General features: G+C 40.0%; 53 protein-coding genes and 1 tRNA gene (2 of these 54 only partly in view). 25 read left to right on the top strand and 29 right to left on the bottom strand.

The window, feature by feature from the left end:
- The 10 genes from I5M19_RS17580 to I5M19_RS17535 all read right to left on the bottom strand — a co-directional run.
- Nucleotides 1-376: the 5' portion of an MATE family efflux transporter gene (locus tag I5M19_RS17580; RefSeq protein WP_200067654.1), read on the bottom strand. The gene continues 710 nt to the left of window position 1, outside the view; the window shows 376 of its 1086 coding nt (coding positions 1-376); its start codon is at nt 374-376; the stop codon falls past the left edge of the window.
- A gap of 188 nt (nt 377-564) precedes the next feature.
- Nucleotides 565-1482, bottom strand: a complete 918-nt coding sequence (locus tag I5M19_RS17575) for a glycosyltransferase family 2 protein (protein ID WP_200067653.1) — start codon at nt 1480-1482, stop codon at nt 565-567.
- Nucleotides 1483-1489: 7 nt separating this feature from the next.
- Nucleotides 1490-2791, bottom strand: a complete 1302-nt coding sequence (rfbH, locus tag I5M19_RS17570) for a lipopolysaccharide biosynthesis protein RfbH (RefSeq protein WP_200067652.1) — start codon at nt 2789-2791, stop codon at nt 1490-1492.
- Nucleotides 2792-2826: 35 nt separating this feature from the next.
- Nucleotides 2827-4545: a thiamine pyrophosphate-binding protein gene (locus tag I5M19_RS17565; RefSeq protein ID WP_200067651.1), complete on the bottom strand. Its 1719-nt coding sequence runs from the start codon at nt 4543-4545 to the stop codon at nt 2827-2829.
- On the bottom strand, nt 4532-5470 hold the full coding sequence (locus tag I5M19_RS17560) for an NAD-dependent epimerase/dehydratase family protein (RefSeq protein ID WP_200067650.1): 939 nt from the start codon (nt 5468-5470) through the stop codon (nt 4532-4534). The genes I5M19_RS17565 and I5M19_RS17560 overlap by 14 nt, the downstream gene beginning before the upstream one ends.
- The gene (gene rfbG, locus I5M19_RS17555) at nt 5463-6539 is read right to left on the bottom strand and encodes a CDP-glucose 4,6-dehydratase (RefSeq protein ID WP_200067649.1); all 1077 of its coding nucleotides are present in this window, start codon (nt 6537-6539) and stop codon (nt 5463-5465) included. Before rfbG ends, I5M19_RS17560 begins: the two co-directional genes overlap by 8 nt.
- Nucleotides 6540-6541: 2 nt before the next feature.
- Entirely contained in the window at nt 6542-7315 is a 774-nt protein-coding gene (gene rfbF / locus I5M19_RS17550) for a glucose-1-phosphate cytidylyltransferase (protein ID WP_200067648.1), read from the bottom strand.
- A gap of 21 nt (nt 7316-7336) precedes the next feature.
- Nucleotides 7337-8374 carry a ferredoxin--NADP reductase gene (locus I5M19_RS17545; protein ID WP_200067647.1) on the bottom strand — a complete coding sequence of 346 codons (1038 nt, stop codon included), beginning with the start codon at nt 8372-8374 and terminating at the stop codon, nt 7337-7339.
- An 85-nt stretch (nt 8375-8459) separates the two neighbouring features.
- A complete protein-coding gene (locus I5M19_RS17540) occupies nt 8460-9542 on the bottom strand; it encodes a Wzz/FepE/Etk N-terminal domain-containing protein (RefSeq protein ID WP_200067646.1) in 1083 nt (360 codons plus the stop codon).
- Nucleotides 9542-12022: an SLBB domain-containing protein gene (locus I5M19_RS17535; RefSeq protein ID WP_235985868.1), complete on the bottom strand. Its 2481-nt coding sequence runs from the start codon at nt 12020-12022 to the stop codon at nt 9542-9544. Before I5M19_RS17535 ends, I5M19_RS17540 begins: the two co-directional genes overlap by 1 nt.
- Before the next feature lie 277 nt (nt 12023-12299).
- On the opposite strand from I5M19_RS17535, the gene I5M19_RS17530 reads away from it, so the two are divergent.
- Nucleotides 12300-12824: an iron-sulfur cluster co-chaperone HscB C-terminal domain-containing protein gene (locus tag I5M19_RS17530; RefSeq protein ID WP_200067645.1), complete on the top strand. Its 525-nt coding sequence runs from the start codon at nt 12300-12302 to the stop codon at nt 12822-12824.
- A 12-nt stretch (nt 12825-12836) separates the two neighbouring features.
- Nucleotides 12837-12920: transfer RNA gene (locus tag I5M19_RS17525), tRNA-Leu, on the top strand.
- Nucleotides 12921-13139: 219 nt separating this feature from the next.
- On the opposite strand, the gene I5M19_RS17520 is transcribed toward I5M19_RS17525, so the two are convergent.
- Nucleotides 13140-13754: a hypothetical protein gene (locus I5M19_RS17520; RefSeq protein ID WP_200067644.1), complete on the bottom strand. Its 615-nt coding sequence runs from the start codon at nt 13752-13754 to the stop codon at nt 13140-13142.
- Nucleotides 13755-13980: 226 nt separating this feature from the next.
- Here I5M19_RS17520 and I5M19_RS17515 point away from each other — a divergent pair, with 226 nt between their 5' ends.
- From I5M19_RS17515 to I5M19_RS17485, 7 genes are all read left to right on the top strand, one after another.
- The gene (locus I5M19_RS17515; RefSeq protein ID WP_200067643.1) at nt 13981-14535 is read left to right on the top strand and encodes a dihydrofolate reductase family protein; all 555 of its coding nucleotides are present in this window, start codon (nt 13981-13983) and stop codon (nt 14533-14535) included.
- A 382-nt stretch (nt 14536-14917) separates the two neighbouring features.
- Nucleotides 14918-16198, top strand: a complete 1281-nt coding sequence (locus I5M19_RS17510) for a DNA polymerase Y family protein (protein ID WP_200067642.1) — start codon at nt 14918-14920, stop codon at nt 16196-16198.
- Between the two features lie 77 nt (nt 16199-16275).
- Nucleotides 16276-17904: a hypothetical protein gene (locus tag I5M19_RS17505; protein WP_200067641.1), complete on the top strand. Its 1629-nt coding sequence runs from the start codon at nt 16276-16278 to the stop codon at nt 17902-17904.
- 114 nt (nt 17905-18018) lie between these two features.
- Nucleotides 18019-18558: a hypothetical protein gene (locus I5M19_RS17500; protein ID WP_200067640.1), complete on the top strand. Its 540-nt coding sequence runs from the start codon at nt 18019-18021 to the stop codon at nt 18556-18558.
- A 5-nt stretch (nt 18559-18563) separates the two neighbouring features.
- Nucleotides 18564-19337 (top strand): CPBP family intramembrane glutamic endopeptidase, encoded by a 774-nt coding sequence (locus I5M19_RS17495; RefSeq protein WP_200067639.1) that lies wholly within the window; start codon nt 18564-18566, stop codon nt 19335-19337.
- A gap of 64 nt (nt 19338-19401) precedes the next feature.
- Nucleotides 19402-21189 (top strand): translation elongation factor 4, encoded by a 1788-nt coding sequence (lepA, locus tag I5M19_RS17490; RefSeq protein WP_200067638.1) that lies wholly within the window; start codon nt 19402-19404, stop codon nt 21187-21189.
- Nucleotides 21190-21261: 72 nt separating this feature from the next.
- On the top strand, nt 21262-22143 hold the full coding sequence (locus I5M19_RS17485) for a bifunctional 5,10-methylenetetrahydrofolate dehydrogenase/5,10-methenyltetrahydrofolate cyclohydrolase (protein ID WP_200067715.1): 882 nt from the start codon (nt 21262-21264) through the stop codon (nt 22141-22143).
- Nucleotides 22144-22152: 9 nt separating this feature from the next.
- Here I5M19_RS17485 and I5M19_RS17480 read toward each other — a convergent pair whose 3' ends face one another.
- Nucleotides 22153-22917: a hypothetical protein gene (locus I5M19_RS17480; RefSeq protein WP_200067637.1), complete on the bottom strand. Its 765-nt coding sequence runs from the start codon at nt 22915-22917 to the stop codon at nt 22153-22155.
- Between the two features lie 122 nt (nt 22918-23039).
- On the opposite strand from I5M19_RS17480, the gene I5M19_RS17475 reads away from it, so the two are divergent.
- The 3 genes from I5M19_RS17475 to I5M19_RS17465 all read left to right on the top strand — a co-directional run bounded on the left by I5M19_RS17475 (nt 23040) and on the right by I5M19_RS17465 (nt 26950).
- Nucleotides 23040-23663 (top strand): 7-carboxy-7-deazaguanine synthase QueE, encoded by a 624-nt coding sequence (locus tag I5M19_RS17475; RefSeq protein WP_200067714.1) that lies wholly within the window; start codon nt 23040-23042, stop codon nt 23661-23663.
- Between the two features lie 37 nt (nt 23664-23700).
- Nucleotides 23701-25605 (top strand): OmpA family protein, encoded by a 1905-nt coding sequence (locus I5M19_RS17470; protein WP_235985867.1) that lies wholly within the window; start codon nt 23701-23703, stop codon nt 25603-25605.
- 94 nt (nt 25606-25699) lie between these two features.
- The gene (locus I5M19_RS17465; RefSeq protein ID WP_200067636.1) at nt 25700-26950 is read left to right on the top strand and encodes a DUF2254 domain-containing protein; all 1251 of its coding nucleotides are present in this window, start codon (nt 25700-25702) and stop codon (nt 26948-26950) included.
- Here the strand turns inward: I5M19_RS17465 and recQ are convergent.
- The gene (gene recQ / locus I5M19_RS17460; RefSeq protein ID WP_200067712.1) at nt 26947-29139 is read right to left on the bottom strand and encodes a DNA helicase RecQ; all 2193 of its coding nucleotides are present in this window, start codon (nt 29137-29139) and stop codon (nt 26947-26949) included. The two genes, I5M19_RS17465 and recQ, sit on opposite strands and share 4 nt — an antisense overlap.
- Nucleotides 29140-29380: 241 nt before the next feature.
- Here recQ and I5M19_RS17455 point away from each other — a divergent pair, with 241 nt between their 5' ends.
- Nucleotides 29381-30466: a mannose-1-phosphate guanylyltransferase gene (locus I5M19_RS17455; protein ID WP_200067635.1), complete on the top strand. Its 1086-nt coding sequence runs from the start codon at nt 29381-29383 to the stop codon at nt 30464-30466.
- Nucleotides 30467-30521: 55 nt separating this feature from the next.
- Here the strand turns inward: I5M19_RS17455 and rlmB are convergent, their stop codons facing one another.
- A complete protein-coding gene (rlmB, locus tag I5M19_RS17450) occupies nt 30522-31289 on the bottom strand; it encodes a 23S rRNA (guanosine(2251)-2'-O)-methyltransferase RlmB (RefSeq protein WP_200067711.1) in 768 nt (255 codons plus the stop codon).
- Between the two features lie 282 nt (nt 31290-31571).
- Between rlmB and dnaB the strand changes: the two genes are divergently transcribed.
- On the top strand, nt 31572-33131 hold the full coding sequence (dnaB, locus tag I5M19_RS17445; RefSeq protein WP_200067634.1) for a replicative DNA helicase: 1560 nt from the start codon (nt 31572-31574) through the stop codon (nt 33129-33131).
- Between the two features lie 11 nt (nt 33132-33142).
- On the opposite strand, the gene chrA is transcribed toward dnaB, so the two are convergent.
- A complete protein-coding gene (gene chrA, locus I5M19_RS17440) occupies nt 33143-34342 on the bottom strand; it encodes a chromate efflux transporter (RefSeq protein WP_200067633.1) in 1200 nt (399 codons plus the stop codon).
- Nucleotides 34343-34350: 8 nt separating this feature from the next.
- Complete coding sequence (locus I5M19_RS17435) at nt 34351-34689, bottom strand: tetratricopeptide repeat protein (protein WP_200067632.1); 339 nt, start codon at nt 34687-34689, stop codon at nt 34351-34353.
- 82 nt (nt 34690-34771) lie between these two features.
- On the opposite strand from I5M19_RS17435, the gene I5M19_RS17430 reads away from it, so the two are divergent.
- From I5M19_RS17430 to I5M19_RS17410, 5 genes are all read left to right on the top strand, one after another.
- On the top strand, nt 34772-35509 hold the full coding sequence (locus I5M19_RS17430) for an electron transfer flavoprotein subunit beta/FixA family protein (protein ID WP_200067710.1): 738 nt from the start codon (nt 34772-34774) through the stop codon (nt 35507-35509).
- Nucleotides 35510-35539: 30 nt separating this feature from the next.
- Nucleotides 35540-36517, top strand: a complete 978-nt coding sequence (locus tag I5M19_RS17425; RefSeq protein WP_200067631.1) for an electron transfer flavoprotein subunit alpha/FixB family protein — start codon at nt 35540-35542, stop codon at nt 36515-36517.
- Between the two features lie 26 nt (nt 36518-36543).
- Nucleotides 36544-37143, top strand: a complete 600-nt coding sequence (locus I5M19_RS17420; RefSeq protein WP_200067630.1) for a bifunctional nuclease family protein — start codon at nt 36544-36546, stop codon at nt 37141-37143.
- Between the two features lie 168 nt (nt 37144-37311).
- The gene (locus I5M19_RS17415) at nt 37312-38571 is read left to right on the top strand and encodes a nucleoside permease (RefSeq protein WP_200067629.1); all 1260 of its coding nucleotides are present in this window, start codon (nt 37312-37314) and stop codon (nt 38569-38571) included.
- A gap of 94 nt (nt 38572-38665) precedes the next feature.
- Nucleotides 38666-39757 (top strand): DUF3667 domain-containing protein, encoded by a 1092-nt coding sequence (locus I5M19_RS17410; protein ID WP_200067628.1) that lies wholly within the window; start codon nt 38666-38668, stop codon nt 39755-39757.
- A gap of 17 nt (nt 39758-39774) precedes the next feature.
- On the opposite strand, the gene I5M19_RS17405 is transcribed toward I5M19_RS17410, so the two are convergent.
- From I5M19_RS17405 to rpe, 8 genes are all read right to left on the bottom strand, one after another.
- On the bottom strand, nt 39775-41547 hold the full coding sequence (locus tag I5M19_RS17405) for a glycoside hydrolase family 9 protein (protein WP_200067627.1): 1773 nt from the start codon (nt 41545-41547) through the stop codon (nt 39775-39777).
- Between the two features lie 164 nt (nt 41548-41711).
- Nucleotides 41712-42056 carry a 50S ribosomal protein L20 gene (gene rplT / locus I5M19_RS17400; RefSeq protein ID WP_200067626.1) on the bottom strand — a complete coding sequence of 115 codons (345 nt, stop codon included), beginning with the start codon at nt 42054-42056 and terminating at the stop codon, nt 41712-41714.
- A 76-nt stretch (nt 42057-42132) separates the two neighbouring features.
- A complete protein-coding gene (rpmI, locus tag I5M19_RS17395) occupies nt 42133-42333 on the bottom strand; it encodes a 50S ribosomal protein L35 (protein WP_200067625.1) in 201 nt (66 codons plus the stop codon).
- A 121-nt stretch (nt 42334-42454) separates the two neighbouring features.
- Nucleotides 42455-43021, bottom strand: coding sequence for a translation initiation factor IF-3 (infC, locus tag I5M19_RS17390; RefSeq protein ID WP_200067624.1), 567 nt, complete (start codon nt 43019-43021; stop codon nt 42455-42457).
- Between the two features lies 1 nt (nt 43022).
- The gene (thrS, locus tag I5M19_RS17385) at nt 43023-44948 is read right to left on the bottom strand and encodes a threonine--tRNA ligase (RefSeq protein ID WP_200067623.1); all 1926 of its coding nucleotides are present in this window, start codon (nt 44946-44948) and stop codon (nt 43023-43025) included.
- 444 nt (nt 44949-45392) lie between these two features.
- A complete protein-coding gene (locus I5M19_RS17380; protein WP_200067622.1) occupies nt 45393-46343 on the bottom strand; it encodes a D-2-hydroxyacid dehydrogenase in 951 nt (316 codons plus the stop codon).
- 91 nt (nt 46344-46434) lie between these two features.
- A complete protein-coding gene (gene serC / locus I5M19_RS17375) occupies nt 46435-47502 on the bottom strand; it encodes a 3-phosphoserine/phosphohydroxythreonine transaminase (RefSeq protein ID WP_200067621.1) in 1068 nt (355 codons plus the stop codon).
- A gap of 199 nt (nt 47503-47701) precedes the next feature.
- A complete protein-coding gene (rpe, locus tag I5M19_RS17370) occupies nt 47702-48352 on the bottom strand; it encodes a ribulose-phosphate 3-epimerase (RefSeq protein WP_200067620.1) in 651 nt (216 codons plus the stop codon).
- A gap of 202 nt (nt 48353-48554) precedes the next feature.
- Between rpe and I5M19_RS17365 the strand changes: the two genes are divergently transcribed.
- Genes I5M19_RS17365 through I5M19_RS17355 form a run of 3 tightly spaced genes read left to right on the top strand, consistent with a single transcriptional unit; the run spans nt 48555 to nt 50539 of the window.
- Nucleotides 48555-48908, top strand: a complete 354-nt coding sequence (locus tag I5M19_RS17365) for a YciI family protein (RefSeq protein ID WP_200067619.1) — start codon at nt 48555-48557, stop codon at nt 48906-48908.
- Nucleotides 48909-48918: 10 nt separating this feature from the next.
- Nucleotides 48919-49260, top strand: a complete 342-nt coding sequence (locus I5M19_RS17360; RefSeq protein WP_200067618.1) for a YciI family protein — start codon at nt 48919-48921, stop codon at nt 49258-49260.
- Between the two features lie 52 nt (nt 49261-49312).
- A complete protein-coding gene (locus tag I5M19_RS17355; RefSeq protein WP_200067617.1) occupies nt 49313-50539 on the top strand; it encodes an RNA polymerase sigma factor in 1227 nt (408 codons plus the stop codon).
- A gap of 8 nt (nt 50540-50547) precedes the next feature.
- On the opposite strand, the gene I5M19_RS17350 is transcribed toward I5M19_RS17355, so the two are convergent.
- Nucleotides 50548-51204: a 3-oxoacid CoA-transferase subunit B gene (locus tag I5M19_RS17350; protein WP_200067709.1), complete on the bottom strand. Its 657-nt coding sequence runs from the start codon at nt 51202-51204 to the stop codon at nt 50548-50550.
- Nucleotides 51194-51904: a CoA transferase subunit A gene (locus tag I5M19_RS17345; RefSeq protein ID WP_200067616.1), complete on the bottom strand. Its 711-nt coding sequence runs from the start codon at nt 51902-51904 to the stop codon at nt 51194-51196. Before I5M19_RS17345 ends, I5M19_RS17350 begins: the two co-directional genes overlap by 11 nt.
- 169 nt (nt 51905-52073) lie before the next feature.
- Between I5M19_RS17345 and I5M19_RS17340 the strand changes: the two genes are divergently transcribed.
- Nucleotides 52074-52691, top strand: coding sequence for a hypothetical protein (locus I5M19_RS17340; protein WP_200067615.1), 618 nt, complete (start codon nt 52074-52076; stop codon nt 52689-52691).
- Nucleotides 52692-52763: 72 nt separating this feature from the next.
- Here I5M19_RS17340 and I5M19_RS17335 read toward each other — a convergent pair whose 3' ends face one another.
- The 3 genes from I5M19_RS17335 to I5M19_RS17325 are packed head-to-tail and all read right to left on the bottom strand — an operon-like array spanning nt 52764 to nt 56567.
- Nucleotides 52764-53840 (bottom strand): SGNH/GDSL hydrolase family protein, encoded by a 1077-nt coding sequence (locus I5M19_RS17335; RefSeq protein WP_200067614.1) that lies wholly within the window; start codon nt 53838-53840, stop codon nt 52764-52766.
- Between the two features lie 2 nt (nt 53841-53842).
- The gene (locus I5M19_RS17330; RefSeq protein WP_200067613.1) at nt 53843-56206 is read right to left on the bottom strand and encodes an endonuclease MutS2; all 2364 of its coding nucleotides are present in this window, start codon (nt 56204-56206) and stop codon (nt 53843-53845) included.
- Nucleotides 56190-56567: a DUF4296 domain-containing protein gene (locus I5M19_RS17325; RefSeq protein ID WP_200067612.1), complete on the bottom strand. Its 378-nt coding sequence runs from the start codon at nt 56565-56567 to the stop codon at nt 56190-56192. Before I5M19_RS17325 ends, I5M19_RS17330 begins: the two co-directional genes overlap by 17 nt.
- Before the next feature lie 42 nt (nt 56568-56609).
- Between I5M19_RS17325 and I5M19_RS17320 the strand changes: the two genes are divergently transcribed.
- Together I5M19_RS17320 and I5M19_RS17315 are read left to right on the top strand one after the other, a co-directional pair.
- Nucleotides 56610-57299 (top strand): YggS family pyridoxal phosphate-dependent enzyme, encoded by a 690-nt coding sequence (locus I5M19_RS17320; protein WP_200067611.1) that lies wholly within the window; start codon nt 56610-56612, stop codon nt 57297-57299.
- Nucleotides 57300-57341: 42 nt separating this feature from the next.
- Nucleotides 57342-57671, top strand: partial view of a GNAT family N-acetyltransferase gene (locus I5M19_RS17315; protein ID WP_200067610.1) — the 5' portion only. It continues 144 nt past the right edge of the window; 330 of the gene's 474 nt are visible here — the first part of the coding sequence; its start codon is at nt 57342-57344; its stop codon lies beyond the right edge, outside the window.

Below are 57671 nucleotides of genomic sequence, written 5' to 3'. Positions count from 1 at the left end.
CTATCACATATAAACCGCTATAACATATTGCAAGTTTATAAATATTCACATCAAAAATATGATATTTAAAAGCCAGTAATATGAGCAGCCATAAAAAACTTTGAAAAAATAAGATGGAATTAAATAAGTTAAATTTCTTTAAGCCTTGAATTATAAAATGGCCCAAGGTAAAAGGGAAAGAAAAAATTATCGGAAGGTAAATTATCGCTGACAAATACAAATGCGATTTAAAAATGCTGATAAAAAATGTCGATATTATAAATGTTATAAGTAATATCAAGCTCATTAAAATATAAAACTGTAGTGTACCAGTGATTAGCACTTCAAGTTTAGCATCATCATTATTCGCCCTTGATTCGGTAACTTTATTTTTCAAGCTGTAACCGGAACCAAAATCAAACAGATTAAGCCATGATAATAAAGCGGTTATCGTAACCCAAATGGAGTAGGTGTCTGTGCCGAGTGTTTTTAGCAGTAAAGGAACCGAGATAAAAGATATTGCCGCGCCGGACAACTTGAATATAGTAGAACCAAATATGGATCTAGTTACCTTATAATTAACCTTCACTTAAGTAGCAACGCTTTAAGAATTTTTAATTTGGTGATAAAACTGGCATGCCAGGGAAACCTGACGTTTTTTAAAAAAAAAAGTACATCTCGGAAGTTTGACTTTGCTTTTTTATTGATTATTGATCCAACTAAATTCCTTCCGTAAACTTCATCCCGAATTTTTTTAAAATTTCTAACCGGGGATAAAGGTATTTGATTTTTAATATAGTATTCAATATCATTTTGCCACCTATCAATTTCTGCAAGCCATCCAGCTGTGCCTAAAGTTAATACTGTAGAGTTATTCGGCCATGTTCTATAAGCTCCTATGATTTCGGGAATAAAAACCACTTTTCCTGTGAGCGCAATCATTTGTATAAGTTTGCTATCACCCGCAGTTAATTTATATGATTCGTCAATATAACCTAACTGTTGAACTTTAGAAGTTTTGAACAACATTGATGGGAATCGAGCTTCAACTCCGTATTTTAAAATATTAAACCCACTTGGGGGGGCCATTTCTAGCAGTTTTTTAGGTCGCCATTCAGATATTAAATCATCATTTTCGTTTATAACATTATGCCCGAAAATTAACAAATCCGCATTTTGATATTGATTTATATATTTTTCAATAATATCAAATGACTTTTCATAATACAGATCATCATCCGATGGGATCATAAACCAGTCGGTATTAACTGCTTTTATACATTTGTTCCAATTTTGCAAAGCGTCAATCACCAAATCCTGCAAAATGAATTTCACATTTATAAACTTAGCCTTAAATTCATCTGTTAAAAACATACCATTATCGCTTACAATAATATTGATATCTACCGGTAAGGTATTTAAAAGCTTGTTAAGATAAAATTGCCTATTGTAAGTAGGTATAACGATAGTCAAATTGCTTAATCTATTTTTCTTTTCTGCCATTTGCAGTTTAGCTAATATATTCCTTAATCACCTCTAACATATAATCATAATGGCTTTCATTTAACCCTGGCCATACACCAAGCCAGAATGACCTGTTCATGATGGTATCGGTGTTTTTCAAATCACCTACAGATCTATAATTAATATTGGCATATGCAGGCTGTCTTAGCAGATTGCCTCCAAATAATAACCTCGTTCCAATTTTCTTTTCTTCAAGATGTTGAACCAACATGTGCCTGTCAGCAGCATCGCCTTCTCTTAATGTTAGTAAAAAACCAAACCACGATGGATTACTATGTTCAGTAGGTTCGGGTAAAATAAATATTTCTTCAAGTTCCTTCATCCTTTCGTATAAGGCTTTATAATTTTCGCGCCGACGTTGTACAAAATAATCAATCTTGTTAAGCTGGGAAACTCCAAAGGCCGCCTGCATATCAGTTACTTTTAAATTAAATCCAATGTGCGAATAAGTATATTTATGATCATAGCCAAACGGCAAAGACCCCAACTGTTGCGAAAACCTGCAGCCGCAGGTATTATCCTTTCCAGGCTCGCAATAACAATCACGGCCCCAATCTCTAAAACTCTCAGCAATTTTTGCAAGCTCCGGATTATTAATTAGAACCGCACCACCTTCTCCCATTGTTATATGATGGGCCGGGTAAAAAGAAAATGTGGAAATATCTCCGAAGGTACCTGTTTTCTTATCGCGATAGGTGGCTCCTAATGAATCACAGTCATCTTCCACAACCCACAAATTAAATTTTTTTGCCACACGCATCACTTCGTCCAGATTAAATGGATTTCCTAATGAGTGGGCTATCATAATAGCTTTGGTTTTTGGTGATACCGCCTGTTCAATATCCTCGGCTTTAACATTATGCGTTGCAATATCAATGTCAACAAATACAGGTATTGCCCCAAACTGTATAATAGGATTTACAGTTGTAGGAAATCCTGCTGCTACGGTAATAACCTCGTCCCCCCTTTTAACAGCCCTATCGCCTAACTTAGAAGAAGTAAGCGCATAAAATGCCACCAGATTGGCAGATGAGCCTGAATTTACTAACAACGCTTTACGTGCATTAAAATATGCTGCAAAATCTATTTCAAATTTATTAGCGAAGCGTCCGGCGGTTAACCAGCCATCAAGGGCTGCATCAACACCAAGTAATATATCATTTTCGTCCAAAACCTTACCGGTAACAGGTATATAGTTTTTACCTGATATAATAGATTGGGTTGTTTTGGCTTTAGCAATTTCACGAATTGATGCTTCAAGTTCGGGGGTTGTAATGTTTTTTAACATATAATAATCAATTTATTTAAATAAAAATCGCGCCTCTAGGTGCTTTCCATCTCTATCGGTTGGGCAAAAGGTTCCATTTCCGTAATCGGTTTGCCGAATGCAATTTTAGGATAGGTATTAGTATGCGGATCTATCATTACCTGTAATAAGACGGTTTTTTTTTCATTCTCACTGTTCCACATCCATTTTACTGCATCTTCTACTTCTCCTTCGGTATCAATAGTGATGCTATTAATCCCATATGCAATTGCAACTTTTTCAAAGTCTGGCGCTGAATACCCCCAATATGTTGATTGATATCGTGAATTAAAATAACTATCCTGAAACTGCCTTATCATCCCTAAGTTTTTATTATTTAGGATGACAATTTTAACCGGCAATTTATTTCTTACAATGGTTTGTAATTCCTGTATATTGATTTGCATACATCCATCACCCGCGATAACGACCACTGGATTATTATTTAAAGCGAAACAAGCACCGATACCAGCAGGTAATGCATAACCCATTGCACCCATTCCCCCTGACGTGAGAAATAACTGGCCATTAGAAATTTCAATTGACTGTGCAGTCCACATCTGATGGCTGCCAACATCTGCTATAAAGCACTTGGCCTTTTTTGAATTTTTTGACAGTATGTGGGTGAAATAATTAGGGTTAATTCCATTTGGATGAAGCTCTTTAGTATCTGGCCATAAATTTTTCAGGTCGGTTATATATTGATACCATGATGTCGGTTTTAAAAAATTCTGAAAAGCCGCAAATTTGTTAAATTCATTAAAAAAAGATTTGGCATCGGATACAACTGGTACGCATCCTTTTATACGATTATTGATCTCACAAGATTCGCAATCGACGTGGTAGATTTTTCTATCCTCAAAAAAATGTGTATCGGCACCTGTTTGCCTAATATCTAGTCTACTGCCCACAACAATCAACAAATCGCACTCGCCGAAAGCTATATTTGCCCAGCGGTTGCCGTAACTGCCAATAAAACCTACCCGTGCCGGGTGTTCAAATTCAATTGCATCAATAGCTAAAAGTGTAGTTATAACAGGAATGTTCGTTTTTTCAACAAATGTCTTCATCTCATTCACAGAAAAAGCTGCACGTACACCACGTCCCACTAATAAAAGCGGCTTATGCGCTTTACGAATATCGGCAGCTATTTCAGTAAGCTGCAATTTAGACGGTCCTAAAATAGTATGATTAAAAAGCTCCTGATCGGATGCGTTTACCTGCGCACGCTGAATATCCATCGGTATATCAATTAGCACAGGCCCCGGCCGACCTTCACAAGCGATTAAGAAAGCATTCTCAAGTATCAAAGGCAAGTCATTTTCATTAACAACTTTAAAACATGCTTTTGTAATCGGCTTTACCATTGCAACAATGTCGGTTTCCTGAAATCCAAGCTGCCTTATATTCCGATCACCTTTTTGTTCGTGTCTATTTACTTGACCTGTTATAAAAATCGCTGGAGTAGAGTCAAAATAACAACTACCTATACCAGTAACAAGATTTGTTGCGCCCGGACCGCTGGTTGCCAAAGCTACACCGGGCACCCCTCTAATGCGCCCATATGCATCAGCTGCAAAAGCCGCTGATTGTTCATGATGCATAGTAATTATATGTATATCCGTTTTTTGATTCAATGAATCAAGTAAATGTGTTATCATTCCACCGGATAATTCAAAAACATGTGTCACACCTTTCTTTTCTAAAAAGGTAGCTATATAATCAGATGCTTTCATTTTTTTGAGTGTTAAATTTCCCCTTTAAATATTCAACCGTTTCCAACAAAGAATCATTAAAATCCGATAACTCAAAATCACCAAATTCATTTATAAATTTAGAGGAATCTCCTTGGATGTGCATGGATTGATTTGACCGGTAAGGCAAAATTCCAAAATTCAATTTAAATGTCGGCTTTACTATGTCTCTTATACTTTCAATTAAATACTTTATTGTTATAGTGCTTTTTGAAGAAATATTATATATACCAGACTTACCATTTTTAACAACTATATTATTTATGGCCAAACCCAAATCATTTACATATAAATATGCATATTTTTGCTCACCCGGTGTTAAATCCATATGATCATCCAAAGCCATTCTCTTTATCAGGGCTGATATCAGCCACTTATCGGATTCCCCCTTTCCAAAAAAAGAAAACAATCTCAGCCAATACCAATTGATATGGTGATAATTACAAAATTGTTTTACTATTTCAGAACATATTATCTTTATGCTACCATAAGCTTCACTAACGTTAAGCGGCGCATTTTCATCTATACAATCGTTATAAACTCCATATTCGGCCTGTGATCCCAAACCTATAAACTTAGTTGCATTAGCACATTTTGTAATATTCAACAGTGTAGTTAAAAACTCCACGTTATTATATTGACAATCCCAATTATTTCTCTCTCCATGACTAACACCTATCCATGCAGAATGGATTACTATTTCAGGACGCAAATCAACTACATGATTCACCCATAAGTCATTCTCATCCTGCAATATCCACGTAACAGTATCAAAAAAATCTAAACACAAATCTCTGCTTGAACTGGGTCTGTAAGTTGCAATAACTTCATGACCTTTACTTACTAAATATTGAGCAATATTAGATCCTAAAAAACCTGTTATGCCTGTTAAAAATATCCTAGCCATCAAAGAAGTTTAATATTTGCATAGTCGTATAATCAACTACATCACCATTATTATAAAAATGTTTATACCAGTTAATTGTATTCTTCACTGCCTGACTTGCATCCATTTTCGGTATCCAATTCAATTGGGCTTTAGCTTTGCTAATATCAAGCTTCAATAAACCTGCTTCGTGCAACTGATTAACGTCTTTGTTAAAATAATAATCACCCCCACCCCAGCAATCAATAGCCATATTTACCATGTCACTTACCGCCAATGCATCGTTTAAATCAGGGCCGAAATTATATGCCTGTGAATATTTAAGAGGATGCGTAGCTAATTTAGCTCCCAATTCTAAATAGCCTGACAACGGTTCAAGTACGTGTTGCCATGGCCGCACAGATCTGGGATTCCTAATCTCAATACGTTGATTTTTTGATAATGCTCTTACAATGTCTGGAATTAAACGATCTTTGGCCCAATCCCCGCCACCTATCACGTTACCTGCACGACCAACAGCAATAGCTTTTTGATGTTGGTGATAAGTTTTATTATTAAAAAAGCTATTACGGTACGAATCAATGATAATTTCGGCACACCCTTTACTGGCGCTGTAAGGATCATACCCCCCCAGTTGATCAGATTCACGATAAGGATGGTCCCACTCATTATTGTGGTAAACCTTATCCGTAGTAATTAATACAACACTAACCGGTTTGTTTAAAAGTTTTAATGCATCTAATATGTTAGCTGTTCCAATTGCATTAATTTCAAATGTTTCAGAAGGGATCTCATATGACAGCCTTACAAGGGGTTGAGCCGCTAAATGGAAAATAAAGTCTGGTTGAAAATCGACAACAGCCCTTTTCAAATCCTCTCTATTTCTTAAATCACCAATAATAGAATCACAAAGCTCATTCCCATTTATTAAAGAATAAAGGTTTGGCTCGGTTTCAGGAATCAAAGAATATCCTCTTACAATTGCACCAGTAAGGTTTAATATTTTTAATAACCATGAACCTTTAAAACCTGTATGGCCAGTTAAAAAAACCTTCTTACCTTGATATATATTTTTTAAATCAGTAAACATAATTACCAAATTTTCCAAGGTGAAATACCCTTTTCCCACATTTCATTTAAATCGTGTTTGTCCTTCAGCGTATCCATCGGCCTCCAAAATTCTGTGTGTTTATATGAGTTCATCTGGCCATCGTTAGCAATTTGTTCCATCGGTTGTTGTTCCCAAATAGTTTTATCTCCATCCTTTATATAATTAAATATTTCAGGTTGACATACAAAGTATCCTCCATTAATCCATGCTCCATCACCTTTGGGCTTTTCCATAAAGGAATGAACAGAATTATCCGGGAGTATATTTAATGCACCAAATCTCCCTGAAGGTTGTACCGAGGTAACCGTACAGAACTTACCATGGTCTCGATGAAATTTTAATAAAGCTTTTATATTGATATTGCCAACTCCATCTCCATAAGTCAGCATAAAAGGTTCATTATTTAGATAAGATTGTATACGCTTAATTCGGCCGCCAGTCATAGATTCGTGACCAGTATCAACTAACGTGATTTTCCACGGTTCAGCCTGACTGTCATGTACCTTTATAGAATTATCAGTTAAATCAATAGTTACATCTGACTTATGCAAAAAATAATTAGCAAAGTACTCTTTAATCAAGTAACCTTTATATCCTAAACATACGATAAAATCATTAAACCCATTGGCTGAATAAATTTTCATAATATGCCATAAAATTGGCATACCCCCAATTTCGACCATTGGTTTGGGTTTTAAAACTGTTTCTTCGGATAGGCGTGTACCTAATCCCCCAGCAAGAATTACTACTCTCATTATCTTATTTTAAACATTTCACTATTCAACAATTAATTCCACGTCACCGTTTAATGGATATGAACAACATAAAAGACATTCATTTTCTTTAAGTTCTGTGGGGATTTTTTTTAAACCTATCATTTTTATATCCCCTTTAATCAGTTTTGCTTTGCAAACTAAACAGTTACCAGTTTGGCAGGAGTAAGGAAGATCAATTAAACCATCTAATCCGGCTTCAAGTATATTTTTGCCGCGAGCAACTTCAACAACCGAAGACACACTATTGTTTGTTATAGATACATTTGTTGTTGATATATTTTCAAACTCTTTAGGATCGCGCGTAATTATAAAATCTTCAGAAAAAACCTGATTATCATTTAATCCTTTGCTAAATAACACCGACTTAACAGATTGTTTTAAACCCTCTGGTCCGCATATGAAGTGAAATGAATTATTAATATCAGTTTCATTTTTAAATAGGTTTAAGATTTTATGCGGATCAATTCGGCCCTCCATAATGTAAGGGTTCTCCGGTGTTAATGTAATGCGCGTAAAAAAATGACAAACAGATAGTTTATATGGATATTGCTTTTTTAGCTCGCTTATTTGATCGTTAAAAATAATATCTTCTAAGTTGCGGTTCCCATAAATTAGTTTTATGTTCTTACCAATATTATTATTTAACGCATACTTAATTATGGACATTAACGGAGTTATACCACTCCCAGCCCCCCATAAAAAAATATCTGAATTATCTGTAACTTTCTCAAGAGTAAAATCGCCCATAGGACTCATCACTTCAACTAAATCGCCAATTTTTAACCGGTCAATGATGTGATTAGATACTATTCCGCCATTCATTCGTTTTACGGTGATATCAAGTGATTGGTCAACCCCTGGCGCTGATGAAAAAGAATATGGTCTAATATATTTGCGATTGTTGATCCTGAAGATTAAAGTTAGATACTGGCCTGCTAAATAACTGATGCGTTTTAAGGCAGGCTGCTTAAACGAAACGGTTAAAGTATCTACGGTTTCAAATTTTAATTTAATTACTTTAAGTGTAAAATATTGCATCTATTAATCAATAGTATTTTAAATGATTAGTCATTTTTGATGATACGCCTTATTATATGATAATGAACGGTTTTCAAACCGTTCTTCAAGACATGATAGTGTTAAATATCCGCTTAACTACAAACCATATTACAATTAAAATTCCTCCTAAAAAGAAGCCCGCAACCAGGCCCTTTAATTTTCCCAGCTTATTTACTGCCAATGGTAGCACAGGCTCATCAATTACTTGTATTAACGGAGTTTCCTGCCTTAACGATATTTTTGCAATCTCGAGGTTTTTTACAATTTCGCTGTATATGGCGCCACTGGCCTGTACATCAATTTGCTTTTTTTGCGAAGGCACTCTTAACGAAAGCATGGCCGGGTTAGCATTAGGAGCAGCGTCAATAGCAGAAGCGACACCACTTATGGAACTATTTAACACGCTTCGTACGCTATCTGCCTGTTTTTGCAATATCTGTATATTTTGTACGCTTTTTTTGGTCTTGGTTTGAGTGTAAAAATTATTTACAGTTTCAACTAATTTTGTATTAAATGCTTTAGCAAATAATTCATCTTTTGATGATACCGTTACCTTTATAATATTTAGTTTTTTATCTGGTTTAGTAACTGATAATAAACTTTTGTTGACTGTTTTTACCAGATCTGTTATAATACTGTCTTGTTTCCGGTTAAACTTTTCAGGATCGTCATTAAAAGAAATCGATGAGAGCTGTTTATCTTTCCAATTATCGCGCAGGTGGTTATAATCAATATATCTGTTAATAAGTAACTGCCTTTTTCCATCAAGATCAACTTCACTTAACAACGTTTTCTCTATCATTAACCGCGATTTGTATAACTCCAGAATATTATCTCCTTCAAATATCCCGCCGCCGCTGGATCCACCAATATCTATCCCGGCTAATGATGCTAACCCGGCATACTGGCTTAACCCCCCGCCCTTAACGCCATCTTCCAAAACAAAAGTACTTTCCGCAACATACACCGGCTTTTTTATAAAAGAATAAGCCAACCCTAAAACACCGCCAATACAAGCAATAATGAATATGGTTAACCATTTTGATTTAAGATAAGCAATAAGCGATCTTATTTTCAGGATGAAATCCTTTAAAGAAATATTGCTTTCCTGTACCGGCTCTTTATCCGTAATAATTATATCCTGCATTATTTACTCAAATTAATAATACCCAAAATTATTGCGCCTAACGATGCCAACCCAGTAGTTATACCAATTACCTCTGTTGCTGAAATGCCTCTCTTATCCGGTTTACGGGTTACAAAAATCTCACTTCCTGGTTTAACGGACGGATGCACATTAAAGAATAAAAATTTACCTGTACCTTTCACTGTCCCGTTCGGATATACCACATAAGCACCTCGTTTTAAAGCATCAGGCGAATACCCGCCGGCGTTAAGTATATAATCCTTAAATGATTTACTTTTACTGTAAACAACTGCGCTCGGGTAGAGCACTTCACCATTTACTCTTACCAATTGCTGTTGTTTCGGAATTCTGATAACATCATTATCTTCCATTATCAGATCAATAGAAGAACCCGGCTTTTCTAATATCTTTTTCAGATCGATCCCCACGAAATTATTCCTTGGCTGAAAATTGCTAACGTTTGTTGAATCAGAATTAACTTTACTCAAACGGTCTAATTTGCTAACGCGCTCCTGCTCAATAGCGGTGGTATCAATTTTATTTTTGTTAACACCCAATATGGCAAAATTGTCCCGTTTTAACGTTCCTCCGTCTACATCCGCCGAAGCAGTTAAACCGCCTGCACGTTCAATAATGTCGGATATTTTTTCGTTCTTTTTCTTTATCGTATAATAACCGGGATAAAGTACCTCTCCTTCTATCTTAACCGTACTTTGCTTTTCATAACCCGGCAAACTATATACCGATACAATATCAAATGGCTTCAGCACAAAATTTGCCTGTCCCTTTTTCAACTGTGCATCAACATCTATATTAAACACCTCCGCTAAACTGCTCGATCGCGAATTAGGATTGCTGTCATCAATACGGCGGGCAACCTCTATCCTCTTGGGGCTGGCCCCTTCCGTAAACCCGCCGGCTTTTAATATCAGATCCTCCACACTCATGTTCTCGGCATAAGCAAATTCTCCTACGTTTCTTACTTCGCCCTTAATGGTAACTTTATATTCGTCCCTCAGGTCAAAAATCGAGGAAATAGTTACCACATCTTCACGCTGTAAAACAATATCCGGAGCGGTTTTATTAAGTACACCATTTACATCAAATGAAATTAATTCCGTAGTGTTATCTGATTTTAGCCTGGTTATGCTCCCTCTGCCGGTAAATGCATCCTCTTTTAATCCGGCAGCATTCTTTATCAGCTGCGATACGGTTAAGCCCTTTTGCAGTTCATACTCCCCGGGTCTGAAAACCGCGCCATTTATGGTCACCCTGTTCTCATACCTGTCCAGTATACGTTCAACCGTATATTTATCGCCACGCAGTGGTATATAATTTTTATAATCACTCTCCAAAACATCGGTTATTCTCCGTTGTTGATCGCTGATCTGTGATACCTTTATACGAGCAGTATAAGCCTGATCGGTAAATCCGCCTGCAAAACGGATAACATCCTGCAGGGTTTCGCCGGGTAAAACCTCAAATAAGGCCGGATTTTTAACTTCGCCCACCATTTCCACACGGGTACGGTAAGTAGGCACTCTGATGATATCCTGATCCTGCAAGCCTATATTATCCTTCTGATCGCCTTTTACCAAAAAATCATACACATCCAAACGCCTGATGATACGGTTATTACGGATGATCTCTATTTGCCTGAAGGTACCGTTATTGTTTGGCCCGCCCGCGGCATACAGCGCGTTAAACACCGTAGCTAATGACGGCAGCGTATATGTACCGGGTTTAACTACCTCGCCTACCATTATTACTTTAATACTGCGGATGTTGCCTAAAGTAACCTGTACACTTGTCCCCCTGCCAACCGCATAATTATTTGCGGCCAGTTTGCTTTTTATAGATGCCGTTGCCTGCTCAATGGTTTTGCCCGATACATTTAAGATGCCTACACCCGGTATATTGATGTTACCTTCGGGCGATACATCAAGCTTCCAGTTTACCAATGAATTACCATAAACATTGATATTCAGCTGATCATCCGGACCCAGAATATAATTTACCGGGGTAGCCAGTTTTAAATTCGGCTCAAAAGTTACATTGCTGTTCCTGAACAGATCCGCGCCGAAAATATGAGGGATTAGCGCATTGGCTATATCCGTACTACGGCGGGGTGTACCTGTAGAGTCGGGTGTGTAATTTAAACCCCTCGCAACCGAAAGGTTCTGGTCGGTATTGTTATTATTAGCCGTAGCGTTACTTTTACGTAAGCTGCTGATGCGTTGTTGTAACTGCTGCAGTTGCTCGGCCGATAAACCCCGTGCCTGTAATTGCTGCGCTAACTGCTCATCAGACAGGCCCGAAGACTGAGCCTGCTGCATTAATTTCATTAGCTGCGCATCCGATAACTCATTTACGTTTACCGTTGATAAATTTTGTGGTGTTGTTTGCGCTGCTGCGGGGGCAAAAACGCCTGACATGCAAATTGCTGTTAGCAGTATAAAAATGTTTTTCAAATTCTTCATATATAAAAAGTAGATAAAACTGCCTTGTGTTAATGTAATGGCGAGTACATTAACTGAAAAAAGAATTTATTATCCGGGTATTTTGGTAATGCATTAAACATGGATCGGCAGATTTTTTAAAGCGTACAAATATATATTAAATTTTGAACGTTAAAATTCAAAATGATAGTGCGACCTCCTTAACCTTGTTTACCATTAAATTGTTTTTATTGTATCATAATAATGTTGCCTGCATAATGCATTACGTAAAGCTATGGCAAAATGTTAATTTTGAGCGATGGATTATTTTGAATTTTATAATATCCCGGAAACATTTTCGCCGGAGGCCGCGGCGCTGAAAAAACAGTTTTATACTTATAGCAAGCAGTATCACCCCGATTTTTTTGCGGGGGAAAGCGAAGAGCGCCAGCAGGAAATACTGGAACTATCAACCCTAAATAACAAAGCATACCAAACCCTGGCCGACCCTAATAAGTTGCTGGAATATATTTTAAAACGCCACGGAATGGTTAACGAAGGTGCCAAACCACAACTCCCCGGCGATTTTTTAATGGAGATGATGGATATTAACGAACGCCTGATGGAAATTGATAACGCGGACCAGCTTGCGGACATCACTACCGAAGTACTTGCCATTGAGGGCGATATGAACGAAGAGTTGGCCAAACTAACCGCGGATTATGAAGGGCTGGACGATACCGCTAAGGAAAGCCGCCTGAATGATATTGCAAATATTTATTACAGGCAAAAATATCTGTTGCGTATTAAAGAGAGTTTAAATACATTTGCAGCCCGGTTCTGAAAAGAATAGTATGCCCAGATGGCGGAATCGGTAGACGCGTTGGTCTCAAACACCAATGGCTGCAAGGCCGTGCCGGTTCGACCCCGGCTCTGGGTACTGGAAGCCTGATACGAAAAGTGTCAGGCTTTTTTTGCGTTCATTTTCCGATATTTAGGCCCGTTAATATTTGGATATGACCTAACACAACTTTGCATGGATCAACATAATCTTGAAAAAAGGGAAAATTTGGAAGAAATAATTGTATTAATAATAATTTAAAATAATCTAAATAGTTAAGTTGTAAAGTAAATACTATCGCAATACAGTTTAATAAGTTTAAATTTTATCGTCAATCCTTGTATTAAGTACTTCTACTATATTATTATGAAATATAAATTTAACAACTCGATGAACTGATTTAATATGAGATTTATTTACATCAGAATAATTTATCAAAACTTCAGCTTCCAATTTCATTTTTTTAACCTCTCCAAAGGGAATTAATTTTTTGTTTTTACGGAATAATGTGGTACTCAATTGAAAATTAGTTGTTTGTTTAGGATATAAAACACCCTCTATTATTTGTTTATTGGAATTGTCAATTCTATTCCATATTTGCCCATTATTATATATGTTGAAAATTACCACTTCATATTTAAGGGGTATATTTCCAACATTACTTATTTCCGAGATACTATTAAAACCTTGAACAAGTAGTTCATCGTTTGCTATGATATTTGTAACGATATTGTCGTTATCAGGTAAAGTAATGCCGATATTAGACATATTTAAAGATAAATACGATTGATTAACTATCTCAAATTGTTTGCTTGAAATTGTTAAAGATAACCAAGAAAAAAAAACAGACATCAACGATATTAATACAGCAAAAACTGAAATTATTTTTTCCGATTTAAACTTTGAAAAACTTAAATATTTATTAAATTTCATTATATAAAAGTAATAATTATGATTCTATGAATGCGTATAAAATTTATTTACTTGGGATCATATCATTAAATAAAAAGAAAGACGACAGTTCTAAACTCTATACCACAAAAAAGTTAGGGAATTTATCGATAAATCAAATCTCACCCCTGAGCAGTTGCTTTTTATTAAATCAAAAATCAAACTAAATTAATTTTGAAGGTGTAAGATTATCCATAATTTCACCCTCATGAGAAAGCTTGTTTACGGTATCAATATGAGTTTAGATGGTTGCTGCGATCACACTAAATTTGGTGGTGGTGATGATATTCATAACTATTTCCGCGAATTGCTGGAAGATGCCGATCTGATCATTTACGGTCGTAAAACTTATGAGTTGATGGTACCCTTCTGGCCGCAGGTAGCGCAAACGCAATCAATGGATGCAACCGTAAATGCCTTTGCCAAAACCTTTGCCGGTATCAACCGGGTGTTGGTATCCCGCACCATTACCCATACGGATGATGAGCGTACAACCATCATTAATAAAAACGTTAGGGAAGAGATACTGAAGCTGAAACAACAGCCGGGCAAAGCCATCTCTATCGGCGGTGTGGAACTACCCGCTCAACTGATAGAATGGGGTTTGGTAGATGAATTTCATATAGTGGTTCACCCGGTGATGGTTGGCCAGGGTCGGCGCTTGTTTACAGAAATGCACTTGCCCGAAAATTTAGGCCTTAAACTATCGGCATCGCAAACGCTCAGTAGAGGCTGTGTGGCATTAAGGTATGATAAGGTATAGGTCCGTAAAGGCTGTTAACTTCATTATTCCTTCCATTTTTTACTGTTCCGCAAACCAAAAAGCGGAACACTGTTAAAAAAACATAAAAAGCTGATTAATAATTATTTATAAATTTCATATAAAGTTAACCGTGCTGATTTACAAAATATTTATTTAATTAAATAGCTGATAAACAGATCGTTCCGCTTGTTCCGTTTTTTATATACACACCAGCGGAACACCCGAACAGATGACATCATTAAAGTTAATTTATATAATTTTTAAATCCCGTTATCATCCTGAAACAGTATTCTTTATTAGTGTATGCTTCCGCAAAACCATAAGCTATAAATAAACAGGGATGAATATTTGAAATTGCTAAAAATATTAGCAATTTTGAGCTATGAATCAAAATTCCCTGGATGTAAAACCCGAAGCAAGGGTGCTGTTTGTTGATATGAACAGTTATTTTGCCCGTTGCGAGCAACAGGCCAATTACTGGCTGCGCCACCGCCCGGTGGGCGTTTGTGTTTACACCGGTAAGTTTGGCTGTGTAATATCCCTTTCAACCGAAGCCAAGGAACGCGGCTTAAAGGCAGGTATGCGTTTAAACGATGCCATGGCCGTGTGCCCTGATCTGGTACCCGTGGAGAGCAACCCGGAAAGATACCGCCATTATCATAAAAAGATAATCGGGGTGTTGCGTAATTATTGTAATGATGTAGTACCCAAAAGCATTGATGAGGCCATCATCAACCTGAGCAATTACGACCATGTCGACCCGATGAAAATAGCCATTAATATTAAAAAGGATATCCTGCGGGACGTAGGTGAATGGTTAACCTGCTCGGTAGGGATTGCGCCAAACGCGTTTTTAGCCAAGCTGGCATCGGTAAGGGGCAAAAAAAGAGACGGGCTGATGATGATAACCCCCGAAAATATTGATGCGGTTTTAGCTGATCTGCGGTTGGGCGATCTGCCCGGTATAGGTGCCAACATGTCGTACAGATTGGAGCGCGCGGGTATAAAAACGCCCCTGCAAATGCGCTATGCTACTCCGCAGCTTTTAAAAAGTATATTTAAAAGTATTGATGGTATTTACTGGCATTATCGTCTGAATTTTATTGAGACCAATATTGTAGCGCATGATTACCGCGGAATGCAGGCCATGCGCCAGATATCTGCCGAAAAACGCAAACACATCAACTATATCGATCAGTTGTTTATGACTCTTTGCCTTACTTTAGAAAAAAGGATGGTACATCATAAATTCTACTGTAAATCGGTTGGGTTTACGGCACGTTATGAGGATGGCACTCGCTGGGATGATGCCTTTACCATTACTACGCCGGTACAGGATGCCATTAGCCTTATGCGGATGATACGCATACGTGTAACAAAGTTTGAAGAAACAACCGGCGCAGACCCCGTATTTAATACGCAGATAACCCAGTTAAGGGTAGCCGTTACTAATTTCGTAAATAACGGCAATATGCTGTATAGTCTTTTTGAAGATATGGACCGTAAGGAAACCGCTCTTAAAACCATGCACGAAATAAAGAACAAGTTCGGGCAGGATAAGCTGATACGGGCCGTGGAAATGACCGACGGCAAAGTGGTGCAGGATGTAATTGGTTTTGGTTCGGTAAAAGATCTTACCGATCTGGATTATAAATCAATATAAGCTAAACGGGTAATGATCTAACCCATAAAATTTATTTAAGCAGTACTAAATATTATCGTGTTGCTATATTCGTAATTATGAATCTGCTTGTATATCCTAAATCGTTTGTTCCTGTATTGCTTGCCATAATGGCCTTCACCCGGTGCCGGGTTGAGCCAGGAAGGTCGCACGGTGTAGATAGCGTTACCATAACTACTGCCCGGGCCGCTAACGACTCTAACCAAACGCCCCTTAAAAACATGTTCGGGATAAACAGTTACGAATGGAATTTCCTGGAAAATCCCGCTGCGCCAAATAACAGGAGTCATATTTATGAGGATAACATGGCGCTCATTAAATGCTTTAGTGCGGTAAGGCATTACATGAACTGGAACAAACTGGAGAACACCCGCGGTAATTATACCTATAACCCCACCAATAATGGCAGTTGGTATTACGATGTAATGTATACCCGATGCAAGCAGGATGGCATTATGGTTTTGGCCGATCTTAAAAACCTGCCGGTTTGGATGATGAACACCTACCCTGCCGACCAGCGGGATGATGAGGACATACCTGCCCCTTATGGTTCCGACCTCAGCTCCCCGGCAAGCTATGTGATACAGGCGCGTACGGCGTTTCAGTTTGCCGCTCGTTATGGTTATAATGCCGATGTAGACTCGTCACTGGTAAAGGTGGATAGCCGTCCCCGCTGGAAAAACGATCCGGTGAATGTGGTAAAAATAGGCCTCGGCCTGATAAGATATATAGAATGCGGAAATGAGAACGACCGCTGGTGGAAGGGCGACAAAGCCACGCAAACGCCCGAGCAATATGCCGCAAATCTGTCAGCGTTTTACGATGGGCACAAAGGTACACTGGGGCCAGATGCCGGCGTTAAAACCGCCGATCCGAATATGCAGGTGGTAATTGGCGGCCTTGCAACTGCCAATCCGGATTATGTGCGCCGCATGGTTGCATGGTGCAAAGCCAACCGGGGCTACAAGGCAGACGGCACGGTAAATCTTTGTTTTGATGTGATCAACTATCACCTGTACTCCAACGATGGCAGCGTATTAACGCACATCCGCGCTACAACGGGCGTAGCGCCTGAATTGTCAGAATCAGGCCGTATTGCCGATGGGTTTATAAAAATGGCAGCCGAACTACCTGGTAATATACCGGTTTGGGTTACCGAAACAGGATATGACATCAATCAGCAAAGTTACCAGCATGCACCTCCTATCGGTAATAAACCGGCATTGTTAACACAGGCCGACTGGATATTACGCAGTGCGTTGCTTTATATGAGGCACGGAATTAAACGGTTATTTTTTTATCAGCTGTTTGATGCGGTACCGGGTAACCCTGAACAGTACTCCACTTCAGGCCTGGCCGAAGGTACAAAACGCCGCCCGGCTGCCGATTACATTTTGCAAACCACCAAACTAATGGGCAACTATGTGTATAAAGGTACCATCCATGCCGATCCGCTGGTAGATAAGTATCAGTCGGGCAAAAAGGTAATGTATATACTCACCATCCCCGACCAAAAAGGCCGAACGGGAGAATACACCCTCGATCTGGGAACTGCTGCTAAAGCAAACCTGTATAACTTAAAAGTGGGCGCCGATGCCATGACCAAACAGGTGCTGAACACCGCAAACGGAAAATTAAAAGTACAGGTAACAGAAACACCCATTTTTGTGGAAGCAGCAGGGAATTAGCAGCAATATCTGACATTGGCAGGTGCACTTACAATATTTTCTTAAAAATATAAGCTATAATTTTCCTCAATCAATTTCTATAATTATATTGGGATACTTAAACCTTAAAAATAAATGGAAAATATTATTCCTGCCGAAGCAGCAATAGAAAAGTGTGATGCATGCTTTACAGATGTCGTAGCTGATGATGTTTATTGTACCAACTGCGGTTATCCTTTAAAGGGGTCCGATTTTGAACAAAGATCCTTTATCGCCAATCGTGATGTCATAGATATCGACATGAACGATTTCAACAATAAGATCAAATCAGCAAGAAACAGCTTATATTACCTTGCAGGGGTTTTTATGTTTGTGGGCGTTATCAATTTTTTCATCAAAAAGGATGACCCGGACATTTTAGCTTATGTTTTGGTTTATGTTATACTTGCGGCTTTGTTTTTAGCGCTGGGTGGCTATAGTCAAAAAAAACCGCTCGCCTGTATAGTTTCAGGTCTTTGCCTGTATACCATAGTGCAGGTGCTGGCCATTATAGATAACCCTGCTAACCTGGTGAGTGGCATAATAGTTAAAATTGTTATTATTGGTTATATGATAAAGGGGATAAAATCTGCGTTGGAACTGGAACGTTTTAAAAAGGAAAATAACATAACCTGAATAGTTTGGTAAGCGAAGAAATTAGTGCTGAAGTAATTGAATCTGCAGATCAAAAGAACTGTATATCCTGCAATGTACTAATAGCAGTTGATTGCAGGTTTTGCGGAAGTTGCGGTGCCAAACAATATTTAACAGAACCTGATAAGATAGGCAACCAGTGGCTGTTATTAAAACAATCGGCACTATTTTATGCCATTACCTTAATTATTTGCTGTGCGTCAAAATTCTTTGATGTATTTCAAACATTTTCGTGGCTGTTGTTTTTCAGTATAGCTCTTGCTGTGAATTCGCTGGCCTTTTTCCTTATCTATTGGAAAGAAAATAAAAAGCTACTGAATTTTATTAATTTCTCCATACAAAAAGCATCGCTATATGGGGCCATGGCTATGATGGGGGCTATTTTGGTCCACTATTCTGTTAGCTGGTTAAACCTGACCATATTCTCCAGAGAAGAAAATTATTATTATCTGTTTAAAGGAAATTTTTTTGCCGAACTGTTAATAGTTTTTTTCACAGCGGTTATGCCCGCTTTATTCGAAGAATTAGGTTTTCGTGGTTACCTGCTTGGCACGCTGTTAAAAGTAGCGGATAAAGAACAGGCTATTTATATATCAGCATTTCTTTTCGCTATAATTCACCTGAGTTTTATCTCATTATTCTGGCTTATCCCCTTTGCCTTGTTTATCGCTCATGTGCGCATACGGGAAAACACCTTATGGTATGGCATATTCTTCCACTTTTTCTTTAACCTTACCGCGTGTCTTTTTGAATTACTTTGATCCGATAAGGTAAAAAATTTACCTGTAATGATTTATCCGCTTAAAAAGTTATTTTTGCGCCTGAATGAAGCACATACGTAACTTTTGTATAATAGCACACATCGACCACGGTAAGAGTACTCTTGCCGACAGGTTGTTAGAATATACCAATACCATCACTCAGCGCGAATCGCAGGCACAATTGCTTGATGATATGGACCTGGAACGCGAGCGTGGTATTACCATAAAAAGCCACGCCATACAAATGGATTATGAGCTTGATGGTGAAAAATATACCCTCAACCTGATAGATACCCCCGGCCACGTCGATTTTTCGTACGAGGTATCACGTTCAATAGCAGCCTGCGAAGGTGCCTTATTGATAGTTGATGCCGCGCAGGGCATTCAGGCGCAAACCATATCTAATCTGTACCTGGCTTTGGAGAACGACCTGGAGATCATCCCGGTGCTGAATAAAATGGATCTGCCCGGTGCCATGCCCGAAGAGGTTAAGGATCAGATAGTGGATCTTATTGGTTGCAAACGCGAAGAAATTTTAGCCGCGTCCGGTAAAACGGGCCAGGGTGTACATGATATTTTACGGGCAATTGTTGAGCGTGTACCTCATCCTGTTGGCGACCCTGAAGCACCTTTACAAGCCCTGATATTCGATTCGGTATTTAACTCCTTCCGGGGTATTATTGCTTATTTCAAAGTTGTAAACGGCGAGATACGTAAAAACGATAAGGTAAAATTTGTTGCTACGGGCAAACAGTACCTGGCCGATGAAGTTGGTACATTAAAGTTGAGGCCACAAGCTAAGGATGTAATAAAGACAGGCGACGTGGGGTATATCATATCCGGCATAAAAGAAGCCCGCGAAGTAAAGGTGGGCGATACCATTACTAAGGTTGACCGCCCGTGCCCGCAGGGTATACAGGGGTTTGAAGAGGTAAAACCTATGGTATTTGCCGGTATTTATCCTGTTGATACCGAAGATTTTGAAGAATTACGCGAGAGCATGGCCAAGTTGCAGTTAAATGATGCATCTCTGGTTTTTGAGCCGGAATCATCAGCAGCTTTAGGTTTCGGTTTCCGTTGCGGATTTTTAGGAATGCTGCACATGGAGATCATCCAGGAGCGGCTGGAGCGCGAGTTTGACATGACGGTGATTACCACCGTGCCCAACGTATCTTATATTGCTTACACTACCAAAGGTGATGAAGTAACGGTAAACAACCCATCGGACTTGCCCGACCCAAGTAAAATTGACCGTGTAGAAGAGCCATACATTAAAGCAACCATTATTACCAAGGCTGAATTTGTTGGCCCGGTGATGTCGCTTTGTATACAAAAACGTGGTTTCATCAAAAACCAGTCGTACTTAACCGCCGATCGCGTGGAGATGGTATTTGAAATGCCAATGGGCGAGATCGTATTCGATTTTTATGATAAGCTAAAAACCATATCAAAAGGTTATGCATCATTTGATTACCACCAGATAGGATATCGTGCAAGCGATCTGGTACGATTGGATATCCGCTTAAATTCTGAACCGGTTGATGCCTTGTCATCATTGATATTCCGGGGTAACTCGTACGACTTTGGTAAAAAGATATGCGAGAAGCTAAAAGAGCTTTTACCGCGCCAGCAGTTCGAAATTATTATACAGGCATCTATTGGCGCTAAGATCATCGCGCGCGAAACGGTAAAAGCCTTACGTAAAGATGTTACCGCCAAATGTTATGGTGGTGATATATCGCGTAAGCGTAAATTGTTGGAAAAACAGAAAAAAGGTAAAAAACGCATGCGCCAGGTGGGTAACGTAGAGATACCGCAATCGGCGTTTATGGCGGTATTAAAATTGGATTAAATTTTAAACTCAAGAGCTATGAACCAGGATACAGGTTATTCTGGTTCTCGGCTCTTATATCCTGACTCTCAAATGCAGTTACTTGACGGAAAATTCGTATCAGAAAAGCTTAAGATAGAAATAGCGGAAGAAGCAGCTAAAATATTAGCACGTACCGGACGCAAGCCACACTTGGTGGCGGTTTTGGTTGGGCACGATGGCGGCAGCGAAACATACGTAGCCAGTAAGATGAAGAACTGCGAAAAGGTGGGCTTTAAATCGACTCTGGTACGTTATGAGGATAATGTTACAGAAGAGGAATTGCTTGCTAAAGTTGCTGAGTTGAACGCCGATGAGGATATAGACGGGATTATTGTACAGTTACCTTTACCTAAACACATCGATCCTGAAAAAGTAACCGAACGTATAGATCACCGTAAGGATGTAGATGGTTTTCATCCGGTTAATCTGGGCCGTATGCAACGCAACCTGCCTTCGTTTATTCCGGCTACCCCTTATGGTATCACCCTGATGCTGAAAGAATACGGAGTGGAAACATCGGGCAAGCATTGTGTAGTAGTGGGCCGCAGTAATATAGTAGGTTCGCCCATGAGTATTTTAATGGCTCGTAATACCTATCCCGGCAACTGTACCGTAACCATTTGCCATAGCCGTACACCCGATATTAAAAAATTTACCCTTGATGCGGATATACTCATCGTAGCCATAGGTAAAAAGAATTTCATAACTGCTGATATGGTGAAAGACGGTGTTGTGGTAATTGATGTGGGTATGAACCGTGAAACTTCTACGTTAACAAAATCCGGCTATAAGTTATATGGCGATGTCGATTTTGAGAATGTAGCACTCAAATCGTCCTTTATTACCCCCGTACCAGGCGGCGTAGGATTAATGACCATTGTGGGCTTGCTTAAAAACACACTGGCATCGGCCAATAAAGAAGTTTATCAATAAGGGTGATACTTAAAAATCTATTTGCAGGTTCATTAATGAGGGGTTTTTCATCACCTCATCCATACTGGTTACTAAAGTTACCTTGCGCCTGTCAGCAGATAATACCGCTTTTGGGTTGTTCAGCTTTTTTACCGGCTTAACAAAATTCAACACTACCTTATAAGGCATATCAATCAGCATGGCTTTGGCCATGGCAAACTTGGATCCGGTTTTTTTCAGAAAGGATTTGAATTTTTCTTTGTCGATTATACGGTAAAATTTATGCGGGGTAATTTCATAGTTATAATAATCCTGGCTTGTCAGTAATGATTTTGCATCAAAATCGCCGGGGGCTAACTTATTATCGGTTACATTAGCAAACTGGCTGTTCATTGATATATTATTCAAATGCTGCAGGTAATATTTAAGTTCCGAATTATTTTGCGCCTCATGATCAACACTCACCTTCATAATATTTTTTTTCAGGTTCATATTAATAGTCAGTTCACTTTTTTGAGTCATTTCTATTTCTTCAACCGTCATTTTATGAGAAATACTATCAGGTAGCGCACTATAAAAATTAAGGGTTGTATCTTTTACGAGATTGAACTGAGGGGTTTCCCTTACCGAATCTGTCATGAGGTTCATTAAAACGGAAACCGCTTTGCTCATATCAAAGGTGTACGCTACGTTGCAACTTCCATCAGCTTTAAAATCGTAATGTTCCTCAATATCAACGCATGAGCTAAAAGCAAGCACGATCAAAAAAAGAACCAATAAGCGAAGTCGTTTCATTTGCTTAAAATTAAAAGTAATATTTCTTAAAAAAGAAAGAAAGCGTGGTAAAAGACATTTTACTGTAAATAATGGCAGGATATGCTTTGCGCTTAGGGCATTAAACTTAAATTTGCAGCATAATTATGGCACAGGTTCCGGAAGATGGCACATTGCTTCCTTTAATGGAAGAGTTTTATACGATACAGGGTGAGGGTTACAACACCGGAAAAGCCGCGTACTTTATACGCCTTGGCGGCTGCGATGTAGGCTGCCATTGGTGCGATGTAAAAGAAAGCTGGGATGCAGATATGCATCCGCTTACCGCTGCAGATGAAATAGTGCAGCATGCATCTAAATACCCCTCAAAGGCAATTGTAGTTACCGGCGGCGAACCGCTTATCTACAATCTGGGTTATCTTACCGCTCAGCTGCAAAAAAGCGGTTTAAAAACTTTTATAGAAACTTCCGGCGCTTACCCCCTCTCGGGCAGTTGGGATTGGATCTGCTTATCGCCCAAAAAGTTCAAAGCACCTGTACAGCAGGTAGCTGATAAGGCAGATGAATTAAAAGTGATCGTATTCAACAAATCGGACTTTGCATTTGCAGAGCACAATGCGCTGATGGTTTCAGACAAATGCAAACTATACCTGCAGCCGGAGTGGTCAAAAGCAAAGGAAATGACCCCGCTTATTGTAGAGTATGTGATGAATAACCCAAAATGGGAAATATCCTTACAAACGCACAAATACCTGAATATCCCTTAGTATTTGTAACTTAGTTTGTTATTAAACGTATCAGACCATGATGCGAAAGCTATTTCTACTTGTTTTAATGCTGCTGATTACCGTGGATATATATGCGCAGCAACAACGTTATACTACTACGGACAAGGAAGCTATTAAGTTTTATGCGCTTGCCAACCAAAGTGTTGACGAGCATTTGTATGACGCGGCCATCGGCCAATTGCAGAAGGCCATAAAAGAAGACGATAAATTTGTAGAGGCTCATTTTTTGCTGGCGGACATTTACCGGCTTAAAAGGAACAACAAACCTGCTATTCAGGAATTTTTGAGAGTGATAGCACTCGACCCCGATTTTAACAGGGCGGTTTATCTTAAAATAGGCGACTGCGAAGTTTCCGAAGCTCAATACCCTGAAGCACAGCGGCACTTAGAAACATACCTTACCTACCCTAATATTATCCCGCAAAATATTGCCTACGCCCAAAAACTTATCAGTGACTGCAAATTCAGTATACAGGCGCAGCTACACCCGGTAGCCTTCACACCCATTAATATGGGCCCTGAAATTAACACCGTAAACGACGAGTATTTACCTGTGGCTACTGCTGATGAAAGTACCTTGATTTTTACCCGTAAGATAGATAACAACGAAGATTTTTATAAAAGCGACAGGCAAAACGGTGCCTGGAAAACAGCGACGTATTTAAGTGATGCTATAAACACACCACGTTACAACGAAGGTGCACAATCTATATCCCAGGATGGAAAATATTTATTTTTCACGGGCTGTAACCGCCCCGACGGCATGGGACGCTGCGACATATATATTGCCCGGAAAAAAGGCGACGACTGGGATAAACCCTTTAGCCTGAGTGCCCCGGTAAATACAACCGGATGGGAAGCTCAGCCATCCATAAGTGCCGATGGCCGCACCCTATATTTTGTGAGTAATCGCCGTGGCGGTTACGGTGGTTATGATATATGGAAATCAACCCTGACGGCTAAAGGTTGGGGGCAGCCAGAAAATTTAGGACCGAATATTAATACACCATATGACGAGCAATCACCATTCATCCACCCGGACGACAGTACCTTTTATTTTTGCAGTAACGGCTGGCCGGGCATGGGTAATAAGGATATTTTTGTAAGCCGTTTAGGTAAAGATGGCAAATGGCAAAAACCCGAGAATCTGGGCTATCCTATAAACTCCAGCGGAGACGAGAACGGACTTACCTTAACAGCAAACGGCTCCTATGCCTTTTTCTCATCAAACAATTTAAAAGGTTATGGCGGATATGATATTTACACTTTTGAATTACCTCAAAACCTGAGGCCTAATTCTGTAACCTATGTTAAGGGCATCGTAAGTGATATTAAAACAACTGCTCCATTGGAGGCCGCAGTTGAAATTATTGATCTGCAAAAGAACCTGCCTGTTTACCAGGATTACAGCTCTACAGAAAAGGGAGAATTTTTGGCTACGCTTACCACCGGAAAAAATTACGGATTAAATATTTCCAAACCAGGATACCTTTTCTATTCGGATAACTTTTCGCTTGTAGGTCATAAACCTAAGATGGCGTTTAATATTGCGGTGGCCTTATCGCCTATTGAGGTGGGTAACAAGGTAGTACTGAAAAACATTTTTTTTGACACCAATAAATACGACCTGGAAGATGAATCAAAGGCAGAACTGCAAAAGCTTATTGATTTCTTAACGCTTAACCCCGGATTAAAAATAGAAATATCCGGCTATACGGATAATGTAGGTAATGATAACACTAACCAGGTATTATCAGAGAACAGGGCAAAAGCTGTTTATCAATATTTGGTGGCTAAAGGTATCAATGCGTCACGCTTAGTATATAAAGGTTATGGTAAGGCCGAACCACTGGCGCCCAACACCTCAGATGAGAACCGGAGCAAAAACAGGCGCACCGAATTCAAGATCATAGGAAAATAAACCTGCTACGTTCTTTTATTAGTGCTGCAAAAACAAAAACGATTATTTATCATTCCTTAAATACACGAATACTTATACCTATATCTCTGCATAAATGAATAATCCTCTAACCCAATGGCTGCGGAAAACATATAATAAAGTAATTACCAGCATTGCGTTTTATCCTGCAATAATTGCTATTGGCTTTTTACTGTTTTCTTGGCTCATGCTGCAATTCGATTTTTCTGATATCGGAAAAAGTATTAAAACTAACTATAGCTGGATCCGTCTGCGCGATGCCAGTACCGCCCGGTCAATAGCATCAACTATAGCCGGCGGAATTATATCCTTAATGGTTTTTAGTTTTTCAATGGTGATGATATTGCTTAATCAGGCGGCCTCGCAAATGAGTAACCGTATGCTGGAAAGCATGATTGTAAACCGTTTTCAGCAAATTGTACTGGGCTTTTATTTGGGTACAATTGTTTATGCTTTATTTACAGTGAGCACTATCAGAGATGTTGATGCCGGCATTTACATTCCTGCACTAAGTATCTACCTGCTGCTTACCATTACTGTTGTTGATATTTTCCTGTTTATATATTTCCTGCATTATGTAACCCAGTCTGTAAAGTTTGAAACCATTATTGAACGGGTACATAAACAAACGCTGAATGCGTTATTTAAAACTTGCACAGCTAATAATGAAGCAGTTATCACTTCGCCTGATGTAAAATATTATATCGTAAAAATAAAAAGCTCGGGCTATTACCAGGGCTTTGATACCAAAGGACTATTAAAATTTACAAGCAAAAATAAATGCAGGGTAGAGATTTTGCACACATCCGGAACGTATTTACTACAGGGGCAAGATCTGTTAAAAGTTTACGATAAAACCGAACTTACAGAAGATGAAGAACATGACTTATTACTATCGATAGATATGTACGATGGCCAACCTATAGATAGAACTCCTTATTTTGGCTTTCATCAACTGGCAGAAGTAGCCATAAAAGCACTTAGTCCGGGTATTAATGATCCGCAAACGGCGGTATTAAGCCTGCATGCATTAACCAATCTTTTTTATTTTCGTCTTCATCACTTTCCAAAATTGGTTTACAACGATGAAGACGACAACATACGTATATGGTACAAAGAAATTAACTTTGAACAACTGTTAGAGAATTGCTTTAATCCCATATGGGATTATGGCTATAAAGACAGGTACATTCAAAATAGTATGAGGTTGATGCTGGAGCAGTTGATATCCTCTGCAAACAACCACCATCACCGTAAGTTATTACAAGATTTGCTGGACAAGGTTAATCTACAAATAGAAAAAACGCATAACAAGCAACCTGTTTAATTACCCACTTCCGAAAGGAATTTTATTCGCATCAGTTGAACCTCTTCCCGGGTATAATCGTCGCCCCCTAATTCGTTCAGTGCTTCATCAATAGAGTCAACCTCTGCAGTTTTAAAGTAATCAAATACTTCTTCCTGTTTATCCTCATCAATAAGCTCATCAATGTAATAGTTCAGATTAAGCTTAGTACCGGAATTTACTATGGTTTCCACCTCTTTTAGTATCTCTTCATAAGATAAGCCTTTAGATGCCGCTATATCCTCTAAATTCAAATGCCTGTCTATATTCTGGATAATAAAAACCTTAAGCGCCGACTTATTCGCCGCACTTTTGATCACCATATCAACTGGGCGGTCAATATCATTGTCTTCAACATATTTTTTGATCAGGTCAATGAATGGTGCTCCGAATTTCATGGCTTTACCTGCACCTACTCCCGATATTTGTTTCAGTTCATCGGTGCTTACCGGGTAGTGTGTACACATTTCCTCCAGCGATGGATCCTGAAATATTACAAAAGGCGGCAGGCCCTTTTGTTTGGCCAGCTTTTTACGCAGATCCTTAAGCATTTGCAGCAATTGGGTATCCAACGCGCCACCTCCGTGCTTAGGGCCGTCGTCGGCCTCGTCATCATCCGTAGCCCCCATATCACGATTTAATATAAAACGTATACTATAAGGGTTTTCAAGGAAAGAATTACCTGATTTGGTTAAGCGCAACAGTCCGTACTGGTCAATATCCTTTGATATAAAATTATCTAACAGCGCCTGGCGTAACAGGGAATTCCAAAGTTTTTCACCCTCCTCTTTGCCCGAGCCAAAGTAATCTAACTGATCGTGCTTGTAATTTTTAACCTGGGCGTCATCCTTACCCATTAAAATATTAATGAGGTGGCAATCATCAAATTTATCACCAATAAGCTTTAATAAACTCAATGCCTTGTGTAAGTGCTCTTCGCCATCAAAATGCACCTTTTGGGCACAACAGTTATCGCACATATTGTTGCAGCCGGCTTCGTTAAAATTTTCACCAAAGTAATGCAGCAACTGTTTACGACGACACACAGATGATTCTGCGTAATCAATAACTTCTTTAAGTATTTGTGTACCTATTTCCCGTTCGGCAACAGGTTTGTCTTTCATAAACTTTTGCAGTTTATCAATATCCTTACCCGAGTAAAACGCCACACAAACACCCTCACCCCCATCTCGCCCGGCGCGACCGGTTTCCTGGTAATACCCTTCCATGCTTTTAGGCATGTCATGATGAATAACATACCTTACATCAGGCTTATCAATGCCCATCCCGAAAGCTATGGTAGCTACAATAACATCCACATCTTCCATCAGGAATTTGTCCTGAGTATCAGCCCGCACCTTTGGGTCAAGCCCGGCATGGTATGGCAACGCCTTAACACCATTTAAATTCAGCGCTTCAGCAACCTCTTCCACTTTTTTACGGCTAAGGCAATAAATGATACCTGATTTGCCCTGGTTTTGCCTTACAAATTTTACGATCTCCTTAATAGCATTACGTTTTGCCCTAACCTCATAAAATAAGTTGGCACGATTAAAGGATGATTTAAAAACTGTGGCATTATTCATATGCAGGTTTTTTTGAATATCCTGCTGTACCTTAGGAGTAGCTGTAGCGGTAAGGGCTATAATAGGAATATTATCGCCTATATTACTTATTACCTGCCTTATCTTGCGGTATTCCGGTCTGAAATCATGTCCCCATTCCGAAATACAATGTGCTTCATCAACAGCAACAAATGACACCTGATTTAAGCGTAAGAAATCTATGTTTTCCTGTTTAGTTAACGATTCCGGCGCCACATAAAGTAATTTTGTCTTCCCGCTTAATACATCGTCTTTAACTCTGATAATATCTGTTTTGGTAAGTGATGAGTTTAAAAAATGAGCTATACTGTCCGATCCGCCAAAGGCCCTCAACTGATCAACCTGATTTTTCATTAGCGCAATAAGAGGAGATATCACAATTGCGGTACCTTCGCTCATTAATGCCGGCAACTGATAACACATAGATTTACCGCCCCCCGTGGGCATTATTACAAAAGTATCGTTACCGGCTAAAATATTAGTTATAATCGCTTCTTGTTCCCCCTTAAAGTTGTCAAATCCGAAGAAATTCTGCAGATTATCAAAAAGCGACTTTTTAGTCTCTATCATTATTTATTTATATGTTTGAAAATTATAGTTCAAAATAACACAAATTTATAAAAGAACGGTTCTGTTAATTAAAAATTTTATACTGGAATGATTATTCAATAAAACATAATTGTTATTTATTTATTAAATAATTCGACAAAACACATTGTGGTATTATTTAATACCAGATAATAATAAATTTACAAATTATTGTACACATTTAACACGCCTTTTAAAAATTAAATTCTTATTATATACGATGAATAAAAACTACTATGCTATAATTATGGCCGGCGGAATAGGAAGCAGATTTTGGCCTATAAGCCGCACAAGTCATCCAAAGCAATTCATTGACATTTTAGGTACCGGAAAAACGTTAATACAGAACACTTACGAGCGTTTTTTGAAGGTATGTCCGAAGGAAAATATTTATATAGTAACCAATGACAGTTATACGCATCTGGTAAAAAAACAATTGCCCGAAATTGCCGATCAGCAAATATTAACGGAACCGATTATGCGCAATACAGCGCCTTGCGTAGCGTACGGTTGTTTTAAAATTGAAACTTTAAATCCGGATGCCGCCATTGTTGTTGCCCCATCAGATCATTTGATACTTGATGAAACAGCCTTTATTACGGCAATTGAAAAATCGTTACAGGCAGCATCAACACAAAATTGCCTCATCACATTAGGTATTAAGCCGTCCCGGCCGGATACAGGTTACGGCTACATACAGTATATGGATGACACCATACATGGCGATTTTCATAAAGTAAAAACATTCACTGAAAAACCTACGCTTGAAATTGCACAGACATTTATACAAAGCGGGGACTTTTTATGGAACGCCGGGATTTTTGTATGGTCGGCAAAAGCCATAGTAGAAGCGTTTAACCGTTACCTGCCCGAAATGCATGAAATATTTGCTGAAGCAAGAAGCGTTTACAACAGTGATGAGGAAAGGGAGTTTGTACACCGTATATATCAGCGATGTGTAAACATATCAATAGATTATGGCATTATGGAAAAGGCGGAGAATGTGTATGTATTACCATCAGAATTTGGATGGTCAGATCTTGGCACCTGGGCATCTATTTATCAGCTTGCCGAAAAAGATTATGTGGGCAATGCCGTGATACCTGCCGAGAAAGTGATCATGTATGATTCATCAAACTGCATGGTTAATGTGCCCGGCGAAAAGTTGGTGATATTACAAGGCCTGCATGATTTTATTGTAGTGGAATCAAACAATTCTTTGCTGATATGCCCGCGCGACCAGGAACAAAATATTAAGCAGATTGTAACCGACGTTAAAAATAAATTCGGTACCAGATATATATAACCGCTTATAAACCGTCCTATAAAAAAGCTTGACCGTTAACTCCGATCAGGCTTTTTTATAATATATTACTACGCTGTCTTATGGCCTCATAAACTATTACGGCAGTAGAAACCGAAACATTTAGGGATTCTATTTCTCCGTACATGGGTATTTTTGCCAGATGATCGGCTATTCTGATGATATCGTTACGAATACCGTCTTCTTCTGAGCCCATAATAATGGCAGTTGGTGCTGTATAATCAGGTTTGTATATATTATCGTTTGTTTTTTCGGTACAGCACACCAGTTGCAGACCCGACTCCTGCAAAAACTTTACAGTTTGCATGAAATTATCGTGGCGGCATACCGGAATTTTATATAATGCACCTGCCGATGTCTTTATAGCGTCAGGATTTATTTGTGCCGAACCCTTTGCAGGTATAACAATGGCATGTACACCAGCACATTCCGCTGTGCGCGCTATAGCGCCCATATTACGTACATCTGTTATGCTATCCAACACAAGTATTAAGGGCACCTCGCCCTTTTCAAATATCGCCGGAATAATATCCTCTGCCTTTTGATAAATGATAGGTGATATAAAAGCAATAACACCCTGATGGTTTTTTAACGTGATACGGTTAAGTTTTTCTACAGGAACCTGCTGTGCCGTTATATTGTATTCAGTAAGTACACCCCTCAGTTCGTTTAGTAAGCCGCCGCCTAACCCACGTTGTATATATAGCGACTCTATTTCCTTTCCCGAACGGATAGCCTCTACAACCGTTCTTATCCCAAAAACCATCTGGTTGCCTTCTCTTACCGGTTTAGCATTATACGCCATTAAATCAAATTTATGTTTGTCCAAAAGTAGCTATATTAACTCATTTAACCATAATTGAACTCAAGTGGTGAATTGGTTTTTTTAAAATAGCTAACAATTAAAAAGTTTATCAACATAACTGATGTTAAGGCACTTATATTGATACTAACACGTTATACACATGTATTGTTAATAATTGCCCGGTAAATATATAGTGCTGTTAATGTTTTTCTTACCTCTTAAAAACAATTGTTAACGTTTTCATATGCCGCACAAAACATATTTTGTATATTTTTGTTCACCATGATTTTTGAGAACGACAAGCCTAATTATAAACCTGATACTAACGATAGAAAAAGCCGTTTTACAGCACCTGCCCCTTACAGCGGATTAGGGAAATTACCACCACAGGCAACCGATCTTGAGGAAGCTGTTTTAGGTGCTTTAATGCTCGAAAAAGATGCGCTATCCTCGGTAATAGACATTCTTAAACCTGAGGTTTTTTATAAAGATAATCATCAAAAGATATTCCAGGCAATACGTACCTTGTTTGAAAAAACATCGCCGGTTGATATACTTACCGTTACCGCGCAATTACGCCAGCAGGGTGAGCTGGAAATGATAGGAGGCGCTTATTATATTACGGAATTAACTAATCGTGTTGCCTCAGCAGCTAACATCGAATATCACTCCCGCATCATCATTCAAAAATTCATTCAGCGCGAACTTATCAGAATTTCTACAGATGTGATTAACAGTGCTTACGAAGACACCAGTGATGTACTTGATCTGTTAGACAGGGCCGAAAAAAACCTTTTTGATATTGCCCAAAACAATCTTCGCCGCGACTCGCGCAAGATGGACGACCTGATGCATGAGACCATGAAGGAAATTGAAGCCCTGAAGGATAAAAAAGATGGCTTAACAGGCATCGCTTCGGGCTTTACCGATCTTGACCGTATGACCTCTGGCTGGCAAAAATCCGACCTTGTGATCATCGCTGCCCGGCCTGCTATGGGTAAAACAGCTTTTGTATTAAGCTGCGCGCGTAACGCGGCAGTTGATTTTAATAAACCGGTGGTGGTATTTTCACTGGAAATGTCTTCTGTTCAGTTGGTTAACCGTTTAATATCCGGAGAGTCAGAAATTGAACAGGAAAAGATACGTAAGGGTACTTTAGAAGAATGGGAATGGCAGCAGATACATACCAAGATCGGCCGGTTAGAGCAGGCACCACTTATTATTGATGATACCCCTGCGCTAAATATCTTCGAGTTCAGGGCTAAATGCCGTCGTTTAAAATCCCAGCACGATATTCAGTTAATTATAATTGACTACCTGCAATTAATGCAAGGCAAGGCCGATGGCAAAGGTGGCGGTAACCGCGAGCAGGAGATCGGTAGTATTTCAAGGGCACTGAAATCTGTAGCTAAAGAACTTAACGTGCCGGTTATAGCACTATCGCAGTTAAGCCGTGCGGTTGAAAACCGCCCCGGGGGGTCAAAAAGGCCTATGCTGTCGGATTTGCGTGAATCGGGTTCAATTGAACAGGATGCGGATATGGTATTATTCCTTTACCGCCCTGAATACTATGGATTGGATATGGATGAAGACAACAATCCTACACAAGGTGTTGGAGAGGTTATTATTGCCAAGCACCGTAACGGTGAAACCGGCCGCGTAAGATTAAAATTTGTGGGCAAATACGTTAAATTTACTGACCTGGAAACAGGAATGGGTGATTTCCCTGCCGGCGGGAACGCATTTTCCAGCTTAGGACCGTCACAGGATTTTGACAAGCAAAGCAACTTTATTATACGCCCGTCGCGGATGGATGATATTGACGACGAACCGCCTTTTTAATTGTAGAATACCTAAAATATAAGTCCAAGTATGACCCCTATAATAATAATTACAGGGGCTTTTATTTTAGTAAAAAAAAGCAGTAAAAATGTAGCTGCCATTATTAAATAGGCCATTATATTAAGGCCAAACGGCTGTACTAATAAAACAAATGCCGTTGCCATAAAACCAACAGACACTGCGTTTATTCCGCTTAATGAATTTTTTATCCGGTTTATTTTTTTTAGATCATTCCAAAACGGAACAATAAATAATATCAATATTATTCCGGGGGTATTTATACCAATTATAGCCACCAAACTCCCTGCTATCTGCCCCAAAATGCCATAACCCTTATTACCCATAGTTATGCCTCCTAAAAAAGATGTAAAAGAAAATGTTGGGCCTGGCAGTGCCTGCTGTAAGGCATAACCCGTTAAAAATTCCGAATTGCTTAAATAATGTTTTAGCTCTACAAATTCCGTATACATCAACGGCACCAAAACCTGTCCGCCGCCAAATATAAGTATGCCGTTGCGATAAAAATTCTCAAACAGGCGTATGGGTAAACTAAAGGGTGAGGTCCGGTTTATAATGGCTCCCAGCGCCGCGAAAAAAAGCAGGATTCCAATAAAGTAAAACACCTTTCGCGGGTTGGTATTAGCAAATAACTTTACCCTCAATTCATTTTCCTGTGGTTGTGTTTCCAACGCGGAAGATATGATGCCTCCAATTAATATCAATAAGGGGAAAGCGTAAGGGTTTTGCAGAATAAGGGTAGCTATCAACGAGCCCGTGGCCAGCATGGTAGTAACTTTTGACCTTAAGAATCTATTCGCAAACGTATAGGTAGCGTATGCAACAATGCCAACGGCCACAGGCTGTATAAAACGGATGATAGCTGTGAACTGATTTTTATCGGCAAACTGTTTATAACTGATGGCAGCCAGGCACATAATGGTGGCCGAGGGCAATATCCATATTAAAAAAGTAATGATAGCCAGGCGCAGCCCTCCTACTTTCCAGGCAATACCCACCAGCGTTTGGGTTGATGATGGCCCGGGTAATAATTGGGCAAGAGCATTTAATTCCAACAACTCTTCTTCGGTAATATAACCTCGTTTTTCTACAAATTCGCGTAACAGCACGGCTATATGCGCCTGCGGCCCGCCAAATGCCGTAAAGGTGTACAGCAGTACGTCCCTTAAAAATAACAATTGTTTGCCTTTCAAGGTTTTAATTAATAGTCGTCATCATCCTCAAAACCGGCTGCCTGGCGGTAAACGGCTTGCAATTCTGAAAATGCATGGGTTTCACGCTTTTGTTTAGTGATCGACATGCCCTTCTCATAAATACTTATGGCGTCATCAGTACGGCCAAGCGCTTCATATAATTTACCCAGATGATAATAGGTTCCGGTATAATCAGGATGGTTATTCACCAGGTCTTCATAATAAGCCAGTGCTTTCTCTGTTTCATTAAGGCGCAGATACTCTGTAGCCAATGCATATTTTAAAAATTCATCATTCGGTTCGTTCTGTATAAATGCCAGTAGCTTGTCTAATCTGCTTGTGTCCATTTTAAATGCTCTCTTTTTTAACTAAATTTGCGGCAGTCCCTTTTAAAAAACAAATACCTGCAAATATAAACCAATTGTGATGATGAAAATACTGGTATGTATCAGCAATGTTCCGGATACCACTACAAAAATAACTTTTACCGATAATAACACGCAATTTAATACTAACGGCGTACAGTTTGTAATAAACCCGTACGATGAAATAGCCCTCGCACGCGCCATTGAGTTAACTGATGGCGGCAAAGGAAGCGTTACCGTAATAAATGTGGGAGAAGCGAGTACCGAGCCTACTATTCGTAAGGCATTGGCCATCGGCGCCACTGATGCTGTTCGCATAAACGCTAAACCACACGATGCATGGTATGTAGCCTATCAGATAGCGGAGTATGTTAAAAACAACCCTTTTGATATGATACTTACCGGCCGGGAATCTATTGATTATAATGGCTCAAAGGTAGCGGCCATGTTAGGCGAGTTGTTAAATATACCATCTGTTTCGATCATAAAAAAACTTGATGTGGATGGCGAACAGGCAACTGTGGAACGCGAAATAGAGGGCGGGAAAGAAGTGCTGACCATCCCCCTGCCATTTGCAGCCGGTACCGCCGAAGGTGTTGCGGAGCCTAAAATACCTAATATGCGCGGTATCATGTCGGCGCGAACAAAGCCTTTAAGTGTGGTTGAGCCGGTGGAAGTAAAAACTTTTTCGGATATCATCAGTTATGAAACTCCTGCCCCTCGTTCGCAGGTAAAGCTGGTAGCGCCGGATAATACCGCCGAACTGGTAGACCTGTTGCATACACAGGCCAGGGTAATATAATTTAACTTAACTTTTACGAATACAATTGATATGTCAGTTTTAATATATGCGGAGAATGCCGATGGCAAATTCAAAAAATCAACTTTTGAAGCTGTATCTTACGCCAAAGCAATAGCCGATCAAAATAACACCGGCCTTACGGCTATTTCTATAGGCGATGTTTCGTCTGATGAATTGGCCGCTTTAGGGAAATACGGTGCTCAAAAAGTTTTAAGCGTAACAAACGATAAACTAAAGAATTTTGTTAACCAGGCTTATGCCTCCGTAATTGCTGAGGCTGCCAAAAAAGAAGCGGCAACCATTGTTGTACTTTCTAATTCCTTTTCTGGACGGGGTTTAGCACCTCGTTTAGGAGTAAAGCTGGAAGCCGGCGTGGTCGATGGCGCCGTAGTCCTACCAATACAAACCGACGGAAAATTCGTGGTTAAAAAAACGGCATTCTCGGGTAAAGCTTTTGCCATGGTTGAACTAACATCGGCAGTAAAGATTATCGCGCTTACACCTAATTCCTATAAAGTAGTGGAAACAGACGGAACCGCTAATGTAGAAGAATTTGCCGTTGAACCTAAAGCGTCCGACCTTAAAGAGATCGTAAAAGAGATCATGCGGTCTACCGATAAGGTGTCTTTACCCGATGCCGAAATAGTAGTATCAGCAGGCCGTGGCTTAAAGGGTCCCGAAAACTGGGGAATGGTAGAAGAGCTTGCCGAACTTTTAGGTGCGGCTACTGCCTGTTCTAAACCGGTATCAGATTCAGGATGGCGTCCGCATAGCGAACACGTTGGGCAAACAGGTATATCCATAAGTCCGAATTTATATATCGCCATTGGCATTTCGGGCGCAATACAACATTTGGCAGGTGTAAGTTCATCAAAAGTTATCGTAGTGATCAACAAAGATGCCGATGCGCCGTTCTTTAAGGTAGCTGATTATGGCATAGTTGGTGATGCTTTTGAAGTTTTGCCAAAATTAATTGAAGCAGTTAAAGCATATAAAGCATCAGCTTAATTATATTTGTGGTGATGGGGAATGACATGAAAAAGATTAAGCTGGATATTGTAGGTCTCTCCTACAGTCAAACCCAGTCGGGCGCTTATGCCCTGGTATTAGGCGAAGTGAGCGGACGCAGGCGGCTACCCATAATTATCGGTAGTTTTGAAGCTCAGGCAATAGCTATTGAGATAGAGAAAATGACCCCGAGCAGGCCCTTAACCCACGACCTTTTTAAAAGTTTGGGACAGGCATTTAATATAGCTGTGCAGGAAATTATTATTTATAACCTGGTTGATGGCATATTTTACTCCAAATTAATTTGCTACGACGGTAAAAAAACGGTAGAAATTGATGCCCGTACATCTGATGCTATAGCAGTATCTGTACGGTTCGATTGCCCTATTTATACCTACGAGTTTATACTCTCCACCGCCGGGATTGTTATTGAAGGAAACGATTTTGTTTACCTGGAAAACATCAACGAAACTCCCGAAGAAAAAACCAACGTATCGGCAACGGGCACTTTTAATTCATTAAGTACAGATGAACTTAAAACACACTTACAGCAGGCATTAGCCGATGAAGCTTATGAAAGGGCTGCCAAGATCCGCGATGAATTAAATAAGCGCAAAGCATCCTGATAGGGTATTTTTGAATATTTTATAATTCTTAATCAGATCTATCCACTTTGCGTTTATTTTATACCCTTCCTGGCCTATCAGAACTTAGTTTTTTTGTTTTTACATTTATTTCGCTACTTTCCGTTTTTAATTTAAAGTTGATTATTACTTGTTTTAAAACAGCCCTATATGACTATTAAGTTCCGCTTAATACTGATGAATTTTATGCAGTTTTTTATATGGGGAGCGTGGCTGCTAACCATTGGCGCCTATTGTTCACAGGTAAAACACTGGTCGTTCTCTGAATTCGGAGCTATCTTTTCAACAATGGGCATTTCGTCCATATTTATGCCGGCGATAACAGGTATAATTGCCGATAAATTCATTAACGCCGAAAAACTTTATGGTATGCTGCACATATTAGGTGCCGCGACATTGTGCATACTCCCTATGGTTACCAACCCGGTTACCTTTTTTTGGGTAATGCTGCTTAACATGGCATTTTACATGCCAACCCTATCCCTTTCCATAACGGTTGCTTACTCGGCTTTAAAAAGACAGAATATTGATGTAGTAAAGGAATACCCGCCTATACGCACATGGGGAACAGTGGGCTTTATAGCCGCTTTGTGGACAGTTAGCTTAACCCATAATGAAACCTCGGCCAATCAATTCTATATTGCAGCGGCTATAGCCTTAGCCTTAGGCATTTATTCATTTACATTGCCCCCTTGTCCGCCGTTACTTAATCGTGTTTCTAAAAAAACCTTTGTTGATCAATTAGGGCTGAATGCATTTACGCTGTTTAAAACACCGAGATTTGCCATATTTTTCGCATTCTCGTTGCTTTTAGGCGCCGCGCTGCAATTAACCAACGCGTATGGCGATACTTTTATCCACGACTTTAAAACCATACCCGAATATCAGAATACCATAGCGGTAAAATATCCGGCCATTATCATGTCCATTTCGCAGATATCTGAGACACTTTTTATTCTTGCAATTCCGTTTTTTCTTCGCAAATTCGGGATAAAGTATGTAATGCTCTTCAGTATGCTGGCCTGGGTGCTGCGTTTTGGCCTGTTTGCCTTTGGCAATCCGGGTAATGGCTTATGGATGATCATTTTATCATGCATTGTTTACGGAATGGCGTTTGATTTTTTCAACATCTCAGGATCGCTGTTTGTGGAAACCCAGGCAGCTCCGGAGATACGCGGAAGCGCACAGGGGTTGTTTATGATGATGGTAAACGGATTTGGTGCTTTATTTGGCAGTTTTGCAAGCGGTGCATTAATTGATGCTTATTTTATACTGCCCGATAAAACATATAACTGGCACGGCATATGGCTGTGTTTTGCAGCATACGCTTTAGTTATCGCAGTTATTTTCCCGTTTGTATTCCGTTATAAGCATAATGCCGCGCTCAAACATGCTATTGCGCACGCTTAGTTTATTGCGTTATACTTGGTAATATTTAAGCACCGTATTTGATTAATTTATAACCTTATCTCCCGTAGCCATACGGGAAAAATGTAATTAACCAATGAAAAAGCATTACCGGCACGAGAACGATTGCCTTAATTGCGGAACTATTCTTGAAGGTAAATTCTGCCATAATTGCGGCCAGGAAAACCTGCAGATGAAAGAGAGCTTCGGCCATATGGTGAATCATGCCGTTAGCGATTATTTCCATTTCGACGATCAGTTTTTTAAAACGCTAAGTCCCTTATTATTAAAGCCGGGTAAACTCACCATTGAATATCTGGCAGGGCGTAGGGCACGATATCTGCATCCGGTTAAGATGTATATATTTATAAGCCTTATATTTTTTCTGTTATACTTTCAGAGCAACCATGAAGTAGTAAATATTAATAACAAAAAAAACGAGCATGTTGCCGATAGCGTTAAAAACAAGATCAGCGAAAACATTGAAAAGAACAAAGACCTTACTCCTGCCCAAAAAAAAGCTATTACCAAAAATATTACCGGCCTTATACCTGATACTGCCAAAGGTGAGGTTAATATAAAGGAAAATGGAGATGTGGATGTTTCCGGGGAAGATCATTCCGAAGCCAATTTTTCATTATTTAACGACAATGACGATCCTAAAACTTATCAGGAATATCTGGCAAGCCAAAAAAAGCTTCCTTCTGAAAAAAAAGATAACTTTTTAGAAAAGTACATTAAAAAGAAAGGATACGACTGGAAAAGCCATGGGAAAAATTCACTCGAAATGTTCCGTGAAGCCTTCAAACATAATGTACCCAAAATGATGTTCATTTTGCTGCCCTTGTTTGCGCTGATATTAAAAATAGCATTCTGGAAAAACCGGAAGTTTTATGTGGAACACATTATTTATTCCATTCACTTACATTGTTTCCTATTCCTGTTTCTGGGTATTATCTTGATTATTAATATGATAATTCCCGACTCCTGGGATAATGTAATGGACTGGATACAAATCCTGTCATTTATAATTATATGCTGGTATGTATACCGTTCACTAAGAGTGGTATATCATCGCAGCAGATGGCGCACTATAAGCAAAATGATAGGTGTATCAATGATGTATATGTTCCTGTTCGGTATATGCTTTGTATTGTTGGCACTTATAACTGCTATAACAGTAGTTTAATAAACGGTAAAAGTACCTTAATTTACAGCTAATTGCTTTTGTAAAGCTTCAATTGCATTAGTCAGGTAAGCCATTGGCGCATTCCAGTTAATGGCAATTTCGTTTACGGCGTATGCCCTGTCGTCATCTATATAGGCTTCATCGGGAACAACAGAAGGCACTTTTATACTATCCTGCATTCCGGGATTAGGGCCGCCAACCAGCATGCCCGGTATTGGCGCCTTAATACCATCAGCTACCGACGGACGGTGATGCGGGTGCATCGGCGTTTTACTGCCAAAGCCGGTCACATACGAATATCCCGTACCATTTACACCCAAAATATATTCCAGGTTGCTTAACGCGTAGTCGAGATACTTTCTATTGTTTGTTAACTGATAAGCTTTTATGAGTAATACGCCCTGATTAGCGGCATTACTATTACTGCCCCAATTAAAGTTGGCCTTAGATTTTGTCATAACGCTTTGGTAAGCCGTGCTATCGGCACCGCTTATCAACTTATCAGCAAAACTTATCAGGCCTTTTCTGATGGCTGAGAGCTTTATCCGTTCTTCCGCAGATTTTGCATTGCTGTTTTTTGCCAGCGTATAATACCCCAATAATTTCACCTGCGACCAAGAGGGTACCTGCAACCTATCATCAGCATTAAAAACTACATCACTTAAATATTTTTCATTTCCGGTTGTAGTGTACAACTCACTTGCCGCCCATATAAATTCGTCGCTGAAATTACGATCGCCATAGGCCCCTGTGGTAACTTCGGGTTTAAATTGTTTGTTAAGCTCGTTTTGATCATATACCACACCGGGATTTTGCTTTGCCCACTGCCAGGCCTTTTCAGACGCTTTTATACAGGAATCGGCCAAACCCGGGAGTTGCTTTGGAAACTTAGCCAATATGCGCGATGCCTGTGCCATAACCGCAGCAAAATCAAGCGTAGCTGCAGTACCTTTCTGTACAACATATCTTTGAAAAACGGCTTTATCTGGCATTATCATCGATTCAAAATTAGCATTGGTAAGTTTATGGTATACGCCGCCATCCGCAGGATCCTGCATAGTTAACATCCAACGCAGATTCCATAACACCTCATCCAATACATCGGGTAATTGATTATTGCTTTCCGGGATATCCAGCTTTACGGTCTTCATATACTCCGGAAAGTCTTCATATAACGAAAGTAGAGTAGCCGTGGTAATGCCGCTGTTTACTATATACTTATTGTAATCGCCCGCATCATACCAGCCTCGCGGCGCTGAAATAATCGTTCCGGCCGGCCGCTTATCACTCTGTGCTGAAGGGTGTATCAGCACCGTGGTATCCGGGTGCCCTTCGGCCCGGTGCCATTGTCCGGCATATTTCTCATCAAGCGGGGTTGAAGCACGGAAAAAATAGTAGGCTTTTATAGTACCTGCAGCTACTTTGGCGTGGATAGCCTTCTTTATATCAAAAGGATAAGAGTACCCCAGTCCGGGTACATATAATTGATATTTCCCTGATACATTGAAACCTGAAAAATCGGCTATGAAAATGTGCTGGCCGGAAAAAGCTGCTTTTGCAGATGGTATTAGCTTATTTGTGTAAACGGTCTTTCCGTTCATGTTGCGCAAGCTAAACTTATCAATTTGGGTATTAGTAGCGGTAACCACAGCCTTTTTTGCAGCATCCGGATAATAGCCTATCTGATCTATCCGTATATCCTCATTCAACTGCGCGTAACATAACGGACATATGAATATACATATAATATATAGTGCCCCGGCTTTTAAAAGCGTTTTTTTAGTGATCATTATAAAAGGAAACTTTACAGTAATAAAGTTATAAATATATCTCTAATACATTTAAACCCTGTAATACTATATCAGCGTGATTAGGTTAAATACTAATATTATTTTCACAAAAAAAGAGCCTGTACAAAATGCACAGGCTCTTTAGTATATAAAAAATCACTTTCTTATTTTACCGCATCAACGATAGCTTTAAAAGCATCGGGATGGTTCATGGCTAAATCTGCTAATACTTTACGGTTTAAGCCGATCTCTTTTGCTGATAATTTACCCATTAATTGAGAGTAAGAAATTCCATGCTGACGTGCACCTGCGTTAATACGCTGTATCCATAAAGCTCTGAACTCTCTCTTTTTGGTTTTACGATCGCGATAAGCGTATTGTAAACCTTTTTCAACTGTGTTTTTTGCAATGGTATAAACCTTGCTACGTGAACCCCAATAACCCTTGGCGAGGCTCATGATCCTTTTCCGGCGTCTTCTCGACGCTACTGCGTTAACTGAACGTGGCATTTTGTTTGTTTTTTGGTAGTGAGTGCCCCTTTACCGGGATCTTGCTTACTCTAATACCTGGTTAAAAATTTGTTAATTACTTACCGATACAAAGCATACGTTTAACGTTGCCCATGTCCGCATCAGATACTAAACTGGTGTGGCCTAAGTTACGTTTACGTTTGGTCGACATCTTAGTTAAGATGTGGCTTTTGTATGCGTTTTTTCTGGCAATTTTACCGGTTCCAGTAAGCGTAAAACGCTTTTTAGCACTGGAATTGGTTTTCATTTTTGGCATAACTATAATTTATATAAGTGCTGGTATTAAGATGTACAATTTGCCATCGTTATACCCGCGGGTTTGCTTGTTTATACAAATCTCGTCTGCATTTCTGCATTCCTAAATCTGTATTCTTAATTTATTTTTTTCCGGCCTTTGGAGCAACGGTTAAAAACATTCTTTTACCTTCTAATTTAGGTAATTGTTCTACTTTACCCACCTCTTCTAATGCCTGTGCAAAACGTAAAAGCAGAATTTCGCCCTGCTCTTTATAAACAATGGCCCGGCCCTTAAAGTGAACGTATGCCCTCACTTTTTCGCCGCTTTCTAAAAACTTAATAGCATGCTTTAATTTAAATTCAAAGTCATGGTCATCAGTATTAGGGCCAAAACGTATTTCTTTAATTACGGTTTGTTTTGCATTATTCTTGATCTCTTTCAGCTTCTTCTTCTGTTCGTAAATAAACTTATTATAGTCAGTTACTTTACAAACAGGCGGATTAGCATTCGGTGAAATTTCAACCAGATCAAGTTCCAGATCTTGCGCTATCGCTAAAGCTTCCTTTAACGGATAAACTCCTTGCTCAACGTTGTCGCCTACAAGCCGCACTTCCTGTGCTCTAATGAACTGGTTAATGTGGTGTTCTGCTTCCTTCTTCTTAAACGGAAGCCTGGGTCCTCTGTGGAAAGGTTTGTTTAAAGCCAAGTTATACTGTTATTTCTTTAATTATTTGTTGTTTAAATTCTTCTATTGTCATACTCCCTAAATCACCCTGACCATGTTTGCGTACGGAAACCATTTCTTCGGCGGTTTCTTTTTCACCCACAATCAGCATATAAGGGATTTTTTTTACTTCAGCATCGCGTATCTTCCGTCCAATCTTCTCATCCCTGAAGTCTATTAGCCCGCAAATATCGGAATCTTTTAATACAACAGAAAGTTTTTTTGCATATTCTTCATATTTTTCGGATATCGGGAGTATAATAAACTGTTCCGGAGATAACCAAAGCGGAAAATTACCTGCACAATGTTCAATTAATACAGCTACAAACCGCTCCAACGACCCGAACGGCGCCCTGTGGATCATTACCGGGCGGTGTTTAAGATTATCGCTGCCGGTATATTCCAGTTCAAATCGCTCAGGTAAGTTATAATCAACCTGTATAGTTCCTAACTGCCATTTTCTGCCCAAGGCATCTTTTACCATAAAATCAAGCTTTGGCCCGTAAAATGCAGCCTCACCTAATTCCACAACTGTACGCAAGCCTTTCTCTTCGGCAGCTTCAATAATTGCAGCTTCGGCAAGCGACCAGTTCTCGTCAGATCCGATATACTTCGTCTTATTATCCGGATCGCGCAGGGATATCTGGGCAGTGTAATCTTCAAAACCTAAAGCGCCGAAAACATAAAGTACCAGGTCAATTACTTTTTTAAATTCTTCTTTTACCTGATCAGGGCGGCAAAATAGGTGGGCATCATCCTGAGTAAAGCCACGTACTCGTGTTAAGCCATGCAACTCGCCGCTTTGCTCATAGCGGTAAACTGTACCAAACTCCGCAAGGCGAACCGGCAGATCTTTATAGGAGCGCGGTTTGATTTTATATATTTCGCAATGGTGAGGGCAGTTCATTGGTTTTAGAAAGAACTCCTCTCCTTCCTGCGGTGTTTTTATCGGCTGGAAAGAATCAGCGCCGTACTTTTCGTAATGCCCCGAGGTTACATAGAGATTTTTATGCCCGATATGCGGAGTGATCACTTGCTCATACCCTGCTTTTACCTGTGCCTTTTGTAAAAAGTTAGCTAACCGCTCGCGCAGTGCGGCCCCTTTAGGTAACCATAAAGGTAAACCCATGCCTACTTTTTCAGAAAAAGCGAACAACTCCAGCTCGCGGCCCAGTTTACGGTGATCGCGTTTTTTAGCCTCCTCTATCATGTGCAGATACTCGGTAAGCTCACTTGCCTTAGGGAAAGTAACGCCGTAGATGCGTGTAAGCTGCTTACGGCTCTCATCGCCGCGCCAGTAGGCACCAGCTACACTCATTAGTTTAACCGCCTTAACAAAGCCGGTATTTGGTATATGCGGCCCGCGGCACAGATCGGTAAAGTTACCTTGTGTATAAAAAGTAATAGCACCGTCGGGCAGATCTTTGATCAGATCGAGTTTATATTCGTCACCTTTTTCGGTAAAGTATTCGGTAGCATCAGCCTTACTCACCGGTTTGCGTATATATTCCGATTTGGTTTTAGCCAATTCGATCATCTTTTCTTCTATCTTCTTGAAATCGTCTGAAGAGAATTCACGATCGCCGAAGTCAACATCATAATAAAAACCGGTTTCAATAGCCGGGCCTATACCAAACTTGGTACCCGGATATAAAGCCTCTAATGCCTCTGCCAATAAGTGAGCAGATGAATGCCAGTAAGTTGATTTACCTTTTGCATCATTCCAGGTGAGTAATTTCACCGACGAATCTTCTTCAATAGGACGGCTTGCATCCCAAACCTCGCCGTTTACTTCGGCTGCTAATACGTTTCGTGCTAAACCTTCGGAGATAGACTGCGCTATCTGCATGGAAGTGATCCCTTTGTCGTACTGACGAACGGAGCCATCAGGAAGTGTAATACTAATCATCTACAACTATGATTTAAATTTTAATAAAATAATGAATATCAATAATCACTTACTATGTGATCGTAATTTTGATGCAAATTTAAAATTAAATTAATGGCTGAAAAATAAAAACAGGAATATAAAAAACGTATATTTTATTTTTGCCAGCACTGCTATTAAAAAGCGCTCTAACTGCTTAAAAAGGCATGTTTTTATTTTTCTTCGTAAGGAAAAGTATATTTTTTTACTTCTTAAACAGGTTTCACCGGTCAAAAATTTTCGGTTTTTACCATTCAACAGGCTTTTAGCAGTAATAAAAAAAATGTGTTTTTTACATGGAGAATAAGCCCTTAACTAGCCTTGCAAAGGTACGAATTTTATACCGCCTATTTAGCACATTAGTGTAAAAACAAGGCCCTTTGCGCTAAGCAAAAGGCCTGTTATTTATAATTGGTTAGTTTGATTTTAACCCTTAAAATGCTGAATAATTAATCCTGCGAGTTCAACACCAATACGCTCCTGCGCTTCGTTTGTGGCAGCGCCAATATGTGGTGTTAATGATATTTTGGGATGGGATAGTACCTCCTGACTTGGAGTAGGCTCGTTAGCGTAAACATCTAAAGCCGCGAATGATAACTTCCCACTGTTTAGAGCATCCAGTAAGGCACTTTCGTCTATTAAACCACCACGAGAGCAATTTACCACACCTGCACCTTTTTTCATTTGTTCGAACTCCTCGGCACCTATTAACGGCTTATCAACAAATGGTGTGTGCAGGGTAATGAAATCAGCTTGCTGTATAATTTCTTCTTTGGTTGCCGATTTAACGGTAACCTTAGCCACAAAGCCGCCGCCTAAAACCACCTCAACCTCAGGGTTAAACGGAAACAGGTCATAAGCTAAAACATCCATACCTATACCTATAGCTATTTTAGCCACTTCGCGGCCTATACGGCCAAAACCTAATATACCAATGGTTTTACCCCGCAATTCCACTCCTTTAGCGTATGCTTTTTTAAGTCCGTTAAAGTTGGTTGCGCCCTCTACCGGCATTTTACGGTTGCTATCCTGCAAAAAGCGGATACCTGTAAATAAATGAGCGAAAACCAGTTCGGCAACAGATAATGATGATGATGCGGGCGTATTATATACGCCAATGCCTTTTTCTTTAGCGTAGGCTACATCAATGTTATCCATACCAACACCACCACGTCCTATTACTTTAATATTTGGGCAGGCATCAATAAGTGCCTTGCGTACTTTGGTTGCACTACGCACGGTAATGGCATCATATTCCTTTAATTTTACAGGGAGTTCATCCTGTGGGATATTATTGGTGTCAACAAAAAAACCGGCGTCTTCTAAAAGTTTTTTGCCTATGGGGTCTATCCCGTCATTGGCTAATATTCTGATCATTTGTTTAGTCATTTACGTCATCAGGTCATAAAGTCATGGTCATTTTTTAGATGACCTTGTTTGGCTTGATGACTTAACAACAACGAAGTAATTATTTATTTTTCTCGGCAAATTCGCGCATGGCATCAATCAGCACATAAACACTGTTAATGCTCAACGCATTGTAAATTGAGGCCCTGAAACCGCCTACGCTTCTGTGGCCTTTTATGCCTACAATGCCTTTTTCGTCGCATAATTGCAGGAAAGGTTTTTGATGGTCGGGATTTTCCGCAACAAAGCAAACATTCATGTGCGAGCGGTCCTCAGTAGCGGCAACTCCTTTAAAGAAAGGGTTACGGTCTATCTCTTCGTACAGCACACGGGCTTTGGTAGCGTTCTCTTTTTCAATGGCTTCTACCCCACCTTTTGCTTTAAGCCAGTTAAGCGTAAGCATAGATACGTAGATAGCAAATACCGGCGGGGTGTTATACATTGATCCGCCATCTATCTGGGTTTGATAGTTAAACATAGAAGGGATCTTGCGGTTAGTTTTGCCTAACAACTCATCTTTTACTATTACTAAAGTTACCCCCGCAGGACCCATGTTTTTTTGCGCCCCTGCATATATTAAACCAAAATCGGCCACATTTACTTTACGACTAAAGATATCTGATGACATATCGCAAACCAAAGGCACCGGCGACGGGAAGAATTTTTGTACCTGAGTACCGTATATGGTATTATTGGAAGTAAAATGCAGATACGCGGCATCGGCAGGTATCTCAAAGTCTTTAGGTATGAATGTGAAGTTACTTTCTTTTGAAGACGCCACGATTTGTACATCACCAAAAAACTTGGCTTCCTTAATGGCTTTACTTGCCCATACGCCTGTTTCCAGATAGGCAGCCTTGCCCCCTTCGGGTAGCAGGTTATACGGCGCCAAGGCAAATTGCGTGCTGGCGCCCCCTTGTAAAAATAGTATCGAATACCCATCAGGTACGCTGAACAATTCTTTCACCAGCTTTAAAGCTTCTGCCAAAACTGCCTCAAACTCGGGCGAACGGTGTGAAATTTCCAGCAGGGAAAGCCCCGTTCCGTTAAAATCTACAACAGCGGCAGCAGCCTGTTTTAAAACTTCGTGTGGTAAGATGCCAGGACCGGCACCGAAATTATGTTTCATAATGTTAGTTAATTTAATGCTAATAACTAATTATCAACTTTGTATTTTAAAGTGCCGAAGTTAATAAAATCGACAAATTATATAGACTTTTTTTACATTTTTTAAAAAACGTGTTTTTCTATAAATCAGCACATCTGTTTCGTGCGCTAATTATCACACCATTTGAATGTTTAGGTATTCACAATGAAAGCGTTAACGATCAGGCCTGCTTTAATTGTGCAATGGCAGTTGGCTGATCTGCCGCCGAAAAAACGGAATTACCAGCCACTAAAACGTTAGCTCCTGCACTGATAAGTTTTGCAGCGTTGTAGGCATCCACTCCACCATCAACCTCAATATATAATTCCGGATTGGCAGCTTCGGCCAGTGCCTTAGCCTCTTTTATTTTTGTGTAAGTATGTTCAATAAATTTTTGGCCTCCAAAACCGGGATTTACCGACATTACCAGCACCATATCCAGGTCGGCAATAATATCCTTTAACAGGTCTACTGTGGTATGAGGGTTTATAGCTACTGATGCCCGGCAACCCAATTCCTTTATAGCCTGCACGGTGCGATGTAAATGCGGACACGCTTCATAGTGTACCGTTATGCTTGCAGCACCTGCGTCGGCAAAAGCTTTCAGATAACGGTCAGGGTCAACTATCATTAAATGTACATCCAGCGGCTTTTGGGCGTGAGTTTTTATAGCCTTTACCACCGGAAAACCAAATGATATGTTAGGCACGAACATGCCATCCATAATATCTACATGTATCCAGTCGGCTTTGCTATTATTTATCATTTCAACATCGCGCTGCAGGTTAGCAAAATCGGCAGCTAATATAGAAGGAGCTATCAGGTGGTTCATAATCTGTAAATATATGCAGAAATGTTTTGTGTTGGAAAGTGGAATTCTTTTAATGTTGATATACTGACAAATGATTTTAAATTTGATATTGACAGATAAATCCAATTAAAAAAAGAATTCGGGAAGGGTGTCCTGTTTACAAAAGCCGGATTGTTATTGGGGTATAAACAAAATTCAATAACATTTTAAAAACTTAATGAGTATGGATGAGTACGTTTTAATTTTCAGGCATGAGGACGGCCAGAAGGTAGCATCGCCTGAGCAGATGCAGATATGGATGAAACAGACGATGGATTGGATAGGCGGGATCGCCGCCCAAAACAAATTTGTGAGCGGTACAGGATTGCCGTTTGACGGTGCAAAAGTGGTTGGCCATAATGGCGTGGTAACCAACGGCCCTTTCGGGGATATAAAGGAAACCATTGGTGGTTTGATTACTGTAAGGGCTGAATCAGTAGACGAAGCGGTGGAATTTGCCAAAGGCTGCCCTGTATTACAGGGCGAGGGCAATACAGTAGAAGTTAGAAAAGTAGCAAAGAACGACGGTACACATTAAATTAAAAAACATGAAAGATTATCTTTTAATATTCCGGGCTGATTTTAGTAAGATGCTCAACAGCTCCGAAGAAGAAAAAAAAGCGATGACACAAAAATATATGGATTGGATAGGTGATATAGCCAATAAAGGTAACCTGGCAAATCAGGGCAACCGTTTAGCGCCAACCGGACGGATAGTGAGTACGGGGAATTTGGTAACTGATGGCCCTTTCACGGAAACAAAAGAGTTTATTGGCGGATATTCTATGATAAAGGCAGATTCGTACGAACAGGCCGTGGCAGTTACAGAAGGGTGCCCAGTTTTTATTCTCAACGGAAAGGTGGAGATAAGAGAAGTAATGACCATATAATTTACATTAATAGCATAAGCGCCCCGGCAAAAACCGGGGCTTATTTGTTAACATGCACAATCAGGATATCATACCGCATTTATTCCGTACCGAGTTTCGTAAAATAGTGGCTGTGCTTTGCAAGGCATTCGGTATAGAAAATGTAAACATGGCGGAAGATATTGCGAGCGAAACTTTTTTATCTGCCCTGGAAACATGGCCTTACAAAGGTATTCCGGAGAATCCGCAGGCATGGCTGTATACCGTAGCAAAAAATAAAGCCAAAAATTTATTAGCCCGTAACAGCCTTTTTGCTGATAAGATACAGCACGGTGTTAAGATTTCCGTACCGGAAAATGATGAAATAGAAATAGACCTTTCGCCCCAAAATATTACAGACAGCCAATTACAAATGCTGTTTGCCGTTTGCCATCCGCTGTTATCTACGGAGGCACAGATCGCCCTTGCTTTACGTATCCTTTGTGGTTTTGGTATTGACGAGATTGCCAACGCTTTTTTAAGCAATAAGGAAACTATAAACAAGCGGCTTTTCCGGGCAAAAGAAAAACTTAGGACCGCTAACATTAAATTGGAATTTCCGCCTGAAAGTGAAGTAAGCCAGCGTTTACAGCCGGTACTGACCACTTTGTATCTTTTATTTAACGAAGGCTATTACTCGGAAAGTAAGGACACTATTTTGCGTAATGATATGTGTTTAGAGGCTATGCGGCTAACCCGCATGCTGATTGATAACAAACAGACAAGTATACCGCAGGTAAACGCTTTGCTGGCATTAATGTGTTTCCACTCCTCACGGTTTAAGGCCCGGAAAGGTGCCAATGGCGAAATAATATTATACCAGGATCAGGACGAGACCTTATGGAACACAGAATTGATTGCTAATGGTATATTTTATCTGAACAGAGCATCAGTTGGCAATACAATAAGCAGATATCATTTAGAGGCGGGCATAGCTTACTGGCACACTATGAAAGAAGACACTGAGGAAAAGTGGGAGAATATATTACAATTGTTTAACCAGTTACTGATGATATCATATTCGCCTGTTGCAGCACTTAACCGAACTTATGCACTTGCAAAAGTTCGGGGAAATGAAATTGCCATTATTGAGGCCGAAAAATTAAATCTCACTAATAACAGATTTTATTTTACCCTGTTGGGCGAATTATATACCCCTATTGACAAAAACAAAGCAAAACAAAACTTATTACGCGCGCTTGCAATTTGCACTACCCAACCCGACAGGCAAACCATTCAGCAAAAAATAGATAAATTATAACGTCAGCCTCAGATCGCCATTTCAGGAATATCGCCTTCAACTATTAATTTTCCGGCTGTGACATTTTTAATTTCTTCGACACTTACCCCCGGTGCACGTTCGAGTAACCGGAAACCTCCGCCGGGCAAAACATCCAATACGGCCATTTCGGTCACTATTTTTTTAACACAGCTTACTCCGGTTAATGGCAGAGTGCATTTAGGTAACAGTTTGGATTCTCCTGCCCTGTTCACATGCTGCATGGCAACAATAATATTTTCGGCAGATGCTACCAGATCCATAGCGCCACCCATCCCCTTAACCATTTTTCCGGGAATTTTCCAGTTCGCTATATCCCCGTTCTCCGATACCTCCATCGCACCAAGGATGGTTAAATTCACCTTTTTGGCGCGTATCATTCCAAAGCTCATCGCCGAATCAAATGTAGCAGAACCAGGCAGCATGGTTATGGTTTGCTTGCCTGCGTTAATGGTATCCGCATCTTCCTCCCCCTCAAACGGAAAAGGGCCCATGCCCAACAATCCATTTTCAGACTGTAATACCACATCCATATCATCCGGAATATAGTTAGCCACCAGCGTAGGTATCCCGATGCCGAGGTTTACGTAGTAACCGTCTTTTATTTCTTTAGCTATTCGCTTCGCAATTCCTTGTTTATCTAACATCATTTTCAATTTTCCTGACCGTTCTTTGTTCTATTCGCTTTTCGTAATTACTACCCTGGAAAATGCGATGCACATAAATACCGGGGGTATGTATATGGTCGGGGTCGAGTTGGCCCGGTTCCACTAATTCTTCTACCTCGGCTATGGTTATTTTACCCGCCATTGCCATTACAGGGTTAAAATTGCGCGCGGTCGATTTAAAAATCAGATTACCCATGGTATCACCTTTCCATGCTTTCACCAGAGCGAAATCCGCATCGAAAGCCATCTCCATCAGGTAATCCTTTCCGTTAAAATTGCGCACTTCTTTGCCTTCGGCTACCTCGGTACCTATACCTGCCGGAGTGAAGATTGCCGGCATCCCATAACCAGCAGCCATACAACGTGTGGCCAATGTCCCCTGTGGTAATAATTCTACCTCCAGTTCGCCGCTTAACAGCTGGCGTTCAAATTCGGCATTTTCACCTACGTATGAAGATATCATTTTTTTAACCTGGTGGTTTTTCAGCATCAGCCCGATACCAAAATCATCTACCCCTGCATTGTTAGAGATACAGGTAAGCTCCTTTACGCCTTTTTTTACCAGCGCGCTTATACAATTTTCGGGCAGACCGCACAAACCGAACCCGCCGAGCATGAGGGTCATGCCGTTCTCAATATCGTGTATAGCCTCATCGGCTCCGTTAACAACTTTGTTCATTCAGTAAATAATTGGTTGGAGCAAATTTACGGAAAATGGTTGGTAATTGCCCATTATAACCACAGCTCACTTATTTTCGGAAAATACATTCCTAAATAAATTTAACTATTAACTAATAAAACAATTATAAAAATTAAGCATTTTATATATACATCAATCTATAAACAACATGGAACTGAACAATGAATATAACACACCGGTTGCTGACGAAAATGCTCAGCCTAATGCCTACCCGGTAAATGACGACAACAACAAGGATGAAAACGATTTAAAAACCAACTATTTGTTTGGCAAAGGCGATCTGGAAAAAAGCGGCAACGAGCCGGGCATGGAAGGCAGCCCGCAAGGCGGACAAAGCTTTGGCGAAAACAACAATACCCCTTCCGGCGATGATAAGAACAATCCGTCGCAAAACGCGGGATATGCAAACGGATATTTTAGCCGTACAGAACCGTCTGAAGAGCACCCGGAAGACACTAACTTTAAAGACCCTAATCAACAGGGGCAATCAAATTACACGCAGGCTAAGGACGCTACAAAAACCGGACAGTCTGACTCACAGCATAGCGGACAACTAAAAAACGAGGCTAACGAGTCCAAATCGCAGGAATCATATCAGGAAGGTACAGCGGATGGCGAGGACACTAACATCCCCGGTCCTAATGAGGTACCTGAACAACAAAAAGTTGGAGAGGACAATACAAGTGAAGATGGAAAAGCAGATTACAAACCGGAAAACGGCGAAGGCAAACCTGACTACGGCAGCCATAGCCCCGAGAATAAATAAAAATACGGACAAGGAAAGTGAGTAAGCAAAGCCCCGGTAATTAATTATCGGGGCTTATTTATTTTAATGTAGTTACCAGTTAAACGTGGTATGTATAAAACTGATCAGATTGTTAGCCATTGCTTTTTGCTCCTGCGGGTTAGGATGCCCCGGAGTGTTTTTGTAAGGAAAAAAGCAGGTATATATATTTTTGTCGTGTAAACGGGTAACGGCCTCTTTAATATAACCCGGCCATGCCGAGCCTTTTTTTGTGGCATCCATGTTGCCAAGGGCGCATATTATTTTTGCGTGCGGATATTTGCTACGGATACCGCTTATGAATTTGCTGTAAGCATTGGTAATAAACTCAGGTGTTGGTTTTGTACTCCCAAATTGAGCCTTAAATTGGGCGTTTTCGGGCATCTCTACCAACCAGGAGTCGTTTTGGAATAAATTAACCACTACAATATCCGGTGTGTATTTGGAGAAATCCCATTTGGCGGGTTCCATAGCAACCGTATGATCATAAATATCGGGCATAACATAAGGGAACCAACTGATGGTTATACCTATGCCGCTTTTTGATATGGAACGGTAGTCGGCATTAAAGTGCCTGGCTGTTAGGTTAGCATAGCTTTTAAAACCATTTTCAAATTCATATGTACCTCTGTCCTGCCCGGTAGTATCTTCAACAGCGTAACCGCAGGTAATGGAATTACCATAAAATTCAATGCGATGTTTATAAAACGGTGGCGGTAATATTTTGCCATTACCCTCCAGTTCAAAATTATAAAACAGGATAGTACCCATATCATATTCGGTACTTTTAAAAAGTTCTACTTTATGCTTACCAGGCTTTAAACCGGTGGCTAAGGTATACTCAGCTTTAGTTAAGCCGGGTTGTATCCTTTTTATTAATTGATTATCAAGCACTACCATAATATAATCAAACCCCGTCAGATCCTTTAAAACCGCTTTAGCACCAGTTCCGTTAAAGTTCATCACTACCGATGTAGCCGTCCATGTTAGTCGTGCTGCTTCGCCATCCATAGGTATGCGACCCATGTAATGAATGTTTGGGTTTTTAAAATCAATAATTGTTTGCGCATTGCTTACAAACGCAATAAATATTAACCAAACAAAACCTATAACATGCAGTTTCTTCATCATTTTTATTTTAAATAAGCATAGGTAATACCATCTCCCCCACGGTCGGCATGTTCATCTTCCAGTCGGTCAACCTGGTCATATTTTTTTAAGTACTGGCGTATCATTTTACGCAGAATACCATCGCCCTTACCATGTATTATCCTGATGTTGTTAAAGCCCATCATTAAAGCGCGGTCAAACAACTTTTCAATGTTATGCAGCGCATCCTCGGTACGCATACCTCTCACGTCTATTTCGGGATTAAAGCTGGCCATATCACCAGTATTAGTGTTGGTTTTACGGCGAATCTCTTTAGGTACTTCGGCCCGTGTTACTTTTTGCAGGCGTTTCCTTTTTACCACTGTACGCAAATCGCCCATAGCTATAACCACATTATCCTTAACCAGCTCCATTACCTGGCCGGTAGTATCGCCGTCCGTTAGCTTCACCCAGTCCCCGGGTTTTATTTCTTCATCTTCAGCAACTTGTTGTTTTACAGGTTCGGTTTTAACAGAGTTCCTTTTAAGTTCAGTATTCAGATTCTCGCGCAGGTTTTTAGTGGTCTCTTTATCGGCATTACTGTTTTTTATTTCAGCAATGGTATTTTCCACCAGTTTATTCGCATTAAGGATAATATTCTTCGCTTCCTGTTTGGCCTCCTTTATCAATACCTTTTTGTTTTCGTCGAGATAGCTTTTCAGCTTTTCGTTCTCGGCAAGCAGACTATCCACCCTCTGCTGTTGTCTGTTCAGCTTTTGGCGGGTGTCATATATTTCCTTTTTCTCCCGTTCCAGATCAACCAATAAGGTATCCACTTTTTTTTGCCCGCTGCTTATCTTGTTCTTAGCCAGATTAAGCACATTTTGGGGCAGACCTATCTTTTGGGCGATCTCAAAAGCGTAGGAACTCCCCGGCTTGCCTACTTCCAGCATATACAGAGGCCTCATTTCGGTATTATTGAACAGCATCGAAGCGTTTTCGATGCCCTCCGTATTACTGGCGAATATCTTGAGGTTTGAGTAATGCGTGGTTACCATGCCCCTTACTTTTTTATGATTGAGGGACTCTAGTACCGCCTCGGCTATAGGACCGCCGAATTGCGGATCGGTACCTGTACCAAACTCATCTATCAGGATCAGTGTTTTACCGTTAGCATTCTCCACAAAGTTCTTCATTTTAGAAAGATGCGCGCTGTAGGTACTCAGGTCGCTTTCTATCGACTGGTCGTCGCCTATATCTACAAAAATCTGGCGGAATACTCCCGTGACACTATTATCAGCTGCCGGTATCAATAAACCCGCCTGTGCCATCATTTGCAGCAGTCCCACGGTTTTCATGCATACAGATTTACCACCCGCATTAGGCCCGGAAACCACTACTATACGTGTAACATCATCAACCTGCACGTTAAGAGGTACTACTGTTTTATTCTCCTTTTTAAAATTCAGAAGTAATAACGGGTGCCGGGCATTGTATAATTTTAACCTGGCCTCATTTACTACCTCGGGCATTTCGGCCTCAATATCAATAGCAAAAAGCGATTTGGCGCGCACAAAGTCCAGCTTGGTAAGTAGCCCGTGGTATGATAACAGCAAGGGCACATAGGGACGCAGGTCGTCGGTTAAAAGAGTAAGTATGCGGATGATCTCGCGGCGGCGGTCAAATTCCAGATCGCGGATGCGATTATTCAAGGTAAAAACCTCTTCGGGCTCCATATAAACCGTTTGACCGGATGCTGATTCATCATGGATAAATCCTTTCAGCTTCCTTTTATTTTCAGCCAATAACGGGATGCAAAGCCTGCCGTCGCGTATGGTTAACGAGCCATCAGCTGTCCAGTTGTTACCAGATGCTGCCTTAAATATCTGATCGATCTTTTTACGGGCCTCCTGCTCGGCTTTAGCTATACCACCGGTAATATCCAATAACTCACGCGAAGCATCAGGCCTTATTTTCCCTTTAGTATCTATAATATGATCAATCTTTTTAAGAATAGCCTTCTCGATAGGCAGGTGTTCAAAAAGGGCTTCCAGATTTGGGTATAATCCTTCGCGTTCATTAAAATAAGCAATAACCGCGAATACCGTAGTTAACGATGCCTGCACCTGAAAAAATTCCTCTTCGGATAAAAAAGCACCCTCGATACGGGCTTTATTGGCCAGCGTTTTTATATCATAAAAATGATTAATAGGCAGGGCGGCATCATTCAGCAGTATGTTCTTAAATTCATTAGCCTGATTTAAAAACTTGCAGATAAGTTCGTAATTTGTCATTACCTGTATCTTATCCACCATTTGCTGGCCCATAACACTAAGGCAATGCGCTTTTATGAGTTCCTTAACTTCCGTAAAGCCCAGTTTATCAGCACTATTATTCGGGTAAAGCATTCTTTAATTTACTTTTACTGACTTTATTTAACGAATCTGTTTTGGCCTTAATATTATCAGATATTTTATCATACATGCCCTGAATAACTTCCGGCTTTCGCGAGTAATATTCCAGACTTTTCTTAAATATCGAATCGGTTACCTTGTATTTTTTAAATAAGGCTTTATACCGCGGGGTTCCATATTTATATAAACTATCCGGGGTTTGCGATATGTTATACAACTCTCCATCAATAAGATGGATATCTGTAAGCAAACTTGTCATTTGTTGCTCATTAATAATCCCTGCAGGTGTTTTATCATCAGAACATGAGACCAAAAAAAGCGATACTGAAAAAAACAAGGCTATATATTTTTTCATTCTGTAATTTAGCGGCATTTCAAAATTCAAAATTACGGATAAATGAGCATTGCAGATAATATCAGAAGCCTAAAAAAAGAAACAGGCGATTTAAACGTTAAATTACTGGCAGTTTCTAAAACCAAACCGGCTACAGAATTAAAAGAGGCTTACGATGCCGGACAGCGTTTGTTTGGCGAAAACATGGTACAGGAACTGGTGGAAAAACAAGAACAGCTCCCGGCAGATATTGAATGGCACCTGATAGGTCACCTACAAAGTAACAAGGTAAAGTATATTGCTCCGTTTATTAGCATGATACAATCCGTTGACAGTATTAAGCTATTGCAGGAGATAAATAAGCACGCCTTAAAAAATAACCGGACTATTGATTGCCTGCTGCAGATATATATAGCCGACGAGGAAACAAAATTCGGTTTAGGCTTTGACGAAGCAATTGAACTGCTGCGTGGAGATGAATTTAAAGCTTTAACTAATGTGCGCATCCGCGGATTAATGGGAATTGCCACCAATACCGACAACGAAAAACAAGTAAAAGAGGAATACTACGAGTTGAAAACATTTTTTGACGGCATAAAAACCAGCTTTTTCCGTAAGGATGATCTTTTTGATACACTATCTATGGGGATGTCTGCAGATTATAAGATCGCCATTGAACAGGGCAGCAATATGGTACGTTTAGGCAGCACCATATTTGGTAGCCGTGTTGTAAAGCACTGGAAAAACAATTAATAAACCTTTTGCTTATTTAAATAAATACTTATACAGGATCTGATGAATATAAACTTACGAATAGCTGTTAAAGACGATTGTTTACGATTACTGGAATTGGTTAATGAATTAGCGCTTTACGAAAGAGCACCTGAAGAAGTAACCGTTACTCTGCAGGAATTTGAAGAGGCCGGTTTTGGGAATAAACCTGTTTGGAAAGCATTTGTTGCAGAGGTTGAAGGCTTAATAGTAGGCTTTGCGTTATATTATGTGCGATATTCTACCTGGAAGGGATGCAGATTGTACCTGGAGGATCTGGTAGTAACAGAATCACTTCGTGGCAAAGGCATAGGCAAACTTTTATTCGACAGGCTAATTACCGAGGCCGAAGAA

It is taken from the genome of Mucilaginibacter segetis (assembly GCF_016522075.1).
Classification (GTDB): domain Bacteria; phylum Bacteroidota; class Bacteroidia; order Sphingobacteriales; family Sphingobacteriaceae; genus Mucilaginibacter; species Mucilaginibacter segetis.
The sequence above is the reverse complement of the archived record's forward strand: the minus strand, read 5'-3'. Positions and strand labels throughout refer to the sequence as shown.

Bases quoted from the DNA above. Each gene is read 5' to 3' on its own strand.
- I5M19_RS17575 (WP_200067653.1), bottom strand. From the start codon at position 1,482: ATGGCAGAAAAGAAAAATAGATTAAGCAATTTGACTATCGTTATACCT.
- rfbH (WP_200067652.1), bottom strand. From the start codon at position 2,791: ATGTTAAAAAACATTACAACCCCCGAACTTGAAGCATCAATTCGTGAA.
- I5M19_RS17565 (WP_200067651.1), bottom strand. From the start codon at position 4,545: ATGAAAGCATCTGATTATATAGCTACCTTTTTAGAAAAGAAAGGTGTG.
- I5M19_RS17560 (WP_200067650.1), bottom strand. From the start codon at position 5,470: ATGGCTAGGATATTTTTAACAGGCATAACAGGTTTTTTAGGATCTAAT.
- rfbG (WP_200067649.1), bottom strand. From the start codon at position 6,539: ATGTTTACTGATTTAAAAAATATATATCAAGGTAAGAAGGTTTTTTTA.
- rfbF (WP_200067648.1), bottom strand. From the start codon at position 7,315: ATGAGAGTAGTAATTCTTGCTGGGGGATTAGGTACACGCCTATCCGAA.
- I5M19_RS17545 (WP_200067647.1), bottom strand. From the start codon at position 8,374: ATGCAATATTTTACACTTAAAGTAATTAAATTAAAATTTGAAACCGTA.
- I5M19_RS17540 (WP_200067646.1), bottom strand. From the start codon at position 9,542: ATGCAGGATATAATTATTACGGATAAAGAGCCGGTACAGGAAAGCAAT.
- I5M19_RS17535 (WP_235985868.1), bottom strand. From the start codon at position 12,022: ATGAAGAATTTGAAAAACATTTTTATACTGCTAACAGCAATTTGCATG.
- I5M19_RS17530 (WP_200067645.1), top strand. From the start codon at position 12,300: ATGGATTATTTTGAATTTTATAATATCCCGGAAACATTTTCGCCGGAG.
- I5M19_RS17520 (WP_200067644.1), bottom strand. From the start codon at position 13,754: ATGAAATTTAATAAATATTTAAGTTTTTCAAAGTTTAAATCGGAAAAA.
- I5M19_RS17515 (WP_200067643.1), top strand. From the start codon at position 13,981: ATGAGAAAGCTTGTTTACGGTATCAATATGAGTTTAGATGGTTGCTGC.
- I5M19_RS17510 (WP_200067642.1), top strand. From the start codon at position 14,918: ATGAATCAAAATTCCCTGGATGTAAAACCCGAAGCAAGGGTGCTGTTT.
- I5M19_RS17505 (WP_200067641.1), top strand. From the start codon at position 16,276: ATGAATCTGCTTGTATATCCTAAATCGTTTGTTCCTGTATTGCTTGCC.
- I5M19_RS17500 (WP_200067640.1), top strand. From the start codon at position 18,019: ATGGAAAATATTATTCCTGCCGAAGCAGCAATAGAAAAGTGTGATGCA.
- lepA (WP_200067638.1), top strand. From the start codon at position 19,402: ATGAAGCACATACGTAACTTTTGTATAATAGCACACATCGACCACGGT.
- I5M19_RS17485 (WP_200067715.1), top strand. From the start codon at position 21,262: ATGCAGTTACTTGACGGAAAATTCGTATCAGAAAAGCTTAAGATAGAA.
- I5M19_RS17480 (WP_200067637.1), bottom strand. From the start codon at position 22,917: ATGAAACGACTTCGCTTATTGGTTCTTTTTTTGATCGTGCTTGCTTTT.
- I5M19_RS17470 (WP_235985867.1), top strand. From the start codon at position 23,701: ATGATGCGAAAGCTATTTCTACTTGTTTTAATGCTGCTGATTACCGTG.
- I5M19_RS17465 (WP_200067636.1), top strand. From the start codon at position 25,700: ATGAATAATCCTCTAACCCAATGGCTGCGGAAAACATATAATAAAGTA.
- I5M19_RS17455 (WP_200067635.1), top strand. From the start codon at position 29,381: ATGAATAAAAACTACTATGCTATAATTATGGCCGGCGGAATAGGAAGC.
- rlmB (WP_200067711.1), bottom strand. From the start codon at position 31,289: ATGGCGTATAATGCTAAACCGGTAAGAGAAGGCAACCAGATGGTTTTT.
- dnaB (WP_200067634.1), top strand. From the start codon at position 31,572: ATGATTTTTGAGAACGACAAGCCTAATTATAAACCTGATACTAACGAT.
- I5M19_RS17435 (WP_200067632.1), bottom strand. From the start codon at position 34,689: ATGGACACAAGCAGATTAGACAAGCTACTGGCATTTATACAGAACGAA.
- I5M19_RS17430 (WP_200067710.1), top strand. From the start codon at position 34,772: ATGAAAATACTGGTATGTATCAGCAATGTTCCGGATACCACTACAAAA.
- I5M19_RS17425 (WP_200067631.1), top strand. From the start codon at position 35,540: ATGTCAGTTTTAATATATGCGGAGAATGCCGATGGCAAATTCAAAAAA.
- I5M19_RS17420 (WP_200067630.1), top strand. From the start codon at position 36,544: ATGAAAAAGATTAAGCTGGATATTGTAGGTCTCTCCTACAGTCAAACC.
- I5M19_RS17415 (WP_200067629.1), top strand. From the start codon at position 37,312: ATGACTATTAAGTTCCGCTTAATACTGATGAATTTTATGCAGTTTTTT.
- I5M19_RS17410 (WP_200067628.1), top strand. From the start codon at position 38,666: ATGAAAAAGCATTACCGGCACGAGAACGATTGCCTTAATTGCGGAACT.
- I5M19_RS17405 (WP_200067627.1), bottom strand. From the start codon at position 41,547: ATGATCACTAAAAAAACGCTTTTAAAAGCCGGGGCACTATATATTATA.
- rplT (WP_200067626.1), bottom strand. From the start codon at position 42,056: ATGCCACGTTCAGTTAACGCAGTAGCGTCGAGAAGACGCCGGAAAAGG.
- rpmI (WP_200067625.1), bottom strand. From the start codon at position 42,333: ATGCCAAAAATGAAAACCAATTCCAGTGCTAAAAAGCGTTTTACGCTT.
- thrS (WP_200067623.1), bottom strand. From the start codon at position 44,948: ATGATTAGTATTACACTTCCTGATGGCTCCGTTCGTCAGTACGACAAA.
- I5M19_RS17380 (WP_200067622.1), bottom strand. From the start codon at position 46,343: ATGATCAGAATATTAGCCAATGACGGGATAGACCCCATAGGCAAAAAA.
- serC (WP_200067621.1), bottom strand. From the start codon at position 47,502: ATGAAACATAATTTCGGTGCCGGTCCTGGCATCTTACCACACGAAGTT.
- rpe (WP_200067620.1), bottom strand. From the start codon at position 48,352: ATGAACCACCTGATAGCTCCTTCTATATTAGCTGCCGATTTTGCTAAC.
- I5M19_RS17365 (WP_200067619.1), top strand. From the start codon at position 48,555: ATGGATGAGTACGTTTTAATTTTCAGGCATGAGGACGGCCAGAAGGTA.
- I5M19_RS17360 (WP_200067618.1), top strand. From the start codon at position 48,919: ATGAAAGATTATCTTTTAATATTCCGGGCTGATTTTAGTAAGATGCTC.
- I5M19_RS17355 (WP_200067617.1), top strand. From the start codon at position 49,313: ATGCACAATCAGGATATCATACCGCATTTATTCCGTACCGAGTTTCGT.
- I5M19_RS17350 (WP_200067709.1), bottom strand. From the start codon at position 51,204: ATGTTAGATAAACAAGGAATTGCGAAGCGAATAGCTAAAGAAATAAAA.
- I5M19_RS17345 (WP_200067616.1), bottom strand. From the start codon at position 51,904: ATGAACAAAGTTGTTAACGGAGCCGATGAGGCTATACACGATATTGAG.
- I5M19_RS17340 (WP_200067615.1), top strand. From the start codon at position 52,074: ATGGAACTGAACAATGAATATAACACACCGGTTGCTGACGAAAATGCT.
- I5M19_RS17335 (WP_200067614.1), bottom strand. From the start codon at position 53,840: ATGATGAAGAAACTGCATGTTATAGGTTTTGTTTGGTTAATATTTATT.
- I5M19_RS17330 (WP_200067613.1), bottom strand. From the start codon at position 56,206: ATGCTTTACCCGAATAATAGTGCTGATAAACTGGGCTTTACGGAAGTT.
- I5M19_RS17325 (WP_200067612.1), bottom strand. From the start codon at position 56,567: ATGAAAAAATATATAGCCTTGTTTTTTTCAGTATCGCTTTTTTTGGTC.
- I5M19_RS17320 (WP_200067611.1), top strand. From the start codon at position 56,610: ATGAGCATTGCAGATAATATCAGAAGCCTAAAAAAAGAAACAGGCGAT.